This window comes from Celeribacter sp., from assembly GCF_048266405.1.
GTDB lineage: Bacteria > Pseudomonadota > Alphaproteobacteria > Rhodobacterales > Rhodobacteraceae > Celeribacter.
Window position 1 is genome coordinate 1 of the sequence record NZ_JBLWZO010000016.1, and the last position, 47,611, is coordinate 47,611.

Genomic DNA, 47,611 nt, shown 5'->3' on the forward strand with positions numbered 1-47,611 from the left:
CTATGGCCCTGGTACGAGCGCTGAACAAAATGACGAAAGCAGGTATGCCTGAAAGCGTGCGTATTGCCTGAAAACACAACCCGCTACGGGGGAGACTTACCCGAAATCTGATTTATTCAACAAAGCCACTTATCGTCTTTACCAGTCGGTCATTCACGATGGATGAGCTGGAAGCCGGGAGACACTGGAAAAATGACTGTAAACTCCTTGAGGCAAACATTCCGACGGGCGCATTTACCGAACCTGTTAATAAACTGGATTGTGCCGGCGTCATCATTAATATACCGACGGTTCAGTATGATGAGTATATCCGCCAGTGGGGGTTATATAAGCGTGCAGGTAAATAGTTTTTAAATTCGCCTGAGCGACTTTCGGTGTTTATTTGTGTCTGCGATTTTAAAAATGGCTTTGCGTGATATATCCGCGAACTACAGCCTGATATTTCTCTGAATTTCTAAAATGTATTAAGGAATGCTCGCATGAGTAATAACATCATGGATACCGTCGCGCAGGCCGTGAACTCGCTGGTCTCTGCGCTGAAGCTGCCCGACGAATCTGCCAAAGCCAATGACACGCTGGGCAGCATGAACTTCCCCCAGTTCAGCCGTATCCTTCCTTACAGGGATTACGACTCTGCGACCGGGCTGTTTATTAATAACAAAACCGTCGGCTATATGTTTGAAGCGCGCCCGCTTCCCGGTGCGGATAAAGTTATCGTCTCCACGCTGGAGCATTTACTGCGCAGTAAACTTCCCCGCGGTGTGCCGGTCAGTTTCCATCTGGTGTCCAGTAAGCTGGTCGGGAATGATATCGACTACGGTCTGCGTGAATTCCGCTGGAGCGGTACACAGGCTAAAAAGTTTAATGCCATCACCCGCGCCTACTACCTCCGGGCAGCCGAAACACAGTTTCCTCTGCCGGACAATCTGGATTTGCCCCTGACGCTGCGTAACTACCGCGTCTACATCTCCTGCTGCGTGCCCCGCAAGAAGAACTCCACCTCGCAAATTGTGGAGCTGGAGAATCAGATTAAAGTGTTACGGGCATCGCTCGGCGGGGCTTACATCCCGACGCGTATTCTCGATGCAGCCGGGCTGGTCGAACTGATGCGGGAGCTGATTAACCCGGACCCGCACGAGATGTACCGGGTGCCGTACAAGCTGGACCCGTATCAGGACCTGAACTACCAGTGCGTGGATGACAGCTTCGACATGCAGGTCACCGCCGGTCACCTGAAAATCGGCCGCCTGGGGCGCGACGGGAAAGAGTGCGTGACCCGGGTGACGAACTACCACCTGGAGTGTGACCCGGAAATCGCCTTTCTCTGGACCGCGGCGGACAACTACGCCAACCTGCTGAACCCTGAGCTCTCCATCTCCTGCCCCTTTGTCATCACGCTGACGCTGATGGTCGAGGACCAGGTGAAAACCCAGAACGAAGCCAACCTGAAATTCATGGACGTGGAGAAGAAAAGCAAAACTTCCTATGCGAAGTATTTTCCGAACGTAATAAAAGAAGTGCAGGAGTGGGGCGATATCCGCCAGCGTCTGGCGACCAACCAGACCTCTCTGGTGTCCTACTTCTTTAACATCACCACGTATACCGCCGACAACGCAGAGGCCTCTCTCGCTACCGAACAGCAGGTGCTCAACAGCTACCGTAAGGGCGGTTTCCAGCTTATCCCGGCCCGCTACCATCACCTGCGTAATTTTCTGGCCATGATGCCGTTCAAGTGCGGCGAAGGCCTGTTTAAAGAGCTGCAGGCGGCAGGTGTGGTGAAGCGGGCTGAGACGTTCCAGGTGGCCAACCTTCTGCCGGTTGTTGCTGACAGTCCGCTGGCGCCGGCAGGACTCCTGGCCCCCACCTACCGTAACCAGCTGGCGTTCATCGATCTGTTCTATAAGGGAATGAACAACACCAACTTCAACATGGCGGTCTGCGGCACCTCCGGGGCGGGGAAAACCGGTCTGATCCAGCCCCTCATTCGCAGCGTGCTCGACTCCGGCGGTTTTGCCTGGGTCTTCGACATGGGCGACGGCTACAAGTCCCTGTGTGAAAACATGGGCGGCGTGTATCTCGACGGCGACTCGCTGAAGTTTAATCCGTTCGCCAATATTCTCGACGACGCTAACTTTGACCTGTCCGCCGAGCGTATCCGCGACCAGATGTCGGTGATGGCCAGTCCCAACGGCAACCTGGATGAAGTGCACGAAGGTCTTCTCCTGCAGGCGGTCCGGGCGGCCTGGCTGAGTAAGCGCAACAAGGCGCGTATCGATGATGTGGTGGCCTTTCTCCAGAGCGAGAAAGACAGTGACGAATACGCCGACTCACCGGGGGTGCGCAGCCGTCTTGATGACATGATTATCCTGCTCGACCAGTACACGGTGAACGGGCTATACGGGGAGTATTTCAACTCCGATGAGCCGTCCCTGCACGACGATGCCCGGATGGTGGTTCTTGAACTGGGCGGGCTGGAGTCGCGCCAGTCCCTGCTGGTCGCGGTGATGTTCTCGCTCATCATCTATATCGAGAACCGGATGTACCAGTCTCCCCGCAGCCTGAAAAAACTCAACGTGATTGATGAAGGCTGGCGACTGCTGGACTTCAAAAACGAGAAGGTGGGGACCTTCATTGAGAAGGGTTACCGGACGGCGCGCCGGCATACCGGGGCCTATATCACCATCACCCAGAACATCGTCGACTTCGACTCCCCGACCGCATCGAGCGCTGCACGGGCGGCCTGGGGTAACTCCTCGTACAAGGCCATTCTGAAGCAGTCAGCGAAGGAGTTTGCCAAATACAACCAGCTGTACCCCGACCAGTTCAGCAAGCTTGAGAAAGACATGATTAACGGTTTCGGCTCGGCCAAAGAGCAGTGGTTCTCCTCTTTTATGCTGCAGGTGGAGGCGAACTGCTCCTGGCACCGCCTGTTTGTCGACCCGCTCAGCAGGGCGATGTACTCCTCCAAAGGCCCGGACTTCGAGTACATGAAAGCGCGCCGGGCAGAAGGTGTCGATATTCACGATGCGGTGTACGGCCTGGCCTGCCACAACTTTGACAGGGAGATGGCTGAGCTTGAATCCCGGATATCTGAAAACGACACAGAGGAAAACCGCTGATGGAAGAGAATGCAGAGCAACAAACGGAGCAGATGCAACAGCAGCAGAGGCCGGAACAGCAGCAAAACAAAGCGACATCGCGCACTTTCCGGCGGGTGCTGGTCATCACCGCCCTCGTCGTTTTTACCCTGGCCTGCAACGTCATGCTCACGCGGGTGATGCTGGCGTACACCACGCCACGGGTGGTGGCCTTCGATATGAAAAAGACGCTCGACAACTTTATGGACAGCGTCAGCCAGAAGCCACTGACAGAGGCGCAGTCAAAAGTGCTCTCGGACCGGTTTAACGAGGCACTGGAGAAGAGCCTGGCGGATTATCAGCAGCAACATCATGTGCTCATTCTGGTCTCACCCGCCGTGGTTCAGGGCGCATCCGATGTGACCCGCACCATTCAGCACGACATTGCCCGCCGGATGAAAGGAGCACAGCAATGATACGACTGAAAGGCTGCCTGCTCGCCAGCTGTCTTTTGTCGCCGCTGACACAGGCGGCCGACCTCGGGACCTGGGGGGATTTGTGGCCCGTGCGCGAGCAGGACATGCTGCAGCTCATCACGCAGCGTCTGCAGAAACTGCAGACCTCCGGTCAGTGGGACCAGACGATGGATGAATTTAAACAGCGCGTCATTGAAAACAGCCAGCGCCCGGCGCCGGTGGAGGGGATTAAACGGGCAGAGAAGTATGAGCAGCGCTGGTTTGACCCCAGCATCCGTCTGACCGAAGACCTGAAAGACCATGAGGGCCGGGTGTTTGCCCGCAAGGGCGAAGTGGTGAACCCCCTGAAAACCGTGCCGTTTATGCAGACCCTGTATTTCATCAACGGGGATGACGCCGACCAGGTGGCGTGGATGAAGCGCCAGGTGCCGGAAACCCTGATGAGCAAGATTATCCTGGTGCGTGGCAGCGTGCCGGACACGTCCGCCGCACTGGACAGCCGGATTTATTTCGACCAGAACGGCGTGCTGAGCCAGCGCTTCGGGCTGACCGCGGTGCCGGCGCGTATCACGCCTGCCCCCTCCGGTGAACGGCTGAATATTGAGACCTTCCCTGTTAAATAAGGATGTTTCCGTGAGAACCCTGACTCTGTTCCTGAGTGCCCTGACATTATGGGGGTACAGCCTCAGTGCGGCCGCTGACCCTTCCTGTGAGGGGCGATTCGTCAACCCGATCACCGATGTGTGCTGGCGCTGTATCTTCCCCCTGTCGCTCGGCAGCGTGCAGGTCGGCAAAGGTGACCTGCCGGATACCAGCAATCCCGGCAGTCCCCTGCAGCTGTGCCCGGCTCCGCCACCGCTGTTTGTTCGTCCCGGCCTGGCTATCGGGTACTGGGAGCCGATGGCCATGACGGACGTCAGCCGCTCGCCGGGCTGTATGGTCAATCTGGGGGGATTCAGCATCAACCTCGGCAAGACCGGCATGGGGACCGCGAAAAAGGACGACAAACAGGTGAACGGGGCCTTCTATCACGTGCACTGGTACAAATACCCGCTGACGTACTGGCTGAACATCATCACGTCAGCAGGCTGCCTGGAAGGGGGCGATATGGATATTGCGTATCTTTCCGAGATTGACCCGACCTGGGTGGACAGCAGCCTGACTACCATCCTGAATCCGGAAGCCATTCTGTTTGCCAACCCGATTGCGCAGGGTGCCTGCGCGGCGGATGCGATGGCCAGTGCGTTTCATATGCCGCTGGATGTTCTGTTCTGGTGCGCCGGCTCTCAGGGGTCGATGTACCCGTTCAGCGGCTGGGTCAGTAACGAGTCCAGTCCGCTGCAGTCCTCGTTACTGGTCAGCGAGCGCATGGCGTACAAGCTTCACCGGCAGGGACAAATCATGGAGAGCATCGGCAAGGACAAGGCGGTCTGCTATGAGTATCCGTCCCCGATTATCCCCAAAGAGCGCTGGCGCTATCAGATGGTGAACATGTACCCCGACAGCGGTCAGTGCCATCCCGTGGGTCGCAGCGTGATGCGCTGGGAAGCGGGACGAAATCCCCCCAACTCACGAAAGAACTACGGCTATCTGATGTGGCGTAAACGTAACTGCGTCTTCCTCTGACAGGAGTCTCCGATGAAATTTATCAATGCGATGATAGTGATGGCCTTACTGACCATGAAGGTGTGTGGGGCCGTTGGCCCGACAACCGAAGACAGAGCCTGGCTGAAACAGCAGGAGAACTTAAGCGAGCAGTTGCGCCAGCATCCGGACAGACAGCTGCAGCAGGAGCTGGAAGCGCAAATTAAGCGCAATCCACTCAACCGCTCAGACAGCCAGTTTATCGATAATCTTCTGAGCCAGCAGAAAGCAGCGAATCAGGAAAAACCGACAGAAGGGGCACTGTATTTTGTCTCCTTCTCGATACCGGAAGAGGGGCTGAAGCGCATGCTGCATGAAACCCGCCAGTACGGTATTCCGGCGACGCTGCGGGGATTAATCAACAACGACATGAAGACCACCACTGACGCGGTGATGCAGCTGGTAAAGGATGGCGTCACCGACGGCGTCCAGATCGACCCGACGCTGTACGCACAGTACAACATCCGGAGTGTCCCTGCCCTGGTGGTGCGGTGTCAGACGGGGTTCGACGTGGTGCGCGGCAATATTCGCCTGAAACAGGCGCTGGAGAAAGTGGCGGAAACAGGTGACTGCGCACAGACGGCCAGAACAATGCTGGGAGGTATCCGGTGAAAGAACTCCCGCTCATTCTGACACTTCACGCCTCTGTCCTCAGTGCCTTCATCTGGCTGGCATCACCGGCCTGTGCTGACAGCGGTACTGACTATAAAGCCGGGTCGGATTTTGCGAAGCAGGTGCAGGGCAGCGGGATGGACTCGCTGAAAAACTTCAGCGGTGAACAAAATCTGCCGGGGTATACCGACAGCCCGGAGCAGACAAAATACTACGGCGGTGTCACCGCCAGCGGAGACAGCGCCCTGAAAGGTGACTCGGCCGCTGAGTTCAGCCAGGGCGAGACCGGTAAAACCATTACGGAGTCATTCACAAACCGGCCTCCGGACCTGGTTTCCCCGGAGGCACCGTTTATTCAGTCGGCAAAAGACATCGAATCCCGGGCGGATACGATTGTCGGGGATACCGGCCAGGCCTGTACGGCCCAGGTGGTTAACCGCAGCGAATTCACGAACCACACCTGTGAACGCGACCTGCAGGTCGAGCAGTACTGCATGCGGACGGCGACCATTACCGGTCACTATAACGATACGACGACGACAGAGGTGTACAGCGTGGCGCTGAAGGATGCCTGGCAGGAGGGCGACCAGGTGAAAGTCCGCTTCACCTTCGGTGTGACAGGGACGCTTATTCATGCAGAGGCGCAGTATTTCATTACCAGCCTGCCGAATTATGCGCCACCGGGGCAGGCAAGGACGCTCTATGCCCTTGGCGGTTCGGTTCGTGTGGAAGGGGGGCAGGAGTGGAAAACCCTTTCCGGTGGCGGTTATCAGGTTGTGGAGGGCCGGGATGAGATTATGACCATTAAGCTGCATGACAGCTATTCGGTCAGCTACTTCGCCGGCATACTGGCCCGGAATCTCCGCTCCGGTTACATCACGCTGAACATCCGCGCCACAATGCAGGTCGCCTCAAAAGAGTGGGAGCCTGACGTCACCTGGGTTGAGAACTGCGCCTTTAACAAAGATGAAGGAAACAAAACATCGTCAGAATGTACTGAGCCGGGAGGTACGAAAGATGTCTGGCAGGACGGGAAAGCGTACCCGGTTTATCAGGCCTGCTGGGCTTACAGGGACACGTACATTACTCAGCCTGCAGATTTTGGTGCCTGTCAGTCTCTGATGGATAACAAAGCCTGCACCCTGTCATCCCGCCAGTGCGCCTTTTACAGTGAGGACGGAAGCGGGACCTGTCTTCATGAGTACGCCACGTTCTCCTGTGAGACGCGGACCAGCGGGAAGCAGATGATTTGCGGCGGGGACGTGTTCTGCCTTGATGGCGAATGCGATAAGGCGGCCTCCGGGAAGAACAATGATTTTGGTCAGGCGGTCTCCGAACTGGCCGCCCTGGCCGCAGCCGGTAAGGACGTGGCTGAGATGGACGGCGTGAATGTCAGGGCCTTCACCGGCAACGCGAAATACTGCAAAAAGTTCGCCGCCGGATTCAGTAACTGCTGCAAGGACAGCGGCTGGGGCCAGGATGTGGGGCTGGCGCGCTGCAGCGGCGAAGATAAGGCGCTCGCGAAAGCCAAAGCCAACAAGCTGACCATCAGCATCGGGGAGTTTTGTTCGAAAAAAGTGCTGGGTGTCTGCCTGGAGAAAAAGCGCAGCTATTGTCAGTTCGATTCAAAACTGGCGCAGATAGTTCAGCAGCAGGGACGTAACGGCCAGCTGCGTATCGGATTTGGCGGCGCGAAAAGCCCGGACTGTCGGGGTATCAGCGTGGACGAACTTCAGCGTATCAACTTTGACCAGCTGGATTTCACAAACTTCATGGAGGATTTAATGAAGAACCAGTCCATCCCTGAGAACGCAGCGCTGACAGAGAAAACGAAAGAACGCATTAAAGAGCTTCTCACACAGTCTTCTGCAAAGTAACCCCTCTTTAATAACATACATATCTAAAGGTGATTAAATGGCCGCGTCATTCATGGTCGTTGTTCTGCTTGTGGTCTTTCTTTTTATTCCGACTGGTATTGCTTTATGCATGTCAGGCCGCAGTCTGCTCCTGATATTCCTGGGTGCCCTGGCGTGCCAGGCCGCTGTTGCCGTTGCGTTTGCAGGACTGTCTGCCCGGGGCTGGTCTGAGTCGATGGGGATGGGGGCGGCATCACTCATTTTCTACGTTATCGGGCTGCATAAGGCTGACGGTGTAAAACAGAATACTCGTAACGGGAGAGAAAAGAATGAAAGTTAATTTTCACAAACATCCTGCCGTCGATTTTTCTCTGAGACTGACGCTGACGAGAATTATCATTTCTCCGGCGCTGTACTTTTCATGGGATGCCGTCAAAGGAACATCAGGCAGCGATTATATCCTGAGCGTTATCTTTATTCTCTGCATGGGCGGTGTCGGGCTTATGAATTATCTGTTTTTTTCGGCGCTGACCAGACTTTTACAGAAGGGAAAATAAAGGAACAGGGATGGAAGAGAGAAAATCGTATGGAATGGTGGTGCTGTTTGTCAGCGTGTTTGTTGTTTTTCTGGTGAGCATCATGTCTTACAGCCTGTGGCGGGACAAACAGATTAGTGCATTTATGGCCACCAACCGTGCCTGGGGTATCCAGTGTGACCGGATTTCTCAGGTCGCGTGGGTGGTCCGGGGTGGGGAGCGGGTGAATTTAACGATAACCGATCTCCCCCTTTACTGCAGCGGCTACCGCTTTGAACTGCGCAATGGTCAGGGTGAAGTCATTCACCTGCTCGATAAACACGTTGCCTACCAGCAACTTTCCCGCCAGCCACACTGATTAAAACAGGTATTTATCATGCGAAAAATACACACCGCCCTTCTGGCGGGGTGCCTTTGCTGCACCCTGTTGCCGGCTTTCGCCAAAGATGCGGGCTGGCAGTGGTACAACGAGAAACTGAAGTCCCGGGAAGCTGAAAAGCCGCCAGTACCGGCGGCCCCGCCACCGCAGATGGATATTCTCCAGAAACAGGCTCTCCTGCAGCAGGCGACGAAGAAAGCCCTGGCGGAAGCCATTATGTACCCCTCGGTCCCCGCCTTTGTGAAGTACTTCCGCCTGCAGAACTACTGGACGCAACAGGCAGGCCTGTTCTCGATGAGCGCGAAGAAGGCCATGCTGGCGCACCCGGAACTTGATTACAACCTGCAGTACAGCCACTACAACGGCACCGTGAAAAACCAGCTTGCTGCTGACTATGCCGAACAGCGCCGGGCTATCTCGACCCTCGCACAGCATTTTGGCGTGATGTTCTTTTACCGGGGCCGCGAAGCCATCGATGGCCAGCTGGTCCAGGTGATTCAGAACTTCCGCGAAACCTATGGCCTGAGCGTGATACCGGTGTCAGTTGACGGCGTCATTAACCCCATGCTGCCCGACAGCCGGACGGACCAGGGACAGGCCGCACAACTCGGCGTGAAGTACTTCCCTGCGATGATGCTGGTCGACCCGAAAAGCGGGCAGGTGAAGCCGCTGAGTTACGGCTTCATCAGCCAGGACGACCTGGCGAAACAGTTCCTCTATGTCTCCAGCGACTTTAAACCCAATTTTTAAGGAATGAGTGATGCGAAAGATTCGTTTTCCCGATTTAGACATTACCGGGATGTGGGTGCTGGCCGTGGGCGTATTTTTCCACCTCATCGCCCGGCTCGTCAGAAAGCAGCCTGAGCTGGCCGTGCAGGCCGGAGAAATCTTCGGGCTGGGCATGGTGGTGTTCGGCGGATACCGCATTCTCAATGCCCTCATTGCAGAAGCTGAAAAGGAGGAGAAGGCCCGTGAAAAACAGCCTGAAGAACACAACTAAAACAGCCGCAACGGTGACCCTGCTCCTGGCTCTTTCCGGCATGGCGCAGGCGGGCACGCTCGATGAGGTGAGGTCGCTCTGGGACCCGCAGGGTATCTCCGGCGCTTCATCTGCCTCCCGGAAGGATGGCGCTCCGCGCGCGGTGACGCCGGTTTCTCAGCCCCGCTGGTTCCGGCTCAGCAACGGCAGGCAGGTGGACCTTCGGGACTGGAAAGTCGTGCTGTTCATGCAGGGGAAGTGCCCGTACTGCCATAAGTTTGACCCGGTCCTGAAGCAGCTGGCCGGGCAGTACGGTTTCTCTGTCTTCCCTTACACCATTGACGGGCAGGGCGATGAGGCCTTTCCCGAGGCGCTGCCGGTGCCGCCTGAGGTGATGCAGACCTTTTTCCCCAATATCCCTGTGGCCACGCCGACCACGTTTCTGGTCAACGTGAATACGCTGGCGGCATATCCGCTTCTGCAGGGCGCCACGGATGCGCAGGGCTTTATGGCACGAGTCGATACGGTATTTCAGATGACGGGGGAGGCAGGGGATGGGCAACATTAAAAGGGCCGCGCTGGCGGGCAGTTTTTTGTTGGGGTTGTCTCTCCCGGCTGCCGCCGATGTGAACGGCGATATGAATAACTTCTTCAACAAGCTGGGGTTCGCGTCCAATACCAGCCAGCCGCAGGTCTGGCAGGGGCAGGCAGCGGGCTATGCCTCCGGCGGTTCGCTGTATGCCAGAACGCAGGTAAAAACCATCCAGCTGGTCAGCATGACCCTGCCGGATATCAACGCCGGCTGCGGCGGCATTGATGCGTACCTGGGCTCATTCAGCTTCATTAACAGCGAGCAGCTGCAGCGCTTCGGCAAACAAATCATGTCCAACGCGGCAGGCTACTTCTTTGACCTTGCCCTGCAGACCACGGTACCCGAAATCAAAACGGCCAAAGACTTCCTGCAGAAGATGGCCAGCGACATCAACAGCATGAACCTCAGTTCGTGCCAGGCCGCACAGGGCATTGTGGGCGGCCTGTTCCCCCGTACTCAGGTGGCGCAGCAGAAGGTCTGCCAGGACATTGCCGGTGAGAGCAATATCTTTGCCGACTGGGCGGCATCGCGTCAGGGCTGTTCGGTTGGCGGGCAGATGGGCAAGGTGCAGGATAAAGCCAGCGATAAGGACAAGGAGCGCGTCATGAAGAACATCAACATCATGTGGAACGCCCTGTCCAAAAACCGGCTTTTTGACGGCAATAAAGAGCTGAAAGAGTTTGTGATGACGCTCACCGGGACGCTGGTCTTCGGTGAGAACAGTGAAATCACCCCGCTGCCGGCGCGCACCACCGACCAGGACCTGATTAAAGCCATGATGGAGGGCGGGACAGCCAGGATTTACCACTGCAATGATTCAGAGAAGTGCCTGAAGGTGGTGGCAGATGCGACGGTCACCATTGCCGCCGACAAGGCGCTTAAGAGCCAGATTTCGACACTTCTGAGCAGCATTCAGAGCAAGGCGGTAATGGACCAGGCCCTGACGGAGCAGGAGAAGGGCTTTATCTCCAGCACCACCATCCCGGTGTTCAAATACATTGTCGACCCGCAGATGCTGGGTATTTCAAACACGCTGATTTATCAGCTCACGGACTATATCGGCTACGACATTCTCCTGCAGTACATCCAGGAGTTGATACAGCAGGCCCGGGCCATGATTGCCACAGGCAACTATCCGCAGTCGACAATGGATTTAATTCTGGAAAACCTGAATCAGGCAAGCGTACAGATTGCCGCCTTCCAGGCGCGTGTTCAGGTCCAGCAGGATGCGATGCTGGTTGTTGACCGGCAGATGAGTTATATGCGCCAGCAGGTGTCCGCCCGCATGATGACCCGCTACCAGAACAACTACCATTTCGGAGGGAGCCTCTGATGACGCCACTTGAAATCTACACCATCGCCGGGGGCGACTGGCTGCGGGGTAACCTGAATGCCATCGCGGCGTTCATGGGGACCGCCACCTGGTCGTCCATTGAGAAAATGTGCATCGCGTTTTCGGTGCTGATTGTGGCTGTCAGCTGGGTGAAAAAACACAACATCATGGACCTTGTCGGCTGGGTGTTTTCCCTGACCCTGGTCTCTATGCTGGTTGTCGTCCGTACACCTGTACAGATAATCGACTACAGCAACGTGGCGCAGGTCTACAAAGTGGATAACGTCCCGGTTGGCCTGGCCATTCCGGCGTCGCTGACCACGCGTGTGGGTAATGCCCTGGTACAGAGCTACGAGATGATTTTCTCCCTGCCCGACAGTGTCACCTACAGTAAGACCGGGATGCTGTTTGGCGGAAACCTGGTGGCGAAAAGCACCGATTTTGTTTCGCAGAACCCCGAAATCACCACCCTGTTCTCCGACTATGTCCAGAACTGCGTGATGGGCGATATCTTTCTCAACGGTAAATACACCCTTGAGGAGCTGATGAACTCCTCTGACCCGTATACGCTGATATTTTCAAAGCCCAGTCCGCTGCGTCAGGTACCCAATCACGACTATAAGTTTCTCGATAAGCCGGAGCTGGGCACGGCCTTTATCAGCTGTCAGGTGGCCGCGACACAGCTTAAACAACGGCTGGCGCTCGACTCCCAGACTGGCGGGAAGACCTGGAGCTACTATGCGCGCCAGCTGTTCGGTGGCAAACCCAATCCGGACCTGCTGTTCAGCCAGATGATAGGCGACAGCTACGGATACTTCTATAACGCCAGCCAGAGTGCCGGGCAGATTATCCGCCAGAACGTCACCATGAATGCGCTGCGTAACGGTCTCCAGAGCTACGCGTCCCGCAGCGGCGACACGGCAAGCCTCGTGAACATCGCCAACACCACGTCGCTGGAAAAGCAGCGTCTGGCACAGGCCACGATGGGGCATCAGGCCCTGCGCTCTCTGCCGATGATGCAGACGGTGATCATGGGCATCATGATTGGGTTGTTCCCCATACTGATTATGAGCGCGATGTTCAACATGATGACGCTGCAGGTGATAAAGGGCTACGCGTTTGCCCTAGTATGGCTACAGTCCTGGCCGCTGGTCTACTCCATCCTGAACAGCGCGATGGCCTACTACGCAAAACAGAACGGTGTCCCGGTGGTCCTCTCAGAGCTCTCTCAGGTGCAGCTCAAGAACTCAGATATTGCGACCACGGCGGGGTATATCTCGATGATGATACCGCCACTCACCTGGTATATGGTCAAGAACATTGGTGCCGGCTTCTCCAGCGCCTACAGCCACTTTGCCTCCTCGGGACTCAGTTCGACGTCTCAGGCCGCATCCGGTGTCGTCGATGGCAACTACTCCTTCGCCAATATGCAGATGGAGAACGTCAGCGGCTACAACTGGGGCACCAACAGTTCAACCAGCTTCGGTCAGATGTCGCGGCAGCTGGGGAACGGTGGTACGGAGACGCAGACCGGGGACGGGACGACTATCTGGGATGCGCGCAGTTCTAAGCTACCGGTTGATATCAATGTCAGCCGGCAACTGGCCAGCGCGAACCAACAGATGGCACGTGAGTCTGATGTGCAGGCACAGAGTCACCTGCATGGCTATAACAACAGCGTGACAAGTGCCTGGAACAGCCTTCAGCAGTTCGGCACAAATAAAGGGAACAGCGCGTCGACAACAACCGGGGCCGATTATACTGAGTCGTCGCAGGATTCAATGGCCAGAAGTAAAATGTGGAATGCGGTTGTTTCTAATGCGAAAGCCAATAACATCAGCAATGAAGAGTCATTCAACCAGTTGATGGATAAGTCAACGAAAGGGTCTGTATCAGGTGAGATGTATGGTAATGCAAAATGGAGTACTGGTGATCAGCTGGCCGGGAAACTGGGTAAATGGGCTACAGGATTCTCCGCTGAAGGTGGGGTGAAAGCAAGTTTAGGTGCGAGTGCTTCTAGTGGCTCTACTGACTCGACGAATGAATCCGGAAGATCATCTCATGACAGTAGGCATGATACCAGTAGTCAGGCTGCCAGAGATTTTAAAGAAGCATCTGATTACTTTACCAGCCGCAAGACAACTACATCAGGTAATATTACCGATAATAATGCCAGTTCGCGTATCGACCAGTTTGCGGCATCGCTTTCGAGTGCCAAAAACAGTTATGACCAGTACACGAACAGCCGGACTCGTAGCCATGAATACAGTGAGATGGCATCCCGTACAGAGAGCATGAGCGGCCAGATGAACGAGAACCTGACTCAGCAGTTTGCTCACTTTGTCCAGCAACGTTCTCCGCAGAATGCAGAAGCCATTCTGACCAACACAAGTTCGCCAGAAGTCGCTGCGCAGCGTGAAGCACTTGCACGTGAATTCGTCAAAGCACAAGTTGAACCAAAGGTTGATGGTGCTTATCAACAAGGTCGCGAAAGCATCGGCCAGAATATGTCAAGTGTGTCAGGTGGTGGTAACCGTGGTTCGGTAATGGCCGACTACGGACATAATGCTGGTAGTATAGAAGCCATGACACGAGATGCGGGGATTAAGGATAATGTGGGGCAGAAAGTGGATGGGATGATAGCGCAGAATAACCAACAGCATCAGGAATCCCGTGAAGGCATACAACAGCAAGGTGTCGAGGTGAGAAAAGAGAATGCTGAACTGGAAAATGACCACAAAACAAAAGGAAATGATTTCAAAAACTCTTATAATGATAAGAAGGAAGAGCAGACTAAATTGCCAGGTGCGGATACAACTAGAGAACTGTTGGATAAGGCAAATAAGTTAGAAAAAGACAAATCAAAGAGATAGGGAGAATAGGATGTTAACCCATCAAATAATACAAAATGAAATCGAAGAGCTAAAACAGATCTTGGCTCATCAGGATTTAGAGATTCCATCATTCTGGCGTTGTACCTGGCCAGGTCTGGTATGCATGCTTTGGTTTTTACTATCATCCTATCTTTCATATTGGTTAAGTGACTATGCCTCTGGTCTTGAGAGAATAGCTGCTATGGTTTTTGCGGGTGCGATGGGTTTTTTTTCTATTGTTTTGATAGCTAATACGCGCGCACATTTTCTTTCGTTGCCTCAGTCATTCCGGAAAAAATCAAAATTCTTTGGTTATTTGTCAGGAAAGTGTAAGGCTTATGGTGTCTTTATCTTGGTTCTATTTCCATGTCTGGCGTTTTATTTTTCATCTATCCATCTTAATGCAATAGCCTTTAGTGTTATAACGTTTTTTTGTATGATAGTAACTGTCATGGTGATGAATATTGACCTTGGTCGTTATCAATTAGCGACTTTGACGTCTGTTATTGAGGCGGTTAGGGGGGTAAGTAGGCGCAATAACTAAACTTGTGCACTTAACTAACCAGAGTTTTATCTTCGGTTAGTTTATTTTTGCGCTCTACGTTCTGTTATTTTACTAATGTTATCTATTCAGGTAATAAACGGTGAGTAGGTGCACAATTTACTTGTGCGCCTGTGAGGCGTTGCCGCCAGCGGCGGAATGGTTTCATGATGTAATCACCTTCTGCCGGATATTTTCCTGATATCCGGCATTCCTTCCTCAATGGTTTACTGACGGATTATTGCCATGAGCTTCAATGCCAAAGATATGACCCAGGGCGGTCAGATTGCCAATATGCGCTTTCGCATGTTTGGTCAGATTGCCAATATTATATTTTACGTGCTGTTTATTTTATTCTGGGTGCTGTGCGGGCTGATGCTGATGTACCGGCTCAGCTGGCAGACGTTTGTGAACGGCTGCGTGTACTGGTGGTGTACGACGCTTGGACCCATGCGCGAGATTATTCGCTCCCAGCCCGTATACACCATTCAGTATTACGGCCAGTCGCTGGAATATACCTCAGAACAAATCCTGGCCGATAAATACACTATCTGGTGCGGTGAGCAGCTGTGGACCAGTTTTGTGTTTGCGGCCGTCGTTTCCCTCGTTATCTGTATCGTGACGTTCTTTGTTGCCAGCTGGGTGCTGGGCCGTCAGGGTAAACAGCAGAGCGAGGATGAGAATACCGGCGGGCGCCAGTTGTCCGATAAACCCAAAGACGTGGCGCGCCAGATGAAGCGCGACGGTATGGCTTCGGATATTAAAATTGGCGATCTGCCGATACTGCTGAACTCCGAAATCCAGAACTTCTGTCTCCACGGGACCGTGGGCTCCGGTAAATCTGAAGTGATCCGCCGGCTACTGAATTACGTCCGTGCCCGGGGCGATATGGCCATCATCTACGACCGCTCCTGTGAGTTTGTCAAAAGCTACTACGATCCGTCGCTCGATAAAATCCTTAACCCGCTAGATTCGCGCTGTGCGGCCTGGGATTTATGGAAAGAGTGCCTGACGCTGCCGGACTTCGATAACGTCTCCAATACCCTTATCCCGATGGGGACCAAAGAGGACCCGTTCTGGCAGGGCTCAGGGCGCACCATTTTTGCCGAGGGCGCGTATCTGATGCGTGAAGACAAGGACCGCTGCTACGAGAAGCTGGTCGACACCATGCTCTCCATCAAAATCGACAAGCTGCGCGCCTATCTGCAGAACACACCGGCGGCGAACCTGGTGGAAGAAAAAATTGAGAAAACCGCCATCAGTATCCGTGCGGTGCTGACCAACTACGTCAAGGCCATCCGCTACCTGCAGGGCATTGAGAAGAATGGCGAGCCGTTCACTATCCGGGACTGGATGCGCGGTGTGCGTGAAGACCAGCCCAATGGCTGGCTGTTCATCTCCTCTAATGCGGATACACACGCTTCCCTGAAGCCGGTTATCTCCATGTGGCTGTCGATTGCCATCCGCGGCCTGCTGGCGATGGGGGAGAACCGTAACCGGCGCGTGTGGATTTTCGCTGACGAACTGCCCACGCTGCACAAGCTGCCGGACCTGGTCGAAATCCTGCCGGAGGCGCGTAAGTTCGGTGGCTGTTACGTGTTCGGTATTCAGTCCTATGCCCAGCTGGAAGATATCTACGGCGTGAAGCCCGCCGCCACGCTCTTTGACGTGATGAACACCCGGGCCTTCTTCCGTTCTCCCAGCAGGGAAATAGCGGAGTTTGCCGCCGGTGAGATTGGCGAGAAAGAAATCCTCAAGGCCAGCGAGCAGTACTCCTACGGTGCAGACCCGGTTCGTGATGGTGTGTCGACCGGGAAAGAAAAAGAGCGTGAAACGCTGGTCAGCTATTCCGATATTCAGACACTCCCGGATTTGTCCTGTTACGTCACGCTGCCCGGACCGTACCCGGCCGTGAAGCTGGCCCTGAAGTACAAACCGCGCCCGAAAATTGCCGAGGGATTTATTCAGCGCACTCTCGATACGCGGGTGGATGCACGGCTTAGTGCTCTGCTGGAAGCGCGTGAGGCTGAAGGCAATCTGGCACGGGCGCTTTTCACGCCGGATGCGCCGGAGCCTGAACAGCGTGATGCAGACAGCAGGACATCGCCCGGACAGCCAGAGCCGGAAAACGCCCCGGTCTCACCTGCACCCGTGAAGTCCGCGTCGACAGCTGAAACGCTGGCCGCACCGCCATCCGTTAAGGCGTCAGAAGCGCCACAGGCTACAGTCACGACCGTGCCGTTAACCCGCCCGGCACCGGCAACGACTCCTGCTGCTTCCAGCGCGACGGCGTCCTCTGTCGCTGCGACGGCGGCCACGACCGGCGGCACAGAACAGGAGCTGGCGCAACAGCCCGCAGATACGGGACAGGAGGTGATGCCGGCTGGCATGAATGAGGACGGTGAAATCGAAGATATGCAGGCGTATGACACCTGGCTGGCTGATGAGCAGACGCAGCGCGAGATGCAGCGGCGTGAAGAGGTCAACATTAACCATAGCCACCGCCGAGATGAGCAGGATGATATTGAGATTGGGGGGAATTTCTGATGCTCAGTTTCAGCCAGGTGAAATCGGCGGGCAGTGCCGGTAACTACTACACAGAGAAAGACAATTATTACGTCACCGGCAGTATGGAAGAGCGCTGGCAGGGCAAAGGCGCGGAAGCGCTGGGACTGGAAGGAAAGGTGGACAAACAGGTCTTCACGGAGCTGCTGCAGGGAAAACTCCCCGACGGCAGCGACCTTACCCGGATGCAGGACGGCGTCAACAAGCACCGTCCCGGTTATGATCTGACCTTTTCGGCGCCCAAAAGTGTCTCGATGCTGGCCATGCTGGGTGGCGATAAGCGCCTGATTGACGCGCATAACCGTGCGGTGACGGTGGCGCTGAATCAGGTGGAGTCTCTGGCCGGCACGCGGGTGCAGAAAGACGGCGTATCTGAAACGGTTCTGACCGGGAATCTGATTATCGCCCGGTTTAACCACGATACATCGCGTGCTCAGGAGCCTCAGATACACACGCACAGCGTGGTCATTAACGCCACCCAGAACGGCGATAAATGGCAGACGCTGGCCAGCGATACCGTCGGTAAAACCGGGTTTTCCGAAAATCTGCTGGCTAACCGCATCGCGCTTGGAAAGATATACCAGAGCGCTCTCAGGGCCGATATTGAGTCTATGGGGTATAAGACAGTCGACGCGGGCAAGCACGGCATGTGGGAGATGAAGGACGTGCCGGTAGAGGCGTTTTCCACGCGCAGCCAGGAGCTCAGGGAGGCGGCAGGACCCGATGCGTCCCTGAAGTCCCGGGATGTGGCCGCGCTCGATACCCGCAAGTCGAAGGAAGCCATCGATCCGGCAGAGAAGATGGTGGAGTGGATGAACACGCTGAAGGAGACCGGCTTCGACATCCGTGGCTACCGTGAAGCTGCGGACGCGCATGCAGCAGAGCTGGCCCGCGCACCCGCAGCGCCGGTGAAAACCGACGGACCGGATATCGCGGACGTGGTGACCCGGGCCATTGCCGGTCTCAGCGACCGTAAGGTGCAGTTTACGTATGCCGATGTGCTGGCGCGCACGGTTGGCCAGCTGGAGGCAAAGCCGGGGGTGTTTGAACTGGCGAGAACGGGCATCGATGCGGCGATTGAACGCGAGCAGCTTATCCCGCTCGACCGGGAGAAAGGCCTCTTCACCTCGAACATTCACGTCCTCGATGAGCTCTCCGTGAAAGCGCTGAGCCAGGAGGTACAGCGGCAGAACCACGTCTCCGTCACGCCGGATGCGTCAGTGATGCGCGAAAAACCCTTCAGCGATGCGGTCAGCGTCCTGGCGCAGGACCGTCCGGCGATGGGGATTGTCGCCGGTCAGGGCGGCGCGGCAGGCCAGCGGGAGCGGGTGGCGGAGCTGACGCTGATGGCCCGGGAGCAGGGGCGCGACGTGCATATTCTCGCTGCCGATAATCGCTCCCGTGATTTTCTCGCCGGGGATGCGCGACTGGCCGGAGAAACCGTCACAGGCAAATCTGCCCTGCAGGACGGGACGGCGTTTATCCCGGGCGGGACCTTAATTGTCGACCAGGCGGAGAAGCTGAGCCTGAAGGAGACGATTTCCTTGCTCGATGGCGCCATGCGCCATAACGTGCAGGTCCTGCTCTCCGACAGCGGCAAGCGCAGCGGAACCGGGAGCGCGCTGACAGTCCTGAAGGACAGCGGCGTGAACACCTACAGGTGGCAGGGCGGCAGGCAGGCCACGGCAGACATCATCAGCGAGCCGGACAAAAGTGTGCGTTACAGCCGGCTGGCGCAGGAGTTCGCCGTCAGCGTGCGTGAAGGGCAGGAGAGCGTGGCGCAAATCAGCGGCACGCGTGAGCAGAATGTCCTGAATAACGTTATCCGCGACACCCTCAAAAATGAGGGGGCGCTCGGCAACCGGGACATGACAGTGACCGCGCTGACGCCGGTGTGGCTGGACAGCAAGAGTCGGGGCGTGCGGGACTATTACCGTGAGGGCATGGTCATGGAGCGGTGGGACCCTGAGGCCCGGAAGCATGACCGCTTTGTCATTGACCGTGTGACGGCCAGCAGCAACATGCTGACCCTGAAAGACCGTGAGGGAGAGCGTCTGGACCTGAAGGTCTCCGTCGTCGACAGCCAGTGGACGCTGTTTCGCACGGATAAGCTGCCGGTGGCAGAGGGCGAACGTCTGGCGGTACTCGGGAAGATACCCGACACGCGCCTGAAGGGCGGGGAAAGTGTCACGGTGCTGAAAGCGGAAGCCGGGCAGCTGACGGTTCAGCGTCCCGGACAGAAAACCACCCAGACGCTTCCTGTCGGCAGCAGCCCGTTCGACGGGATTAAGGTCGGCCACGGCTGGGTGGAGAGTCCCGGCCGGTCGGTCAGCGAAACGGCGACCGTCTTTGCCTCGGTGACGCAACGTGAGCTGGATAACGCCACGCTGAACCAGCTGGCGCAGAGCGGGAGCCATATCCGGCTGTACTCCGCGCAGGACGCGGCCCGCACCACAGAGAAGCTGGCGCGGCACACCGCGTTCAGCGTGGTCTCAGAGCAGCTGAAGGTCCGCTCGGGAGAAGCAGACCTGGAGGCGGCCATCGCACAGCAGAAAGCCGGACTGCATACCCCGGCAGAGCAGGCCATTCACCTTTCCGTGCCGCTGCTGGAGAGCAACAGCCTGACCTTTACCCGGACGCAGCTGCTGGCCACGGCGCTGGAAACCGGCGGTGGTAAGGTGCCAATGACAGACATTGATGCAACCATTCAGGCGCAGATTAAGGCCGGGAGTCTGCTGAATGTGCCGGTGGCCTCCGGACACGGCAACGACCTGCTGATTTCCCGCCAGACCTGGGATGCGGAGAAAAGCGTCCTGACGCGGGTGCTGGAAGGTAAGGATGCGATGACGCCGCTGATGGACCGGGTGCCGGGCAGCCTGATGACAGACCTGACCGCCGGACAGCGGGCGGCAACCCGGATGATACTGGAGACCCCGGACCGGTTCACTGTGGTTCAGGGGTATGCCGGGGTGGGGAAAACCACGCAATTCAAATCCGTCATGAGCGCCATCAGCCTGCTGCCGGAAGAGGCCCGCTCGCGCGTCATCGGTCTGGGGCCGACACACCGCGCCGTGGGCGAGATGCAGAGCGCCGGCGTCGACGCGCAGACGACCGCCTCATTCCTGCATGACACGCAGCTGCAGCAGCGCAACGGCCAGACGCCGGATTTCAGCAACACGCTGTTCCTGCTCGATGAGAGCTCGATGGTCGGGCTGGCAGACACCGCGAAAGCACTCTCCCTGATTGCAGCCGGAGGAGGTCGCGCTGTACTCAGCGGCGATACCGACCAGCTGCAGTCCATTGCGCCGGGCCAGCCGTTCCGTCTGATGCAGCAGCGCAGCGCGGCTGATGTGGCCATCATGAAAGAAATCGTGCGCCAGGTGCCTGAGCTGAGACCGGCGGTCTACAGCCTGATTGACCGGGATATCAGCCGTGCTCTGTCCACTATTGAACAGGTCACGCCGGAGCAGGTGCCGCGTAAGGACGGTGCCTGGGTACCTGAAAACTCGGTCACAGAATTCACGCCGGCACAGGAGAAAGCGATACAGGATGCGCTGAAGGAGGGTAAGGAAATACCGCCTGACACGCCAGCGTCCCTCCACGATGCGATTGTGAAGGACTACACCGGGCGCACCCCGGCGGCGCAGGCGAGTACGCTCATCATCACGCATCTGAACGCAGACCGCCGGGCGCTCAACGGGCTCATCCATGATGCGCGTGTACAGAATGGCGAGGTCAGTAAAGAGGAGGTGACCCTGCCGGTACTGGTCACGAGCAATATCCGTGACGGTGAGCTGCGTAAGCTGTCCACCTGGTCAGAGCATCAGGGGGCCGTGGCTCTTCTGGATAACACCTACCAGCGGATTGAGAGCGTCGATAAGGAGAACCAGCTCATCACCCTTAAGGACAATGAGGGTAACATTCGTCTTCTCTCTCCCCGGGAGGCCTCAGCGGAGGGCGTCACGCTCTATCGCCCGGAGCACATCACCGTCTCACAGGGTGACCGGATGCGCTTCAGCAAAAGTGACCCGGAGCGAGGTTACGTCGCAAACAGTGTGTGGGAGGTGAAAGCGTTCTCGGGTGACAGTGTCACGCTAACGGATGGCAAAACCACCCGCACGCTGAACCCGAAGGCGGATGAGGCGCAGCGACATATTGACCTTGCCTATGCCATCACCGCCCACGGCGCGCAGGGGGCCAGTGAACCTTTCGCCATCGCACTCGAAGGCGTGGAAGGGCGCCGGAAAGCGCTGGTCAGCTTTGAGTCGGCCTACGTGGCGCTGTCGCGCATGAAACAGCACGCGCAGGTGTACACCGACAACCGGGAGGGGTGGACCACGGCGGTCAGCCGTTCTCAGGAGAAGGCCAGCGCACATGACGTGCTCGAACCGCAGAACGCCCGGGCGGTGAGGAATGCCGGTCAGCTCTATGGTCGGGCACAGCCGCTGGATGAAACCGCCGCAGGCCGGGCTGCCCTGCAACAGTCAGGTCTGGCCAGAGGCCGCTCTCCGGGTAAATTCATCTCACCCGGTAAAAAATATCCGCAGCCACATGTGGCCCTGCCGGCATTCGATAAAAACGGCAAGGAGGCCGGTATCTGGCTCAGTCCGCTGACCGACAGGGACGGGCGGCTGGAGGCCATCGGGGGCGAGGGGCGGATTATGGGGGACGAAACGGCCCGGTTCGTCGCTCTGCAGAACAGCCGCAACGGCGAGAGTCTGCTGGCCGGGAACATGGGCGAGGGCGTCAGAGCAGCCCGTAACCATCCCGACAGCGGGGTGATAGTACGCCTTGCCGGCGACGACCGCCCCTGGAACCCGGAGGCCATCACCGGTGGTCGGGTCTGGGCTGACCCCCTGCCGAATACACCGCTCCCTGATACCGGTACTGACATCCCGCTCCCGCCGGACGTGCTGGCACAGCGGGCTGCAGAAGAGGTGCAGCGCCGGGAAATGGAAAAACAGGCGGAACAGACTGCCCGGGAAGTCGCCGGCGAGGAGAAGAAAGCGGGCGAACCGGGCGAGCGGATAAAAGAGGTTATCGGGGACGTGATTCGCGGCCTGGAGCGTGACCGCCCGGGCGAAGAGAAAACGCTGCTGCCGGATGACCCGCAGACGCGACGTCAGGAGGCCGCGATACAGCAGGTCGCCTCAGAGAGTCTGCAGCGCGAGCGGCTGCAGCAAATGGAGCGGGACATGGTGCGCGACCTGAACCGGGAGAAAACCCTCGGCGGCGACTGATGCGCCTGGAGTTTTTGTCAGGCACAGCAATATCAGGGATAAAAAGGAAGCAACGATGACAACATACACAATGCGTTTCAGTGCGGCAGACCGCTGGCTGCAGGCTCTCCTGACCTGGACGCCCGGGCAGACGGATATCATCAAAACGGTGGCGCTGCTTCTGATGGTCACTGACCACACCGGACTCCTGTTGGCGCACAACAACGAGCTTATGCGTCTCCTGGGCCGGGGCTGCTTTCCGCTGTTCGGTCTGGTCTGGGGGATGAATCTGGCCCGGCACGGAGAAATACGCCAGTCACAGCTGAACAGTCTCTGGGGCTGGGCGCTCGTCGCCCAGGTGTCGTTTATGCTCATCGGGTACCCGTGGTACACGGGTAATATTCTGTTCGCCTTTGCCGTCACCGGCCAGATGCTGCGGTGGTTCAGCCTGCCGTCCTGGTATTACACCCTCCCGGCTGTCGGGCTACTGATAACCTGGATGCCGCTGTCAGCCGGCAGTTACGGCATGGCGGGGGTAGGCATGCTCACCGCCAGCTGGCTGCTGTGCCGCGAACAGCATGCGACGGAACGGCTGATTTATGGTGCGCTGTGGGCCATCATGGTGTTGCTGATGAATATCAATGATGTCAGTGAGTCGGTGGCCGGGGTGGTAATAGCGCTGCTCACGCTGATGGTGTGCTCTTCCGTTGGGAAAAATCTGAAGCGATTCTGGCCACGGCATTTTTTCGTGATGTTCTATGCCGTGCACCTGGCGGTGCTTGGGATAGTGGCGACGATGTAAAAAAAACCGGACAGAGGTCCGGGGAGCGGGGAAAATACCCATAAGTGTGACAAAGGGAACATCATCGCCGTGTCCACTGCAACGTGAGGTGAAACGATGACGCTGTTAGCGTATCGTATACCCCAGACCTGAAGTTTTTATTGATGTGGCCCCTTATGAGTGAAGAAAAACGCCCTGTACTGAGCCTCAAACGAAAGCCTGCGGCGGAAAGCACGGGAAAGGATGTCACAGGCACGCCGGGCGTCGTTCGCCGCAAAAAAGTCGTGGTGGTCTCGACGCCGCCCGCCTGGAAGGTCAAGAAAGAGAAGCTGGAGCAGGCGAAAAAGGCGGCTGAAGCCGCCGCACGCCAGGCGGCCGCAGAACCGGTCAAAGCGGCAAAGGTTCCGCCTCCGGTACGTTATCTGCGGCTGCTGCCACCGGAGCAGGCCAGTATGACCCTGAAAGCTTTCTGGCCGCAGCTGTTTGACGGCAACTCGCCACGTCTGCTGGCCACGGGGATGCGTGAACAGCTGTTTGCCGATATTGCGAGCCGCGACCTGCCGCTGTCGCATAAGCAGGTGATTAAGTGCCTGAAAAGCCTGACCCGGTCGGCGGGTTATCTGTCCCGGATGCGGGAAGGTGCCTCCCGCTATGACCTGCAGGGCAATGCCGTGGCCACCGTTACGGCAGAGGAAGCTCAGTACGCCAGTGAGCGCATGATGAAGGAGCTGCTGCGTACTGAGCGAATGAGGAGCCAGACGGCTGACTGAATGCAAACGGAGGTGTGAAATGGATTTTAAGGAACGGAAACAAAAGGCGCTGGCGATAATGGCCAGCCGTAAGATGTGGAAAAGTAATTACGCACCGCCTCTGATACGTCTGCTGTGGTGGCTGGGTGTAAAAATCCCCCCGCTGCCGTTTGCCTCGTTCTGGCAGGTTTTCGGTTTGATGACAGGCGGTTTCTCCGTGGGATACGGGCTGCTGATGTACTTTATGGTCTGGCGTCCACAGGGGATGAGTCCTCTGTTTGCTTGTGCGGTCAGTCTTATCGCGGGCGTATTATTTGGCTTAACGATGGCGCTGTTTCACCTTTGGCGGCGAAGCGCGAATAAATTACCTGACTGGAAAGACCTGTAACGGAATGAATATATACTGTCAGGGGCGATTACTCTTGCACTGACAGTTATATATCCTTTTTAGTAAATAAAATATTAAATTTATTGCGCGGTCATTATATATGGCCGTGCTGCGGTGGTTATTATTCATTTCTGAAAGGCACACTCAATGTGTTGTTATTCTTTTCCCTCCGGGAAATCATATTTTAAACGAGAAGGGTAAATAATGGTTAAAGATGAAATGACAGATGAGTCTGCTGTGCCCGAGTCTGACCAAGCGCGAAGAATGATAAGACGTTCGGTACTGCGGATGGTGGGTTCGGGCCTGATTCACTCCCGGGATGATGTGATTCGCTACCTGATAAATGAGGGTGGCTTTGACATTGAGAGTGTGACCGACACCAGTGTGACGCTGTGTGCGCCGGATGAGCCGGAAGAGATGCTGACGCTGACGGGGTGGGTGTTTTCATCATCATTCAGACTGGCTGACTGCGTTTCTGATAATACCTGTCCGGTTATGTACGACTGAAATCAGTACCCGGATGTATTTTTGAATATATATTTGAGTGCACTATTTAACGGATTTAAATCCCTTGCGTATATTGCTGCAAACAGTCTGTAAAATGTCATGGGTAATACTCGCGTGGGTTGATTTTAATATTTAAAAGGAATGCGAATATGTTTCGGTATTTTATTCTGCGCACTGAGCAGCAATTATTCTGTTATTTATACGGTATCGCGCTGGCGCTGGTTCTGATGCTCTTATTTTCTCCTGTGTCCCGGGCATACGGGTTTTATCTGGTTGCGTTGTCTGTTGCGTTGTCTGTTGCGCTGTTCTGGGCCGGTCTGGCCCTGTACACCCGTCGCACCGACCGGATGAGAAAGCCGGAGGTCTCACCGCTGGTCAGTATCCGCGACGGTATTCAGGTGGTGGCCATACTGCCGCGCCATGAAAAGGCCCGTCTGGAATGGGAAATTCTGCAGGATGCTGACGTGTATCGCCGTCAGATGGTTGCCCTTCTGGACCTGGCTCAACGGGGTGTCAGCCGGGGGCTGATATACGCGCCGGCGGTGATGCTGGCTGGTCTGTGCTTTCTTGCCCGGGGATTTCCGCTGGATGCTGTTCGGGTCTTCAGCGCTCTGCGGGAAATGCCCGCCACAGAGCTTGTGCATCAGACTGGTTTTGTCCTGCGCTACGTCCTGCTGATTTCCGTCATGTCGGCTCTGATTGCCGATGTTCTGGCCGGGAGAGGATTGCCGAACGCCTTTCGCCGCGCATTGCTGGACAGGCTGCCGGCAGAGGCAAAGGAATAAACAGCATGGCGAAAATACTAATGATGGCCGGCAGTACCGTTGTTGTGCTGAGTCTGCTGGGGTTTCTGGTTCTGCTTCTGAAAGGACGGGCCGTAACGAAGACATCTCCGGTCCTGATGTCACTGAAAGCTCTGGGTATTCGCCCCTCGGAGGCAGAGCAGCGATTGTGTCGCCAGCGGGTCTGGGTGGGAAATGACTCGCTCATGACACCACGGGAACAACACTTTTACCGGGCACTGCTGAGGCATACCAGCCGTAAGCGCTGGCTGTTATGCCCGCAGGTCCGGGTGGCGGATATTGCCACACTCGCTCCCCACATCCGGCCACGTTCCCGGACCTGGTGGCAACTCTTCCGCATGGCGTCTCAGTGGCACTGCGACGTGGTCATTGTTGATATCCGCACCTTTGCTGTCGTTGGCGCGATTGAACTTGATGACGCCTCACATCTTAAAAAACAGCGTATCAGGCGCGACATCCTGCTGGAAGAGGTTCTGAGGCAGGCGGGTATCCCGCTGCTGCGCGACCGGGACTCAGAGAAACTGGTCAGGCGAGTCAGTGAGTTTCTGAAATACCGTGAAGCTGAAACCGACGAAATATCTGCATCCGACACAGCTTTACCGACAGCGCATACTGAACGCCGGGAGGACGAAAAATGATTGTGCCCGTAGAGGTTGATCGCGATGCGCGGGGCTACTGGACACACCCGGCGTTAATCCGGAGTTGCTGCCAGACCACGCCACAGCTGATGTGGTGGTTGCGCGTCCAGAAGCTGGAGTGCTTCGTGATGAGTATGCGTGACGAGGCTACAGAGGCATTCTGTGCCGGATGGGATGATGGCCCGTCTGACGCTTCAGCATGGGAGCTGGTTCCTCCGCCCGGTAAGGGCTGGTTTCTTGGTTCAGTACATCCACGGGAGGAGGGGCCGGAGTGCTACTGGTTCCGTCATACCACAAAAGCCTGACGCCTCCGCAGGGCGTCGTTGTCCAACGCCGGAGGCGGGGAAAAACCAGTTTCCCCCGCCCCCGGCGTTTCTGAATTCATCCAGTGAAGGAAATACTGTGAAAGTAAATCGTACTCTCCTCAGATGGTGTCTGCCCGGACTGGTCAGCCTGAGCCTGTGCGCACCCATTCCGGCCGTTTATGCCGCGAACATCGAGACCGGGTTTTCCCCGGAAGGAACGGGCCTGCAGCTGGTTCTGAAAACCATTACGACCGCACAACAGGAAATCCGGCTGATGGGCTATTCCTTCACGTCTCCGGATGTGGCCGGCGCGCTGGTCAGAGCCAGACAGCGGGGCGTGGATGTGAAGGTCGTTCTGGACCACAAAGCCAATACCGGTGAACGCAACAAGGCCAGCCGGGCAGCCATGAATCTGCTGGTCAGCGCGGGCATTCCTGTCCGGACGGTGGATGCATACAAAATCCTGCACGACAAAGTGATCATCGCCGATGGCCGCAATACGGAGGTCGGTTCGTTCAATTTTTCCCGCGCTGCCGATCGCGCCAATTCAGAGAACGTGCTTGTCGTGTGGGATGACCCTGCTGTTGCCGGGCGTTATCTGCAGCACTGGTCGTCCCGCTGGTCGCAGGGAACGGACTGGAAACAGACGTACTGATACCGCTTTAAACGATCCCCGGACGTAAACCGTGCGCCAACGCGGGTTACGTTCATAAAGTAAGTCGCTGATTTCAGGAATCTGTAGTATTCTCTGCAAACGATCCAAGTTTGATCCTTGAGGAGGCAGAGATGTCGCAGATCGATAATGCAGTAACTTCCTCATCGAAACGAGCTTACCGAAAGGGTACGCCTCTTAGTGTAAGTGAGAGGAAAATGCGTTCGGTATCCCGTAAAAGGGAGACTCATAAACCTGTAAATGTGTTCATCCAGAATTCTCACAAAGATAAACTGGACGCATTTTGTCAGGAGAATGGGTTAACTCAGGCAGAAGCGATAGAGCTGCTCATAAAACGAGAATTGTTAGGTGAGTAGTCACATTCCTTGATCGAACTGTCTTTGAATGCTAAATTCCTGTTCGTATAAAGAATTTTGATGGCTGGCCACGCCGTAAGGTGGCAGGGAACTGGTTCTGAGAGGTATCAACCTGGGACCAGAAAAGCAAAAACCCCGATAATCTTCATCTAGTTTGGCGACGAGGAGAAGATTAACGGGGCCTACTTAAACTGTATAGAAGCTGTTGCTCTATGCAGGGAGTATAGTTTTATGCTCAGAAAACTGCAATACCTGTTTCTGTGCCATTTGCTCCTTCCGTGCAACATAAGTGCGGGAAGGTGTGACTGACGTTCAGACCCTGTTCACCCATTACCGGCAGGTCAAAAACCCGAATCCGGTGTTCACGCCGCGTGAAGGCAAGAAAACGCTGCCGTTCTGTCGTAAGCTGATGGCGAAAGCCGAAGGCTTCACGTCCCGTTTTGATTTTTCCGTCCATGTGGCGTTCGTGCGTTCGCTGGGTAAGCGCCATCGTATGCCCCCGCTGCTGCGCCGGCGTGCCATTGATGCGCTGCTGCAGGGACTGTGCTTCCACTATGACCCGCTGGCCAACCGTGTGCAGCGCTCCATCACCAATCTGGCCATCGAGTGCGGTCTGGCCACGGAATCGAAAACCGGCAATCTGTCCATCACCCGCGCCACGCGGGCGCTGAAGTTTATGGCGGAGCTGGGGCTGATTACGTACCAGGCCGAATATGACCCGCAGATTGGCTGCAACATCCCGACCGATATCACCTTCACGCCTGCACTGTTCTCCGCGCTCGACGTCTCTGACGTGGCGGTGCTGGCTGCGCGTCGCAGCCGCGTGGAGTGGGAAAATCAGCAGCGCCAGAAGCAGAGGCTGAAGCCGCTGGAGATGGACGAGCTGATAGCGAAAGCCTGGCGGTTTGTGCGCGAACGGTTCCGCAGCTACCAGTCCGAACGTAAACAACATGGCCTGAAACGCGCCCGTGCACGCCGTGACGCGGACAGAACCCGTCAGGACATTGTTACCCTGGTGAAGCAGCAGCTGACGCGTGAGTACGCCACCGGGCGCTTTACCGGGGGGCTCGATGCCATGAAGCGCGAGCTGGAGCGTCGCGTGAAAGAGCGCATGCTGATGTCGCGGGGGAACAACTACACGCGGCTGGCCACCGTCCCCATATAACCTTCCTTCCCGAAAAAATCCGGCCGGCGCCGGAGGCTTTCGCACGTCCGCAGTCCGTCACAGATTATTATCTGAGCACCTGTTCCCTTTCGCCCGGCTGAATCCCGGGCTTCCCTGCGCAAATATGGCCAGAAAATTTATCACCGGCGTCACTTCCGGTCGCTGAATTCAGTTATCCACCAGTAACTGCAAGGGACTTTTCCATAAGGTTACAACCGTGATGCTTACAGAGCGCCAGTCGCTGAAGTTTCAAAGTGCGTGGTTTCCTTTAAAACCCTGCTCAGTACTTCTTTTAAATACATAATCTTTATCTCTTATAAATACATAACCTGTTCGTCGCCTGCCCTGTGGACAGGCTCAGAGAATGCCCGCCCTTGCAGCGGACTCACGTCCGCGCCGGTTCGGAAACACCATAAAAGTACCTCCCGCCGCTCTACGGCGGGCATTTCAGCGATACCACACCATTTAGTTACATCATCCGGGTAAATACCATGAAAACTGCGCCAGCTCTGTCCTCGGCACGTCAGAAACCACTTAAACAACAGCAGAAACCTCGCCTCTCACCACCGGAGAACGCTGACGCTTCAGCAGCACCTGTGCCCGCCTGACCGCCACTGAAAAGCGCCGCCCCACCCCGGCCAGCGGCCGGGGTAATGCATCGCTGTTAATGACGGATGTTGTAACTAGATTTCGTGGTTGCTGCAGGTAGTGTTGCTTTGAGTTCTGGCATACACGCTCGTAAGCGGCCCTTACGGCCCGCTAACGCGGAGATACGCCCCGACTGCGGCTATCGCCTTGTCGTGACCACTCCGACCGCGCACAGCAGCTTCTGAATCGTTTTCAGCGGGTTTGGTTGGGCTTAGCAGGGTGGGGGATTATTACGGCTGAAGCCGTAATGCTTTTTTCGTCCTCGCTTCGCTGCGGGGGTCTCCGGCGCATAGCGCCTCCCATGCGCTCACGCGCATCTTAAAACCGTCCCCGGCATACCCTGAGAGTGAAGCGTGTTCAAGCAGGACTGAGAGGCCAGCAGGGTAATGTCAGAAAGCCATTGTTGGTTTTCTGTTAAAAAATCGGTGACATTTTCTTCTATCTCATTCGCTTTTTCTGTTCAGAACCATGAATTATTTGACGCCAGAGTCGGGATATCAGACTTATGCATGTAAAATACGTGCCCGGAGCTGAACGGAAACAGAGCAGAGAATGAACCGCAAACAATTTATTCAGAGCCGGGGCGCCAACTGTCGTAACTGGACCTGGAGCTGGTCTTTTATTAATCATGACGACCAGCTGGTCATCTTCGGGGCATGGGACGTTGAGCGCGACCAGGAGCGCGCTGTCATCCTGCGGGAAGAATGGGAGTACAACGCCAGACTCAGAAAGAATCCCGGCTACACCCAGGCGGTTGAGCATATCGGCTACATCCTCGGGGGATACGACCTGTACACCTTCAACATGGTGCAGGCCACCAGTCCGGATGCGCCGGACGTCGCGGTCATTCAGGATTTTGAGCGCCGGCTGGAAAAACGCTTTCTGAGAAAAGAGGGCGCCGTCTGGTACGCCGACTTCACGGCCAGTCCGTACCCTGAGGAACTGTCCGTTGCCGGCAGTTACAGTGAGGGTGCTACAAAAACCATCACCGTTAATGCATACGAACGCGACCCGGCCGCCCGGCGGGCCTGTATTGCACATCATGGTGCTGTCTGTCAGTGCTGCGGATTCGATTTTGAGAAAACCTGGGGCGAGCACGGGAAAGGATTCATCCACGTTCATCATATCCGGCCGCTGAGAACGCTCGGGGCTGACTATCAGATTGACCCGGTAAACGAGCTGGTCCCGTTGTGCCCGAACTGCCACGCCATGATTCATCGGGGCAATGAGGCAAAGCCGTTGTCCGTTGAAGAACTTCGCGCCATGATGAGGCCCGCCGGCTGAATGCCGGCATTCTTACAGACACGAAATACTGTTAACCGGAGCCCTGCATGCGCGTTGCCGAACATATCCTCCTCGATGCCCTCACTCGCGGAGGATGCATCAAAACCTTTTACCGCATATCCTCACGACAGGCTGCTGAATCGGCCACGCGGATACCTGAGGGGTATATTCTGGAGTCTCCCGGCGACCGGGAAGATATTGTACTCAGCCATGCGGACTTTCATGCGCTGGAGAAGCTGCTGGAGCAGAAGGATACCTGGGAGCAGATGGTCGGGGTGACCTGTTTTGGTGGGGCAACCTGGAAGCTGAGAGCCGGGTCCATGTGATGAGTGGCTGGGGTGCTGAAATAATTCTTTTATTTCAGCAGTGGCATTCCTGCAGTCCAAGACTACAGTCTTCTTACCGGATGCATTGTGTCTGTCCCACACTCCGGGGATTTCCCTTTGACGGACTACAATTGTGTCTGGCCAGCGCCCTTCAGGCTGGCTTTTTTTCGCACAAACCTGTTCAGACTAGGTCTGAATGGTTGTCTCCCTGCCCTGCCCGTTTACGCTGATGGCCAGACAGGGAGTGCCAGGAAAGAATGGTTAGTGGCGGATCTGCGCCAGGTCGTCTTCCGTCAGACCGGTCATTTTCATCACGGTACTGCGGTCAATGCCGTTCTGCAGCATGGTACGGGCAATTTTCAGAGTCGCTTCGCGCTCACCTTCTGAACGGCCTTTTTCAATACCCCGTTTTTCACCCAACTGGATGCCCTGCTCAATACCCTGCTCAATACCCTGCTGGATACCCTTCTCAATACCTTTCTGCTCGAGCTGTTGTGCGATGGTCATGAGTGCGTCTCCGTGTTGCGGCACACGCTGTGCCAGTTCGCGAACAAAGGTTTCGGCGTCGGCTGTCTCGCCTGCCTGGACTATATAGTTTACCAGTGATATGACCTGGGATGAAGACAGGTATCCGGCCAGCAAAATGGGCGCCAGACGGTCAACCAGTTCAGCGAGGTCGCGCTGATGAATATGTTTCTGAAGCAGCGTCAGGGCGGCCATGCTGCGATGGCCAGCGATGTCATCATCCGGAATAACGGTCACATCAACCAGCGGGAAAGCGTTGCTGTAGAGTGTGCCTGCCAGCGCTGGGTCGTCAAACTCATCCAGCCAGCGGGTAGAGTACGGATACGGACTGCGTTTACCGGTATAGAACAGGACCGGTATCACCAGGGGGAGCTTCTTATGGCCCGCTTCCAGATGGCGCTGCATGGCGGCCACCGCGTAACGTATCAGGCGAAACGCCATATGTTTGTCGGGTGAGGACTGATGCTCAATGAGCACGTGAACGTAGCCATCCCCGGCGGTGGTTTTCAGGCTGTAGAGGACGTCGCTGAAATACTGGCGGAGGTCATCCTCAACGAACGAGCCGGATTCGAGTTTCAGCGTGCTGAGGTCACAGATGGCCTGCAGTTCTGCCGGGAGATGCAATTCCATGAAATCCCGGGCAATATCGGGTTGCGTCAGGAACTGCCGGAATGTCGCATCGTGAGGAGTGGGTGTGCTGTTTTTCTTCTTCATCAGCCCTGGCTCTGAAAAATGACCCGGATATGCTATCACAGGCAGGAGCAGCACATAATGGCCAGTCAGATGATGATATAGGGGTCAGTTTGGATATAGAGAATTATTGTACGGTAAGCCTGTTTTTTGAACAGACTTACCTATAGCAATAGGGTGTACTCCCGCGCTATACGGCATTTTCAGAGGTTTGACCTTAATCGGATAACCTAAATGCGATACTGCAAGAGCGACAACTTAAAAGCGATAGCCACTGACGCAAAATCAACCCCTTACGAACCAAGATTGGTTAAATAATGCGCTTAACGTACAAAAATTTCCGATCTCCAAACTGACCCCAATAGCGTCATTAACGAGGTTTTCGCGTTGATTGTAGAAAAATTGCGACATAACAGTTTCCTGAGCTTAGGGTGTGACACATCTGCACAGTGAACTGCGCAGCGCGTGTCAGAGAGTGAACGGGTCGTTACTGTCTGGTATTCAGACGGTTTAACGTGAGTGGGTCGCCGTTGTGCAGGTTATCAAAGGCGGTACCCTGCTGGCACAGCCAGGGAATACCGCCCTGACGGGCAATAATCGCGCCGTGGGCTAATGGGCTGCCGTGCTGCAGGCAGATAGCGGCGGTGTTGCTGGCGTCGAGTTGCAACACAACGGACGGGTAGATGTCATCGGCAATCAGGATGGTGCGATGTAGCAGAACAGGGGCGTTGTCGGTCACATCCGTCAGATGCCCCAGCGTGCGATGCATAATGTCTTCGACGTCGATATAGCGCGCCTGAAGATAGGCATCATCAAGCTCACGATACTGCTGGCTGAGGGCCATCATGGTCTCTTGCCAGGCACGCTCGGCGCTGCATTTCCGCTGACGCAGCGTCTCGCTGGCGCTGTTCAGCAGGTCGGGATCGTCAAGCAGGGTATGCTGGCCCGAGAAGATGGCGGCAATGTCGTCCGAATATTTTTCAGCTGCCAGGCGAGTTAAGTCGATGAGATCGTCCAGGGTATGACTTACCGCTATTTTCAGACGACGAAACTCCTCTTCCTGCGTACCGCCTGCAAGATCATCGAAGTGATGATTAATGGGGTGGTAATGCAGCACCTGTCCACTCACCGTTGTCAGCGCGGGTTGTGCGTTATCAACCTCAGCGTCTGCCTGGCAATGTTCGCCAAAATTGTCGGCGGCCAGCGCCTGAAATGCGATCAAGGCGTCTGCGGCCTGAGGCCCTTTGGCTACCAGCCGAACCCGATCGTGGCAGCGAACTTTCAACAGTGCAATTTGATTGATGCTGTCAGGTTTGACGCATTTGCCCTCTTTTTCCAGCAGTAGCACCGCATCAAACCCGGAAAGCCCCTCAACCAGCCGGGCGGCAGGGCGAACGTGCAGGCCGTTAGGGTTGTTAATCTCCACCGTAACGGACTCGGCCTGCGCATCGCAAGCATCGATTTCTGCGGACGAAAGGCTATTACGGGACTCTTCCAGCGCGGGGAAACCGAGCTGAACACGCTTTGCCTGCAGCGCACTTTGCGCATCTTCGATAACCTTATCGATGCTCGCGCCACTGGCGGCACTGACCGTGGCGGCCAGTGCGCCCTCGACCAGCGGGGCCGGGCATAAATGCACGCGTGCGGCCACCTCCGGTTCCAGCAGGTCGAGCGCGGTTTCGGCACTCAACAGTGCGCTGCCCATATCCATTAACACCAGAATCGCGTCCGTATCCGCCACGGAGAGGATTGCGTCCATCACCTTAATCGGATCGGTGCCGATAGGATTGGTTGGGTCGTCAATGCCTGCGGCGATAGCCAGCTTACAGCTATCACCCCTTAACATCTGGCGAGCCAGTTCCCCGACGCCCTGGCCCAGTTGGGCACTGTGCGAGACAATTACCAGGTTTACCATCGCCTTATCCTCTGTATTACGCGTTAGCCGCAGCAGCCAGCATTTGCACCATAAACAGCGCTGATGTGGCGCCCGGATCCTGATGACCAATACTGCGTTCCCCCAGGTAGCTGGCACGTCCTTTACGCGCCTGCATGGTAATGGTGGATTGCGCGGCCTGTTCTGCCACCTCGCAGGCCGCTTCCAGCGCGGCGGTCATTGATAAATGGTTTTCGCTGGCGTGACGCAGTGAATCCGCCACCGGGAGCCAGACGTCACACATGGTTTTATCACCTCGTTCGGCTTTCCCCCGGCTCACCACACCGTCAGCACCTTCGCGGATCATCAAATAGAGCTCCTCAACGCTGAGGTTCTGACGAGCCTGGGTAACCTGGGCTGCGCGGATAAAAAAGGTTCCGAACAGCGGGCCACTGGCTCCCCCCACGTTGGAAAGCAGCACCATGCCTGTATTCTTCAGAATAAAGCCAATGTCTTTGTCGGCAATGGAGGGTAATTTTTCTACCACCTTGCTGAACCCGCGGTGCATATTCAGGCCGTGATCGGCGTCGCCGATATCGCGGTCGAGGCCGGTAAGAAAATCGCTCTGGGTGGTGAAAATTTCTCCACAGCGATACAACCAGTCGACAATGTTATTTCTGTTCAGTGACATCGCAGATCTCCTTAATGACCCCAGTTGAAGGCAGGGGTGTGAACGGGGGCATCCCAAAGAGCGAGCGTTTCAGCATCGGCTTTCAGCAACGTAATAGAAAAACCGGACATATCCAGCGAGGTACACCAGGAACCGACCAGACTGCGGGCAAGAGTGATTCCGGCGTCATCGCACAGTGTTTCCAGGCGGTTATAAACGCCGTAGAGTTCGGAAAGCGGGGTTGCACCAAGGTTGTTGACCAGCGCAATCACCTGATCTCCCTGTTGCAGCGCCTGTTTGGTCTGGGTAACTTCCTGCCAGTTGCCTTTTACCGGGTCCCACTGGCGTAACGTACGGCTGTAATTGCCGTTCTCCAGCAGGGTGGTAAACATGGCGTCAACGGTGTCGTTCAGCGAGGTGAAGGGGCGGCGGTCGATGCCTGGTTCGCCGTGGATCCCCACGCCAAACTCCATTTCGTTATCATTGAGTTCAAACGATGGTTTTCCGGCGGCGGGGACGGTACATGCGCCAAGCGCAATGCCGATAGAGTGACCCTGATTGTTCAGCCTGCGGCCCAGGCTGGCACAGGCTTCAAGGCTGTCACCACGTTCTGCGGCTGCGCCCACCAGTTTTTCGATAAGCACCGTGTTCGCCACGCCGCGCCGACCGGCAGTATAGAGGCTGTCTTTGACGGCGACATCATCATCGACCACCACCGTGGTGACTTTTACGCCGCTCTCGTGGAGTAGCTCGGTGGCGGTTTCAAAGTTCAGCACATCGCCGGTGTAGTTTTTGATGATCAGCAGCACGCCTTCGCCACCGTCGATATGCATCGCGCATTCAAACATTTTATCCGGGGTCGGAGAGGTGAAAATTTCTCCCGGGCAGGCACCACTCAGCATCCCCATACCAATAAACCCGCAGTGCATTGGCTCATGGCCGCTTCCGCCGCCGGAAAGCAGGGCCACTTTACCCGCGACGGGCGCATCTGCCCGGGTAACATAGACCGGGTCCTGGTGTAGTTTCAGTTCAGGGTGCGCTTTCGCCATCCCGGCAAGTTGTTCAGTCAGTACATCTTCCACACGGTTAATCAGTTTTTTCATTATGCATACTCCGCTGGATGTTATTGGGCCACCTGGTCAGTGAGCCCGTTGTAGGGTTTCGGCTGCGGTATTGGCGTTTCCAGTATCCTGGCCGATGAATTGATTCTCCCCTGGCGGGTAAAAAAGAAAATCTCTGTTGATTTTGGTTTCAAGTCGGAACGGAAATAGGTGAAAACGTTCCATATTGGAACGGTATTAATGGGTTGTCGCTAAAAGTGAGAAGCCGGACAATATTTCAAGGTGTGTTTCGGTATTCGTCGGAGACGATGAGCGTCGCAGAGACTATTTTTTTTTGCCCATTAGGGTCAAAATGGCGGTGATACAGAATTTTCTGTCGTTGAATTGTGTGATAGCGATCCAGACCTTGATCTCAATCCTGATGTTTTGTCGTGGTTAATGTTCCATTTTGAAACGTTATTTTCTGAATCGCGTTCCAATGTGGAACCAAACAGTGAAGCATTTTTTTGTTCTGCGCCCGCTCTACAGTGAGTGCTACCGCGTCGGTCGTGCTCAATCTACCGTTGGAAACGCGATAAACAGGAGCGAGCGTCACCCGGCGTCATCATGGAAACGAGTTCAATGTGAGGGTGTAGAGAATGCTACAAGTTATTCAGTCTCCGGCAAAATATCTTCAGGGTCCTGATGCAGCTGCGTTGTTCGGCGAGTATGCCAAAAACCTGGCAGACAGTTTTTTTGTGACTGCCGATGATTTCGTCATGAAACTGGCGGGTGACAAGGTACTGAATGGTCTGCATGAAAACGGCATAAGCTGCCATGCAGAACGCTTTAACGGCGAATGCAGCCATGCGGAAATCAATCGCCTTGGCGCGATTTTGCAGCAGAAAGGGTGCAAAGGCGTGGTGGGTATTGGCGGCGGGAAAACGCTCGATACCGCAAAAGCCATTGGCTATTACCATAAACTGCCGGTTGTGGTTATCCCGACCATCGCCTCTACGGATGCGCCGACCAGCGCGCTGTCGGTTATTTATACCGAAGCCGGGGAATTTGAAGAGTATCTGATCTACCCGAAAAACCCCGATATGGTGGTGATGGATACGGCGATTATTGCCAAAGCCCCCGTACGATTACTGGTTTCGGGTATGGGTGATGCACTCTCTACCTGGTTTGAAGCGAAAGCCTGCTACGACGCACGTGCGGTCAGTATGGCGGGAGGTCAGTCAACGGCCGCCGCATTGAGTCTTGCACGCTTGTGTTACGACACCTTGCTGGCGGAAGGCGAAAAAGCACGTCTGGCAGCCGAAGCGGGTGTCGTTACCGTTGCGCTGGAACGCATCGTTGAAGCCAATACCTATCTGAGCGGCATTGGTTTCGAAAGCAGTGGCCTGGCAGCGGCTCACGCCATTCACAATGGCTTCACCATTCTGGAAGAGTGTCACCATCTGTATCACGGTGAGAAAGTGGCTTTCGGTACTCTGGCCCAACTGGTGCTGCAAAACAGCCCAATGGAAGAAATCGAGACGGTACTCCGTTTCTGCCAGAAAGTGGGCTTACCGATGACGCTGGCGCAGATGGGCGTGAAAGAAGGCATTGAGGAGAAAATCCTCGCGGTGGCAAAAGCGACCTGCGCGGAAGGGGAAACCATCCACAATATGCCGTTCCCGGTGAGCCCGGAAAGCGTTTACGGCGCGATCCTGACGGCCGATCGCCTGGGCGCACAATGGTTGGCTACTGAGTAACGATTACCGCTGGTCGCTAATCCGGCCAGCGTTCCACCTGCGTTGTGGATCTCCCCTGGCGTTGCCGTTACCGGTGCCGGGGGTTGTTGTTTTTATGGACCGGCCTTTTCAGGCAGGCAGAGAAGAGAGTAATAAGGCTATGACCACGCAGAATGAGCACGTCGAACAGGCCCTGACGTCATTTATTGACCAGTCCTGGCACCGCTGCGGCAAGATGATGAAGCGCGAATTCTGGAGTACGCCGCATCAGGCTAAGGGGCTGACGTTCCAGTCTATCTGCCGTCGTAAGACTGCGCTGCTGACCATCGGCCAGGCGGCGCTGGAGGATGCCTGGGAGTATATGGACGGTCGCCCGTGCGCCCTGTTTATTCTGGATGAGTCTGCTTGTGTTCTGACCCGCTGCGGCCACCCGGATACCCTGGAGGCGCTGGATTCTCTGGGGTTCATGGCCGGTAGTTACTGCGCGGAAAGTATTATTGGTACCTGTTCTCTCTCTCTGGCGTCAATGATCGGGCAGCCGGTAAAAACTCTGGGCGATCAACATCTTAAACAGGCCTTATTCCCCTGGGCATTCTGCTCTACGCCCATTTTTGATAACAATGGGCGTTTATTTGGCTCGATTGCCCTGTGTTGTCTGGCTGAGGACTCGGGCGTGGCAGATCTCTCTTTGACCCTGGCGATGGCCAGAGAAGTGGGGAATTCGTTGCTGACGGATAGCTTACTGGCGGAGTCTAACCGCCATCTCAATCAGATGTACGGCCTGCTCGAGAGCATGGATGACGGTGTGATGGCCTGGAATGAGCAGGGCATATTACAGTTTCTTAATCCCCAGGCGGCGCGGTTATTACACCTCGATGCGCAGGCGTGTCAGGGGAAAAATATTAACGATCTGGTGACGCTGCCCGCCCTGCTTCGGCGGGCCACCAAACAGGCGCGCTCCCTCAGCCATGCCGAAGTCACGTTCGAAAGCCAGCACCAGTTTGTCGATGCGGTCATCACGCTAAAACCGATTGTCGAAGCGCAGGGAACCAGTTTCATTCTGCTGCTCCATCCGGTTGAACAAATGCGCCAGTTAATGACCAGCCAGTTGGGTAAGGTGAGCCATACGTTTTCTCAGATGTCGGCGGACGATCCGGAGACCCGGCGGTTGATTCATTTTGGTCGTCAGGCTGCGCGGGGCAATTTCCCGGTACTCATGTGCGGGGAAGAGGGGGTTGGTAAAGAGTTAATCGCGCAGGCAATTCATAACGAAAGCGAACGGGCGGCGGGCCCGTTTATTGCCGTTAACTGCCAGTTATATGCTGATAATGCCCTTGGCGTAGATTTCATGGGCAGTTCGGCAACGGAAGAAGAGAACGGGCGTCTGAGTCGCCTTGAGCTGGCGTCCGGTGGCACACTTTTTCTGGAGAAGATCGAATATCTGGCCCCGGAGCTACAGTCCATTTTACTTCAGGTGATCAAGCAGGGTGTGGTGACGCGTCTGGATGCACGGCGGTTGATTCCGGTGGATGTTAAAGTGATTGCCACCACGACGATGGATCTCGGCAATCTGGTGGAACAAAACCGTTTTAGCCGCCAGCTTTATTACGCATTACACTCGTTTGAGATCAGTATTCCACCGTTGCGTGAACGGCGGAACAGTATCCCGTCGCTGGTGCATAGCCGCTTGCGCACGCTGGAGCGGCGTTTCTCATCTCGGCTAAAAGTTGACGACGATGCGCTGGCGCATCTGGTGGCCTATTCGTGGCCGGGAAATGATTTTGAGCTGAACAGCATCGTGGAGAATATTGCTATCAGCAGCGAGCACGGGCACATCCGCTTAAGCAATCTGCCAGGGTGGCTATTCAGCGAACACCCCGGTGTGGCGGGAAACAGTACATTAATGCCCGCCAGTATGAGCATTTCGGCAATAGAGAAAGAAGCGATTATTCACGCCGCCAGAGTGACCAGTGGGCGCGTACAGGAGATGTCACGGTTGCTGAATATTGGCCGCACCACCCTGTGGCGTAAACTGAAGCAGTTTGATATTGATGTCACTCAGTTCAAGCATCGACATCAGGATTAAGGTTCTCCTCTGGCTGGCACTCCGCCACGCGCGCCATCGCAAACAACGCATCAGACAGACGGTTGATGTAACTTTTTAACGATTCGCGCAGGGGCACAGTTCTGTCCATTGCCACCAGAATCCTTTCAAGTTGTCGGGCCTGCGTGCGCGCCACATGCAGGTAAGCCGAAGCCAGGTTCTTGCCGGGGATGACGAACGCTTTTAGTGGGCCCGTTGCGGTCATATTGCGGTCGATCTCTTGTTCCAGTCGGTTAATATCCGCCTGATCGATAACGCGGCTAAGACGAGTAATCCCCCTTTCATCGCAGGCCAGTTCAGCGCCCACCACAAACAACTCCTCCTGAATGCGGTGCAGCCCGGCACGCAGGTCAGGATCGTCGTTGGCAGCATGACAGACGCCCAGCAGTGAAATTAGCGTATCCACACTGCCGTAGGCTTCTACTCTGATATCGTCTTTATTGATTCGGCTACCGCCAAACAGCGCCGTCGTGCCTTTATCACCGGTTCGGGTATAGATGCGATACATGTTATAGCGCCTCGCTAAAGGGGATGACTTTCACCAACTGGCCCGCATTCGCGCCGAGATTACGTAAACGGGCGTAGCCACTGTCAGGAGGGCAGTGACGCAGGGGGCGATCGGCAGGGTACTGGGCATGTGTCAGTACGGTATCGCCGCTGGCGGAAACGCCGATCCCGGTGCGGAGCGCGGAGTGCTGCGCGGCCTGATGGGCAAGCGCCAGTGCGTTATCGATGTCAGCACAGGAGATGGTTCGGCAAGGTACACCCTGTTCCTCAAGACCGAGGCTTATCTGACGCAGCGTTTCGCTGTCGTGCAGGCCTGGATGGTAAAACAGATGCACTGCGGGTGAGCCGGGAATACCAGGGTTTTGCATACGCGTTCTCCACGTCAGTTAAATCACAAAAGCGGGCACAGCGGCCCGCGAATGGTTTGGTGACGTGCTTCAGAACGCCTGACGGAAAATCTCAACAATCTCTTTCTCATTCCCTTTACGCGGGTTAGAGAACGCGTTGCCGTCTTTAAGCGCCATCTCCGCCATATATGGGAAGTCAGCCTCTTTTACGCCAAGTTCATTCAGGTGCTGAGGGATGCCAACGTCTTTGGACAAACGGGCAATGGCGTTAATTGCGCACTCAGCGGCATCCATCGTGGAGAGCCCGGTGGTATTTTCGCCCATAAAGGTGGCGATATCGGCAAATTTTTCCGGGTTGGCTATCAGGTTGTAGCGGCAGACGTGCGGTAACAGCACGGCGTTTGCCACACCGTGAGCCATGTCGTACAGGCCGCCAAGTTGGTGAGCCATCGCATGGACATAACCGAGGTTAGCATTGTTAAACGCCATCCCGGCAAGCAGTGACGCGCAGGCCATATTTTCACGCGCTTTGATGTTGGTGCCCAGCGCCACGGCCTGACGAAGGTTAGTCGCAATCAGTTTAATAGCCTGGATAGCAGACGCATCCGTCACCGGGTTGGCATCTTTGGAGATATAGGCTTCCACGGCATGAGTCAGCGCATCCATCCCGGTTGCGGCGGTCAAACCGGCAGGTTTGCCAACCATCAACAGCGGATCATTGATGGAAACAGAAGGCAGGTTACGCCAGCTCACAATAACGAATTTCACTTTGGTTTTGGTATTCGTCAGTACGCAGTGACGGGTGACTTCGCTGGCGGTGCCGGCGGTGGTGTTGACGGCAATAATCGGTGGCAGCGCATGGGTCAGGGTTTCGATACCCGCATAGCTATAAAGGTCGCCTGGGTGGGTCGCGGCGATACCGATACCTTTCCCGCAGTCATGAGGACTGCCGCCGCCCACGGTGATTATCATGTCGCAATGCTCTTTCTGGAAGACCGCCAGACCATCACGCACGTTGGTGTCTTTCGGGTTCGGTTCGACACCATCAAAAATTACCACGTCAATACCGGCTTCGCGCAGATGTTTTACGGTCTGATCGACTGCGCCGTCTTTAATGGCGCGCAGGCCTTTATCGGTCACCAACAGGGCTTTTTTCCCGCCCAACAGTTTGCAGCGTTCGCCCACAACAGACACCGCGCCCGGGCCGAAGAAGTTCACATTTGGAACAAGAAAGTCATACATACGATCGCTCATAATAAGCCTCAGAAAATTGAGTTAGAAATAAAGTTGATTAATGCTTGTCGAAATAGTCGAGCGCTGACCTGGCTATTTCCATATCCTGTTCAACCGTGCCACCACTGACGCCGATTGCGCCAATAACCTGATTGTTTTCAATAATGGGGAAACCACCGCCAAAAATAACAATTCGCTGCTGATTGGTAAGCTGCAAACCATAGAGTGACTGGCCCGGTTGAACGCCTGCGGTAATTTCATGCGTCGGTTGTTGCAGGCAGCAGGCAGACCACGCCTTGTTCAGCGAAATATCACAACTGGTGACAAAGGCTTCGTCCATTCGCTGCATTATCAGCGGGTTTGCTCCGCCATCGACGATGGATATGACCACTGGTACATTGATTTCACTGGCTTTACTCTCAGCGGCTGCCGTCATCGCTTTTGCCATGGCAAGGCTGACGGTGGCGCGGGGAAGGCTTTTAATCATACATACTCCTGAAATCATCCACAGAGTGTTAATGGGAGTGGTGTTAATTTAATAAAAAATTAAATGCTGGATGATTAATGGATGAAAATCACATTAATCCTTTGGTGTTATTTTTGCTTTTAATGAACGTAAGTCAACAGGGGGTAATGGGCGGGTGATTTTATAGAAAATGCTTTTTTAGCACTATTTTGATTTGACGTCGGTCGTGTATCACATTTATTTGTGAGGCTGTTTTAATGCGTTCCACTGTGAAACGGATTAACAAAAAGATGTCCCAAAATAAAACCAAATTTATTTAATTTTTTTATTGCGCTGCGTCCTTTAAGTTGCCGGTAATTCTCACCCGGAGAGCACTACCGGGCACAATTTTTTAATCTTATGAGCCAGAGCAAAATGAGACGATCAAAACGATTCGAAGTCCTCGAAAAGCGGCCAGTTAACCAGGATGGCCTGATTGGTGAATGGCCTGAAGAAGGGCTGATTGCAATGGGTAGCCCCTGGGACCCGCCATCTTCCGTGAAAGTCGAAAACGGGCGCATTGTTGAACTGGACGGCAAAGCCCGTGCCGATTTCGACATGATTGATCGGTTTATCGCCGATTACGCCATCAACATTGAACAGACAGAACGCGCAATGGCCCTGGATGCGTTGACGATTTCACGCATGCTGGTGGATATCAACGTGGGGCGGGCAGAAATCATTAACATCACCACCGCCATTACCCCGGCGAAAGCGGTGGAAGTGATGGCCCACATGAACGTGGTGGAAATGATGATGGCGTTGCAGAAAATGCGCGCGCGGCGTACGCCTTCCAATCAGTGCCATGTAACCAACCTGAAAGACAACCCGGTGCAAATTGCGGCGGATGCAGCCGAAGCGGGGATCCGCGGATTCTCCGAACAGGAAACCACCGTCGGCATTGCCCGCTATGCGCCGTTTAATGCCCTGGCGTTGTTGGTGGGCTCGCAATCTGGCCGTCCTGGCGTATTAACCCAGTGCTCAGTGGAAGAAGCCACCGAACTGGAGCTGGGTATGCGCGGGTTTACCAGCTATGCGGAAACCGTCTCCGTGTACGGTACTGAAGCGGTGTTCACCGATGGCGATGACACACCGTGGTCGAAAGCCTTTCTGGCGTCTGCCTACGCGTCTCGCGGGCTGAAAATGCGCTACACGTCTGGCACAGGCTCGGAAGCGCTGATGGGATATTCCGAGAGCAAATCGATGCTTTACCTGGAGTCGCGCTGCATCTTTATCACCAAAGGTGCCGGGGTGCAGGGGCTGCAAAATGGCGCGGTAAGCTGCATTGGCATGACCGGGGCGGTACCTTCCGGTATTCGTGCGGTGCTGGCGGAAAACCTGATTGCCTCCATGCTCGACCTGGAAGTGGCCTCAGCCAATGACCAGACGTTCTCCCACTCTGATATTCGCCGCACGGCACGCACGCTGATGCAGATGCTGCCGGGGACGGACTTTATCTTCTCAGGCTATAGCGCCGTACCGAACTACGACAACATGTTTGCCGGGTCGAATTTCGACGCCGAAGACTTTGACGATTACAACATTCTGCAACGCGACCTGATGGTCGATGGCGGTCTGCGTCCGGTATCGGAAGAAGAGACCATCGCCATCCGCAATAAAGCGGCCCGCGCGGTACAGGCCGTATTCCGTGAACTGGGGCTGCCTGCGGTGACCGATGAAGAAGTGACGGCGGCGACCTATGCGCACGGCAGTAAAGACATGCCGCCGCGTAATGTGGTGGAAGATCTGGGCGCAGTGGAAGAGATGATGAAACGCAATATCACCGGGCTGGATATTGTTAAGGCCCTGAGCGTTAACGGATTTGATGATGTGGCCGACAATATTCTCAATATGCTGCGCCAGCGTGTGACCGGGGATTATCTGCAAACCTCCGCGATCCTCGACCGTGATTTTGACGTGGTCAGCGCCGTAAACGATGTCAACGATTACCAGGGGCCGGGTACGGGCTATCGAATTTCCCCGGAACGCTGGGAAGAGATCAAAAACATTGCCACGGTTATCCAGCCTGACAGCATCGAGTAAGGGGAACTGCATCATGGAAACGAAACAGAAAAAGAGCCCGGTTTTTACCCTGACGCTGGTTGAAAACGGCGTTGCCGGTGCGGGTGAACGTGCCGATGAAGTCGTCATTGGCGTTGGCCCGGCATTTGATAAATTTCAGCATCAAACCCTCATTGATATGCCGCATAAAGCAATTATCAAAGAGCTGGTGGCGGGCGTTGAGGAAGAGGGGCTGCATGCCAGAGTGGTCAGGATCCTGCGCACCTCGGATGTCTCTTTTATGTCCTGGGATGCGGCAAATCTCAGCGGCTCGGGGATTGGAATCGGTATCCAGTCTAAAGGGACAACCGTTATCCACCAACGCGATCTGTTGCCGCTCAGTAATCTGGAGCTGTTTTCTCAGGCTCCGCTGTTAACGCTCGAAACCTATCGTCAGATTGGCAAAAACGCCGCGCGCTATGCCCGTAAAGAATCGCCCTCGCCGGTGCCGGTGGTGAATGACCAGATGGTGCGCCCGAAATTTATGGCGAAGGCGGCATTGTTCCACATCAAAGAGACAAAACATGTGGTGCCGGATGCCAAACCCGTTGCGCTGAATATTGAAATTATCCGGGAGGAAAAATGACCACCAAAACCACAATGACGGCCGCAGATTACCCGCTGGCAACCCGCTGCCCGGAGCGTATCCAGACGCCGACCGGAAAACCGCTTACCGATATCACGCTTGAAAATGTTCTCGCCGGAAAGATAGGCCCACAGGATGTGCGTATCTCACGAGAAACTCTGGAGTATCAGGCGCAAATCGCAGAACAGATGCAGCGCCATGCTATCGCCCGCAACCTGCGTCGCGCCGGGGAGTTAATTGCCATTCCTGATAGCCGGATCCTCGAAATCTACAATGCGCTGCGCCCGTATCGTTCTTCCACTGAGGAGCTGCTGGCGATTGCCGATGAACTGGAATACCAGTATCAGGCGACGATCAACGCCGCGTTTATTCGCGAATCGGCAGAAGTCTATCGCCAGCGCGATAAGCTGCGTAAAAAAGAAGCATAAGGGCGAGCTGATATGGCATTGATTGCGGGGATTGATATTGGCAACGCCACGACAGAGGTCGCCCTGGCTGAGTCCACCAGTCAGGGGCTGCGGTTTCTTACCAGCGGAATTGTGCCGACGACCGGAACGAAAGGGACACGGGACAACATCAGCGGGGTGATTGGCTCACTCATGCAGGCGCTGGATAAAGCCGGGCGCAGTCAGCAGGATGTGGCGCTCATTTGCCTGAATGAGGCCGCGCCGGTCATTGGCGATGTGGCGATGGAGACCATTACCGAAACGATTATCACCGAATCGACGATGATTGGTCATAACCCCCAGACGCCGGGCGGTGAGGGACTGGGCGTTGGAACCACGATCCGTCTGGAAAATCTGGACGCGCTGACGCCCGAAGAATACAGCAGTGGATGGATACCGCTGGTGGACCATCAGGTCGATTTTATGGATGCCGCCTGGCAACTGAATGAGGCGCTCACGCGGGGCATCAACGTGGTGGCGGTGATCCTCCAGCAGGATGATGGTGTGCTGATCAATAATCGCCTGCAGCGTACCTTGCCGATTGTTGATGAAGTGACGCTTATCGACCAGGTACCCGAAGGCGTGCTGGCGGCGGTAGAAGTGGCGGCGACCGGGCAGGTGATTTCGCTGTTGTCTAATCCCTATGGCATCGCCACCTGGTTTGCGCTCACCCCGGAAGAGACACGGATGATTGTGCCCGTGGCGAGAGCGCTTATCGGCAACCGTTCGGCGGTGGTGCTGAAAACTCCGAAAGGCGATGTGAAATCGCGGGTGATCCCGGCGGGGCATATCACCGTGCGTGGGGAAAAACGTACCGTCCAGGCGGATGTGGCACGTGGAGCCGAGTCGATTATGCACGCGGTCGCCGGGTGTGCCCCAATTTGCGATATTCGCGGTGAACCCGGCACCCACGCTGGTGGGATGCTGGAACGGGTGCGCCAGGTGATGGCTTCCCTGAGCGGTCACGGTGCTCATGAGGTCTTTATTCAGGATTTACTTGCCGTGGACACATTCATTCCCTGCAAGGTTCAGGGCGGGCTGGCGAATGAGTTCTCGATGGAAAATGCCGTGGGCATTGCGGCTATGGTGAAATCTGACCGACTGCAAATGGAGGTCATTGCGCGCGAACTCAGCCAACGTTTAAACACCCGTGTGGAAGTGGGCGGCGTGGAGGCCAATATGGCGATTGCCGGGGCGCTCACCACACCGGGGAGCGACACACCGCTGGCTATCCTGGATTTAGGCGCGGGTTCCACGGATGCCGCCACCATCAATGGAGCAGGGCAGATAAAATCGGTGCATCTGGCGGGGGCGGGCAATATGGTCAGCCTGCTTATCAAAACCGAGCTTGGATTAAGCGATTTGACGCTGGCGGAGGAGATTAAGAAATACCCGCTCGCCAAAGTTGAAAGCCTGTTCAGTATTCGCCATGAAAATGGGGCGGTAGAGTTTTTCCGCGAACCGCTCAGCCCGGCCGTGTTCGCTAAAGTGGTGTATATCAAAAACGGCACCCTGATCCCGATTGATAATCACACTTCGCTGGAAAAAATCCGTCTGGTGCGCCGACAGGCAAAAGAAAAAGTTTTTGTGACCAACTGCTTGCGGGCTCTGCGGCAGGTCTCGCCGGGGGGCGAAATCCGTGACATGGCCTTTGTGGTGCTGGTAGGCGGATCATCGCTGGACTTCGAAATCCCGCAAATGATCACCGATGCGTTATCCCATTATGGTGTGGTCGCCGGGCAGGGCAACATTCGCGGAACGGAAGGCCCGCGTAATGCGGTGGCAACCGGACTCGTGTATCGCTGCGATACAGATAATGACCGGGTTTGCGATGACAGATAAATATAAGTTAGGGAAGGTGCGAACAAGTCCCTGATATGAGATCATGTTTGTCATCTGGAGCCATGGAACAGGGTTCATCATGAGTCATCAACTTACCTTCGCCGACAGTGAATTCAGCAGTAAGCGCCGTCAGACCAG

The 47,611-nt window shown here is 55.7% G+C and carries 43 protein-coding genes; 35 read left to right on the forward strand and 8 right to left on the reverse strand.

Features of this window, described 5'->3' with window-relative positions; translation table 11 throughout:
* The first annotated feature begins 479 nt into the window (after positions 1 to 479).
* The 29 genes from traC (at position 480) to ACN0TS_RS17135 (ending at position 31,305) form a co-directional block, all read left to right on the forward strand.
* The gene (gene traC / locus ACN0TS_RS16995) at positions 480 to 3,119 is read left to right on the forward strand and encodes a type IV secretion system protein TraC (RefSeq protein ID WP_040118480.1); all 2,640 of its coding nucleotides are present in this window, start codon (positions 480 to 482) and stop codon (positions 3,117 to 3,119) included.
* Positions 3,119 to 3,553, forward strand: a complete 435-nt coding sequence (trbI, locus tag ACN0TS_RS17000; RefSeq protein ID WP_417260559.1) for a type-F conjugative transfer system protein TrbI — start codon at positions 3,119 to 3,121, stop codon at positions 3,551 to 3,553. Before traC ends, trbI begins: the two co-directional genes overlap by 1 nt.
* Positions 3,550 to 4,176: a type-F conjugative transfer system protein TraW gene (gene traW / locus ACN0TS_RS17005; RefSeq protein WP_040118481.1), complete on the forward strand. Its 627-nt coding sequence runs from the start codon at positions 3,550 to 3,552 to the stop codon at positions 4,174 to 4,176. The genes trbI and traW overlap by 4 nt, the downstream gene beginning before the upstream one ends.
* A 10-nt stretch (positions 4,177 to 4,186) precedes the next feature.
* Positions 4,187 to 5,179, forward strand: a complete 993-nt coding sequence (gene traU, locus ACN0TS_RS17010) for a conjugal transfer pilus assembly protein TraU (protein WP_040118482.1) — start codon at positions 4,187 to 4,189, stop codon at positions 5,177 to 5,179.
* 12 nt (positions 5,180 to 5,191) lie between these two features.
* Positions 5,192 to 5,809, forward strand: a complete 618-nt coding sequence (gene trbC, locus ACN0TS_RS17015; RefSeq protein ID WP_040118483.1) for a type-F conjugative transfer system pilin assembly protein TrbC — start codon at positions 5,192 to 5,194, stop codon at positions 5,807 to 5,809.
* Positions 5,806 to 7,686, forward strand: a complete 1,881-nt coding sequence (gene traN, locus ACN0TS_RS17020; protein WP_117146399.1) for a type-F conjugative transfer system mating-pair stabilization protein TraN — start codon at positions 5,806 to 5,808, stop codon at positions 7,684 to 7,686. The genes trbC and traN overlap by 4 nt, the downstream gene beginning before the upstream one ends.
* Positions 7,687 to 7,723: 37 nt before the next feature.
* Entirely contained in the window at positions 7,724 to 8,005 is a 282-nt protein-coding gene (locus ACN0TS_RS17025) for a hypothetical protein (protein WP_040118485.1), read from the forward strand.
* The gene (locus ACN0TS_RS17030) at positions 7,995 to 8,222 is read left to right on the forward strand and encodes a conjugal transfer protein TrbE (protein WP_040118486.1); all 228 of its coding nucleotides are present in this window, start codon (positions 7,995 to 7,997) and stop codon (positions 8,220 to 8,222) included. Before ACN0TS_RS17025 ends, ACN0TS_RS17030 begins: the two co-directional genes overlap by 11 nt.
* Positions 8,223 to 8,232: 10 nt before the next feature.
* Positions 8,233 to 8,559, forward strand: coding sequence for a hypothetical protein (locus ACN0TS_RS17035; protein ID WP_040118487.1), 327 nt, complete (start codon positions 8,233 to 8,235; stop codon positions 8,557 to 8,559).
* An 18-nt stretch (positions 8,560 to 8,577) separates the two neighbouring features.
* On the forward strand, positions 8,578 to 9,330 hold the full coding sequence (traF, locus tag ACN0TS_RS17040) for a type-F conjugative transfer system pilin assembly protein TraF (protein WP_040118488.1): 753 nt from the start codon (positions 8,578 to 8,580) through the stop codon (positions 9,328 to 9,330).
* Between the two features lie 10 nt (positions 9,331 to 9,340).
* The gene (traQ, locus tag ACN0TS_RS17045; protein WP_040118489.1) at positions 9,341 to 9,580 is read left to right on the forward strand and encodes a type-F conjugative transfer system pilin chaperone TraQ; all 240 of its coding nucleotides are present in this window, start codon (positions 9,341 to 9,343) and stop codon (positions 9,578 to 9,580) included.
* Positions 9,552 to 10,127 (forward strand): type-F conjugative transfer system pilin assembly thiol-disulfide isomerase TrbB, encoded by a 576-nt coding sequence (gene trbB / locus ACN0TS_RS17050; RefSeq protein WP_040118490.1) that lies wholly within the window; start codon positions 9,552 to 9,554, stop codon positions 10,125 to 10,127. The genes traQ and trbB overlap by 29 nt, the downstream gene beginning before the upstream one ends.
* Positions 10,114 to 11,484, forward strand: a complete 1,371-nt coding sequence (gene traH / locus ACN0TS_RS17055; protein WP_040118491.1) for a conjugal transfer pilus assembly protein TraH — start codon at positions 10,114 to 10,116, stop codon at positions 11,482 to 11,484. Before trbB ends, traH begins: the two co-directional genes overlap by 14 nt.
* Complete coding sequence (gene traG, locus ACN0TS_RS17060) at positions 11,484 to 14,357, forward strand: conjugal transfer mating-pair stabilization protein TraG (protein WP_065806280.1); 2,874 nt, start codon at positions 11,484 to 11,486, stop codon at positions 14,355 to 14,357. The genes traH and traG overlap by 1 nt, the downstream gene beginning before the upstream one ends.
* 10 nt (positions 14,358 to 14,367) lie before the next feature.
* Complete coding sequence (locus tag ACN0TS_RS17065) at positions 14,368 to 14,901, forward strand: hypothetical protein (protein WP_417260560.1); 534 nt, start codon at positions 14,368 to 14,370, stop codon at positions 14,899 to 14,901.
* Between the two features lie 243 nt (positions 14,902 to 15,144).
* A complete protein-coding gene (gene traD, locus ACN0TS_RS17070; protein ID WP_040118494.1) occupies positions 15,145 to 17,445 on the forward strand; it encodes a type IV conjugative transfer system coupling protein TraD in 2,301 nt (766 codons plus the stop codon).
* The gene (traI, locus tag ACN0TS_RS17075; protein WP_040118495.1) at positions 17,445 to 22,703 is read left to right on the forward strand and encodes a conjugative transfer relaxase/helicase TraI; all 5,259 of its coding nucleotides are present in this window, start codon (positions 17,445 to 17,447) and stop codon (positions 22,701 to 22,703) included. The genes traD and traI overlap by 1 nt, the downstream gene beginning before the upstream one ends.
* 55 nt (positions 22,704 to 22,758) lie before the next feature.
* Positions 22,759 to 23,484, forward strand: a complete 726-nt coding sequence (gene traX / locus ACN0TS_RS17080) for a type-F conjugative transfer system pilin acetylase TraX (RefSeq protein WP_040118496.1) — start codon at positions 22,759 to 22,761, stop codon at positions 23,482 to 23,484.
* Positions 23,485 to 23,639: 155 nt separating this feature from the next.
* Positions 23,640 to 24,233: a fertility inhibition protein FinO gene (locus ACN0TS_RS17085; RefSeq protein ID WP_040118497.1), complete on the forward strand. Its 594-nt coding sequence runs from the start codon at positions 23,640 to 23,642 to the stop codon at positions 24,231 to 24,233.
* A 19-nt stretch (positions 24,234 to 24,252) separates the two neighbouring features.
* A complete protein-coding gene (locus ACN0TS_RS17090) occupies positions 24,253 to 24,600 on the forward strand; it encodes a DUF6404 family protein (protein ID WP_040118498.1) in 348 nt (115 codons plus the stop codon).
* Between the two features lie 204 nt (positions 24,601 to 24,804).
* Positions 24,805 to 25,107, forward strand: coding sequence for a hypothetical protein (locus ACN0TS_RS17095; protein ID WP_040118499.1), 303 nt, complete (start codon positions 24,805 to 24,807; stop codon positions 25,105 to 25,107).
* A gap of 149 nt (positions 25,108 to 25,256) precedes the next feature.
* The gene (locus ACN0TS_RS17100; RefSeq protein ID WP_040118500.1) at positions 25,257 to 25,892 is read left to right on the forward strand and encodes a hypothetical protein; all 636 of its coding nucleotides are present in this window, start codon (positions 25,257 to 25,259) and stop codon (positions 25,890 to 25,892) included.
* 5 nt (positions 25,893 to 25,897) lie between these two features.
* Positions 25,898 to 26,548, forward strand: coding sequence for a DUF2726 domain-containing protein (locus tag ACN0TS_RS17105; RefSeq protein ID WP_040118501.1), 651 nt, complete (start codon positions 25,898 to 25,900; stop codon positions 26,546 to 26,548).
* Positions 26,549 to 26,950: 402 nt separating this feature from the next.
* Entirely contained in the window at positions 26,951 to 27,508 is a 558-nt protein-coding gene (locus ACN0TS_RS17110; RefSeq protein WP_040118503.1) for a phospholipase D family protein, read from the forward strand.
* A gap of 131 nt (positions 27,509 to 27,639) precedes the next feature.
* Positions 27,640 to 27,882, forward strand: coding sequence for a replication regulatory protein RepA (locus ACN0TS_RS17115; RefSeq protein ID WP_000078032.1), 243 nt, complete (start codon positions 27,640 to 27,642; stop codon positions 27,880 to 27,882).
* 231 nt (positions 27,883 to 28,113) lie between these two features.
* A complete protein-coding gene (gene tap, locus ACN0TS_RS17120) occupies positions 28,114 to 28,191 on the forward strand; it encodes a RepA leader peptide Tap (RefSeq protein WP_032489431.1) in 78 nt (25 codons plus the stop codon).
* Positions 28,184 to 29,047, forward strand: coding sequence for an incFII family plasmid replication initiator RepA (repA, locus tag ACN0TS_RS17125; protein ID WP_040118504.1), 864 nt, complete (start codon positions 28,184 to 28,186; stop codon positions 29,045 to 29,047). The genes tap and repA overlap by 8 nt, the downstream gene beginning before the upstream one ends.
* A gap of 1,200 nt (positions 29,048 to 30,247) precedes the next feature.
* Complete coding sequence (locus ACN0TS_RS17130) at positions 30,248 to 30,979, forward strand: HNH endonuclease (RefSeq protein ID WP_004098867.1); 732 nt, start codon at positions 30,248 to 30,250, stop codon at positions 30,977 to 30,979.
* Positions 30,980 to 31,026: 47 nt separating this feature from the next.
* Positions 31,027 to 31,305 (forward strand): hypothetical protein, encoded by a 279-nt coding sequence (locus ACN0TS_RS17135; RefSeq protein ID WP_004098869.1) that lies wholly within the window; start codon positions 31,027 to 31,029, stop codon positions 31,303 to 31,305.
* A gap of 261 nt (positions 31,306 to 31,566) precedes the next feature.
* On the opposite strand, the gene ACN0TS_RS17140 is transcribed toward ACN0TS_RS17135, so the two are convergent.
* The 4 genes from ACN0TS_RS17140 to dhaK form a co-directional block, all read right to left on the reverse strand.
* Positions 31,567 to 32,544, reverse strand: coding sequence for an Rpn family recombination-promoting nuclease/putative transposase (locus ACN0TS_RS17140; RefSeq protein ID WP_004098871.1), 978 nt, complete (start codon positions 32,542 to 32,544; stop codon positions 31,567 to 31,569).
* Positions 32,545 to 33,007: 463 nt separating this feature from the next.
* A complete protein-coding gene (dhaM, locus tag ACN0TS_RS17145) occupies positions 33,008 to 34,435 on the reverse strand; it encodes a dihydroxyacetone kinase phosphoryl donor subunit DhaM (protein WP_004098873.1) in 1,428 nt (475 codons plus the stop codon).
* 16 nt (positions 34,436 to 34,451) lie between these two features.
* Complete coding sequence (gene dhaL, locus ACN0TS_RS17150; protein WP_004098875.1) at positions 34,452 to 35,084, reverse strand: dihydroxyacetone kinase subunit DhaL; 633 nt, start codon at positions 35,082 to 35,084, stop codon at positions 34,452 to 34,454.
* Between the two features lie 11 nt (positions 35,085 to 35,095).
* Positions 35,096 to 36,166: a dihydroxyacetone kinase subunit DhaK gene (dhaK, locus tag ACN0TS_RS17155; protein WP_004098877.1), complete on the reverse strand. Its 1,071-nt coding sequence runs from the start codon at positions 36,164 to 36,166 to the stop codon at positions 35,096 to 35,098.
* 596 nt (positions 36,167 to 36,762) lie between these two features.
* Between dhaK and ACN0TS_RS17160 the strand changes: the two genes are divergently transcribed.
* Positions 36,763 to 37,863 carry a glycerol dehydrogenase gene (locus tag ACN0TS_RS17160; protein ID WP_004098879.1) on the forward strand — a complete coding sequence of 367 codons (1,101 nt, stop codon included), beginning with the start codon at positions 36,763 to 36,765 and terminating at the stop codon, positions 37,861 to 37,863.
* Between the two features lie 139 nt (positions 37,864 to 38,002).
* Positions 38,003 to 39,928: a dihydroxyacetone kinase operon transcriptional regulator DhaR gene (gene dhaR / locus ACN0TS_RS17165; RefSeq protein WP_004098881.1), complete on the forward strand. Its 1,926-nt coding sequence runs from the start codon at positions 38,003 to 38,005 to the stop codon at positions 39,926 to 39,928.
* On the opposite strand, the gene ACN0TS_RS17170 is transcribed toward dhaR, so the two are convergent.
* From ACN0TS_RS17170 to ACN0TS_RS17185, 4 genes are all read right to left on the reverse strand, one after another.
* Positions 39,906 to 40,454, reverse strand: a complete 549-nt coding sequence (locus ACN0TS_RS17170; protein WP_004098883.1) for a cob(I)yrinic acid a,c-diamide adenosyltransferase — start codon at positions 40,452 to 40,454, stop codon at positions 39,906 to 39,908. The genes dhaR and ACN0TS_RS17170 overlap by 23 nt on opposite strands.
* 1 nt (position 40,455) lies before the next feature.
* Entirely contained in the window at positions 40,456 to 40,821 is a 366-nt protein-coding gene (locus ACN0TS_RS17175; RefSeq protein ID WP_004098885.1) for a glycerol dehydratase reactivase beta/small subunit family protein, read from the reverse strand.
* 69 nt (positions 40,822 to 40,890) lie between these two features.
* On the reverse strand, positions 40,891 to 42,054 hold the full coding sequence (dhaT, locus tag ACN0TS_RS17180) for a 1,3-propanediol dehydrogenase (protein ID WP_004098891.1): 1,164 nt from the start codon (positions 42,052 to 42,054) through the stop codon (positions 40,891 to 40,893).
* A 37-nt stretch (positions 42,055 to 42,091) separates the two neighbouring features.
* Complete coding sequence (locus tag ACN0TS_RS17185; RefSeq protein WP_004098893.1) at positions 42,092 to 42,520, reverse strand: GlcG/HbpS family heme-binding protein; 429 nt, start codon at positions 42,518 to 42,520, stop codon at positions 42,092 to 42,094.
* A 393-nt stretch (positions 42,521 to 42,913) separates the two neighbouring features.
* Between ACN0TS_RS17185 and ACN0TS_RS17190 the strand changes: the two genes are divergently transcribed.
* From ACN0TS_RS17190 to ACN0TS_RS17205, 4 genes are read left to right on the forward strand one after another with little or no spacing between them, the layout of a single operon-like run.
* Entirely contained in the window at positions 42,914 to 44,581 is a 1,668-nt protein-coding gene (locus tag ACN0TS_RS17190; RefSeq protein ID WP_004098894.1) for a propanediol/glycerol family dehydratase large subunit, read from the forward strand.
* Positions 44,582 to 44,594: 13 nt separating this feature from the next.
* Positions 44,595 to 45,185 carry a propanediol/glycerol family dehydratase medium subunit gene (locus ACN0TS_RS17195; RefSeq protein ID WP_004098897.1) on the forward strand — a complete coding sequence of 197 codons (591 nt, stop codon included), beginning with the start codon at positions 44,595 to 44,597 and terminating at the stop codon, positions 45,183 to 45,185.
* Positions 45,182 to 45,613, forward strand: a complete 432-nt coding sequence (locus tag ACN0TS_RS17200) for a diol dehydratase small subunit (protein WP_004098899.1) — start codon at positions 45,182 to 45,184, stop codon at positions 45,611 to 45,613. Before ACN0TS_RS17195 ends, ACN0TS_RS17200 begins: the two co-directional genes overlap by 4 nt.
* A gap of 12 nt (positions 45,614 to 45,625) precedes the next feature.
* A complete protein-coding gene (locus tag ACN0TS_RS17205) occupies positions 45,626 to 47,473 on the forward strand; it encodes a diol dehydratase reactivase subunit alpha (RefSeq protein WP_004098901.1) in 1,848 nt (615 codons plus the stop codon).
* Positions 47,474 to 47,611: the final 138 nt, after the last annotated feature.

What these genes read in the sequence shown, in the direction of transcription:
- dhaM (WP_004098873.1), bottom strand. Translation starts at nt 34,435, where the DNA reads ATGGTAAACCTGGTAATTGTCTCGCACAGTGCCCAACTGGGCCAGGGC.
- traD (WP_040118494.1), top strand. Translation starts at nt 15,145, where the DNA reads ATGAGCTTCAATGCCAAAGATATGACCCAGGGCGGTCAGATTGCCAAT.
- traX (WP_040118496.1), top strand. Translation starts at nt 22,759, where the DNA reads ATGACAACATACACAATGCGTTTCAGTGCGGCAGACCGCTGGCTGCAG.
- ACN0TS_RS17200 (WP_004098899.1), top strand. Translation starts at nt 45,182, where the DNA reads ATGACCACCAAAACCACAATGACGGCCGCAGATTACCCGCTGGCAACC.
- traH (WP_040118491.1), top strand. Translation starts at nt 10,114, where the DNA reads ATGGGCAACATTAAAAGGGCCGCGCTGGCGGGCAGTTTTTTGTTGGGG.
- ACN0TS_RS17035 (WP_040118487.1), top strand. Translation starts at nt 8,233, where the DNA reads ATGGAAGAGAGAAAATCGTATGGAATGGTGGTGCTGTTTGTCAGCGTG.
- ACN0TS_RS17205 (WP_004098901.1), top strand. Translation starts at nt 45,626, where the DNA reads ATGGCATTGATTGCGGGGATTGATATTGGCAACGCCACGACAGAGGTC.
- ACN0TS_RS17140 (WP_004098871.1), bottom strand. Translation starts at nt 32,544, where the DNA reads ATGAAGAAGAAAAACAGCACACCCACTCCTCACGATGCGACATTCCGG.
- ACN0TS_RS17115 (WP_000078032.1), top strand. Translation starts at nt 27,640, where the DNA reads ATGTCGCAGATCGATAATGCAGTAACTTCCTCATCGAAACGAGCTTAC.
- ACN0TS_RS17100 (WP_040118500.1), top strand. Translation starts at nt 25,257, where the DNA reads ATGTTTCGGTATTTTATTCTGCGCACTGAGCAGCAATTATTCTGTTAT.
- ACN0TS_RS17195 (WP_004098897.1), top strand. Translation starts at nt 44,595, where the DNA reads ATGGAAACGAAACAGAAAAAGAGCCCGGTTTTTACCCTGACGCTGGTT.
- ACN0TS_RS17130 (WP_004098867.1), top strand. Translation starts at nt 30,248, where the DNA reads ATGAACCGCAAACAATTTATTCAGAGCCGGGGCGCCAACTGTCGTAAC.
- traC (WP_040118480.1), top strand. Translation starts at nt 480, where the DNA reads ATGAGTAATAACATCATGGATACCGTCGCGCAGGCCGTGAACTCGCTG.
- traF (WP_040118488.1), top strand. Translation starts at nt 8,578, where the DNA reads ATGCGAAAAATACACACCGCCCTTCTGGCGGGGTGCCTTTGCTGCACC.
- ACN0TS_RS17175 (WP_004098885.1), bottom strand. Translation starts at nt 40,821, where the DNA reads ATGCAAAACCCTGGTATTCCCGGCTCACCCGCAGTGCATCTGTTTTAC.
- traG (WP_065806280.1), top strand. Translation starts at nt 11,484, where the DNA reads ATGACGCCACTTGAAATCTACACCATCGCCGGGGGCGACTGGCTGCGG.
- trbI (WP_417260559.1), top strand. Translation starts at nt 3,119, where the DNA reads ATGGAAGAGAATGCAGAGCAACAAACGGAGCAGATGCAACAGCAGCAG.
- tap (WP_032489431.1), top strand. Translation starts at nt 28,114, where the DNA reads ATGCTCAGAAAACTGCAATACCTGTTTCTGTGCCATTTGCTCCTTCCG.
- trbC (WP_040118483.1), top strand. Translation starts at nt 5,192, where the DNA reads ATGAAATTTATCAATGCGATGATAGTGATGGCCTTACTGACCATGAAG.
- traI (WP_040118495.1), top strand. Translation starts at nt 17,445, where the DNA reads ATGCTCAGTTTCAGCCAGGTGAAATCGGCGGGCAGTGCCGGTAACTAC.
- ACN0TS_RS17190 (WP_004098894.1), top strand. Translation starts at nt 42,914, where the DNA reads ATGAGACGATCAAAACGATTCGAAGTCCTCGAAAAGCGGCCAGTTAAC.
- dhaR (WP_004098881.1), top strand. Translation starts at nt 38,003, where the DNA reads ATGACCACGCAGAATGAGCACGTCGAACAGGCCCTGACGTCATTTATT.
- dhaT (WP_004098891.1), bottom strand. Translation starts at nt 42,054, where the DNA reads ATGAGCGATCGTATGTATGACTTTCTTGTTCCAAATGTGAACTTCTTC.
- ACN0TS_RS17090 (WP_040118498.1), top strand. Translation starts at nt 24,253, where the DNA reads ATGGATTTTAAGGAACGGAAACAAAAGGCGCTGGCGATAATGGCCAGC.
- traQ (WP_040118489.1), top strand. Translation starts at nt 9,341, where the DNA reads ATGCGAAAGATTCGTTTTCCCGATTTAGACATTACCGGGATGTGGGTG.
- ACN0TS_RS17085 (WP_040118497.1), top strand. Translation starts at nt 23,640, where the DNA reads ATGAGTGAAGAAAAACGCCCTGTACTGAGCCTCAAACGAAAGCCTGCG.
- traW (WP_040118481.1), top strand. Translation starts at nt 3,550, where the DNA reads ATGATACGACTGAAAGGCTGCCTGCTCGCCAGCTGTCTTTTGTCGCCG.
- ACN0TS_RS17095 (WP_040118499.1), top strand. Translation starts at nt 24,805, where the DNA reads ATGGTTAAAGATGAAATGACAGATGAGTCTGCTGTGCCCGAGTCTGAC.
- ACN0TS_RS17185 (WP_004098893.1), bottom strand. Translation starts at nt 42,520, where the DNA reads ATGATTAAAAGCCTTCCCCGCGCCACCGTCAGCCTTGCCATGGCAAAA.
- dhaK (WP_004098877.1), bottom strand. Translation starts at nt 36,166, where the DNA reads ATGAAAAAACTGATTAACCGTGTGGAAGATGTACTGACTGAACAACTT.
- ACN0TS_RS17105 (WP_040118501.1), top strand. Translation starts at nt 25,898, where the DNA reads ATGGCGAAAATACTAATGATGGCCGGCAGTACCGTTGTTGTGCTGAGT.
- ACN0TS_RS17160 (WP_004098879.1), top strand. Translation starts at nt 36,763, where the DNA reads ATGCTACAAGTTATTCAGTCTCCGGCAAAATATCTTCAGGGTCCTGAT.
- ACN0TS_RS17170 (WP_004098883.1), bottom strand. Translation starts at nt 40,454, where the DNA reads ATGTATCGCATCTATACCCGAACCGGTGATAAAGGCACGACGGCGCTG.
- ACN0TS_RS17135 (WP_004098869.1), top strand. Translation starts at nt 31,027, where the DNA reads ATGCGCGTTGCCGAACATATCCTCCTCGATGCCCTCACTCGCGGAGGA.
- ACN0TS_RS17065 (WP_417260560.1), top strand. Translation starts at nt 14,368, where the DNA reads ATGTTAACCCATCAAATAATACAAAATGAAATCGAAGAGCTAAAACAG.
- ACN0TS_RS17030 (WP_040118486.1), top strand. Translation starts at nt 7,995, where the DNA reads ATGAAAGTTAATTTTCACAAACATCCTGCCGTCGATTTTTCTCTGAGA.
- ACN0TS_RS17025 (WP_040118485.1), top strand. Translation starts at nt 7,724, where the DNA reads ATGGCCGCGTCATTCATGGTCGTTGTTCTGCTTGTGGTCTTTCTTTTT.
- dhaL (WP_004098875.1), bottom strand. Translation starts at nt 35,084, where the DNA reads ATGTCACTGAACAGAAATAACATTGTCGACTGGTTGTATCGCTGTGGA.